The sequence below is a fragment of the Bifidobacterium goeldii genome, assembly GCF_003951095.1.
Taxonomy (GTDB): Bacteria; Actinomycetota; Actinomycetes; order Actinomycetales; family Bifidobacteriaceae; genus Bifidobacterium; species Bifidobacterium goeldii.
The window spans coordinates 1-55,840 of the sequence record NZ_QXGL01000008.1 but is presented as its reverse complement, the minus strand read 5'-3'; the positions used below and the strand labels follow the sequence as shown (position 1 = coordinate 55,840).

The following is a 55,840-nucleotide window of genomic DNA, read 5'->3' as shown; positions in this document are numbered from 1 at the left end:
GGCACGGCGATGGTACTGCACCCGATAGAGTGTGGGAGAGTAGCACACCGCCGCATTTAAACATCAACGAGGTCTTTCGGTTGAGCTCTGCTCCCGAAAGACCTCGATTTTTATATCCACAAAACCCTCGTCTCACTCCCTACAAACCTCAACCCACACAGTTGTGTGCCGGTAGGTTTGACAAGGGAACGCTTTACACTCGGCTTATTATGCATTACTTCACACCTAAGCGCTGCACTGAGTCGAATAAGATCATGTATCATGACAAAGCACAAGCGCAGCGTGCCGCCGACCAAAGTTTGATCGAACGCGGTGCAGAGCTGTGGGTATATCGTTGCGAATATTGCGGCAGTTGGCATCTCACTCATCGCGATCCACAATCGTCCTATCGGCATGTGCCACTCAACCAGGAACTCAAGCCGCATTCCCGCAAAAAAGGATATAAGCCTCGCCGGCGCTAACAAGCATCGATACTGCGAGCATTGATACTGCTCCGCACTCACCCCTATTCACTTACGGTTTCCCTTTGTTCAACGAACGTATGACAAATAGCGAACGGAATTCATCTGTGCGCTAGCGGCAGGAAAGATGAGTCGCATACGTTCATGTCTTGGAATTATGGGCCGCGCACATACTCGCGCGATAGACCCCGACTCCCCGGGCTCGGCTTACAAGCCGCGCACCGGATGCGCTCCAAGAAAAGGGAACATCATGAAGAACCTGCGTAAGATCGCGGCCGGCTCTCTCGCGGCCGTGCTGGCGTTGACCATGGCAGCCTGCGGCTCCGGCAACTCCTCCTCTGACTCTGCTGCCGGCAGCACCTCCTCCGGTAAGGCCGTGAAGGTTAATGAAAAGTCCGCTAAGGCCACCTCCCTCGCCGATTTCGGCACTATGGATGATCTCGTCAAGGCTGCTGAAGAAGAAGGCGCGCTGAACGTCATTGCACTGCCGCACGACTGGTCCAACTACGGCGAAGTCATCAGCACTTTCCAGAAGAAGTACCCGAAGATCAAGATCACTGAGCTCAACCCGAACGCATCTTCCAAGGAAGAGCTGGACGCCGCTAAGACGAACAAGGGCACTGACGCTGCTCCTGACGTGTTCGATGTCGGCCAGTCCATTGCTGCTACGTCCACCGACGCTTTCGCACCATACAAGGTGCAGGCGTGGGACAAGATCCCCGATGAAAACAAGGACGCGAACGGCGCCTACTACGCTGACTACACCGGCATTATGTCGATCGGCTGGAACAAGGATAAGTACGGCGAGATCAACAAGCTCGAAGATCTGCTCGACCCGAAGTTCGCTGGCACTGTGGCACTGAACGGTAAGCCGGCAGAAGCTGGTGCAGCATTCAACGGTTACTTGATGGTCAACCAGCTGGCTGGCGGCGACATCGACAACCTGCAGCCTGGTCTCGACTTCTTCAAGAAGCTCAAGGATTCCGGCAACCTGACCACTGTTGACGTGACTAACGGCACTATCGACTCCGGCCAGACTGGTGTGGTCATGGACTGGACCTACAACCAGGCTTCCTACAAGAAGGAGCTCAAGAGCAAGGGCGTGAACTGGGAGTACAAGACCTTCCCGAAGGCTCAGGTCGTCAGCTACTACAACCAGGCAATCAACGTGGACGCCCCGCACCCGGCGGCTGCTCGCCTGTGGGAAGAGTACCTGTACTCTGCTGAGGCTCAGAACCTGTGGTTCAAGGGCGGTGCTAACCCGGTACTGCTCGACTCTATGAAGCAGGACGGTACTGTCGACCAGGATGTGCTCAAGGATGCTGTCACCATCGACGGCAAGCCGATTAGCTACAGCAACGATGATGCTAACCGCATCACCGAGTGGCTGCAGAACAACTGGGATAAGACGATCGGCAACTGATCAAGTCGCCAGCGAATCGCAACCCATTAATCTCAAGATCTCAAGCGTGAGTCAACTCATATGACTGCTGCAATCGCACAGAACGGGCCCGCTACCAAGTTTGCGGGCCCGTCCGCATCCTCTTCCGTGTTAGCGAAACACCGCCAGGAACTCGGCACGTTTGCCGTCACCCTGCCGTTCTTCGCGTACACTGCATGCTTCCTGCTGGCGCCCACCATTATTGTGGTGATTGGCGCATTCCAAACTCGTGACGGCGGGTTTACGCTCGCGAACTTCTCGAAGCTTTTCGAGCCGAACACGGTCTCCGCGTTCGTCACGTCAATTCTGGTGTCTATTGCATCCTCGGTAATCGGCGCTGTTGTCGGCGGACTTGCTTCCTATGCGCTGGTGATTGGCGCGAAGCCGAATGGACTGCTGCGCCGCATGGTTTCCGCTATCTCGTCGGTGCTCGCACAGTTCGGCGGTGTGATGCTCGCCTTCGCGTTCATCGCCACCATCGGCATTAATGGCATCGGCACGATGCTCATCAAGCAGATGACCGGCCTGACCGTCAATCCGAACTGGCTAAGCTCCCTGTCGGGCCTGGTGACCGTGTACTGCTACTTCCAGATTCCGCTGATGATTATCATCTTCCTGCCGGCTGTCGATTCAATTCGCCCACAGTGGCGTGAAGCCTGCGAATCGCTGGGTGGCAACACCTACCAGTACTGGACGCGCGTAGCACTGCCGATTCTGGCACCGCGTTTCATTTCCGCGTTCCTGCTGCTGTTCGCTTCCGCATTCTCCGCATACGCTACGGCGGCCGCGCTGTTCTCGCAGCGTTCGATTCTTGTGCCGTTGATGATTCAAGGCGCAATGCGCAACGAAATGGACCCGAATCAGCAGGGATTCGCGCAAGTGCTGGCGTTCGCAATGATTATCGTCGTGGCTATCGTCATGCTGCTGAGCCACGCTGTCGAAAAGAGGGCTGGACGATGGCAGTGAGCGAAACTTCGCAAACCGTGAAAGTGCCGGCAACGGCGACATCTGCGAAGGGCGCGGCTGATACGAGCGCCGCCAAGCCTCCGCAGTTGCGTGCCGCCCGCGTACGCAAGCAGAGCGTCATCAAATTCGTGATCCTGTTTGTGACGCTGGCGTTCCTGTTCATCCCGCTGTTTTCAATGCTGGTCTTCACGCTGCGCCACCCGCTGTCCGGTCGTTGGTCGCTGGCCCCGTGGGTCGCGATCTTCACCGGCAACGGCGAGTCGCTCGGCGCAGACTTGACTGTGCTGTGGCAAGGATTGGGCACTTCGCTCGCGCTGTGCGTGGTCACGGTGGTGATCATGCTGCTGCTGATGGTTCCCACGATGGTGATCGTGCACATTCGCTCCAAAGTACTTGAGCGCGCAATCGAATGGGTGGCCACGCTGCCGTTGACCATCCCCGCGATCGTGCTTGTGGTTGGTTTGGGGCCGATTTACCGTTGGCTGAGCGCTGATGTGCTGAGCACGAATCCGATCTGGCTGTGCTTCGCTTACGTAATCCTCGTGATGCCATTCGCATTCCGCGCGATCGCAGTCGGACTGAACTCTATCGATGTCAAAACGCTGGTGGAAGCATCCCGTTCGCTAGGCGCTTCCTGGCCGAAAGTGTTCTTCCGCGTCATTATCCCGAACTTGTGGCAGTCGATCCTCTCAGCATCCTTTATTTCTATCGCAGTGGTGTTGGGCGAATACACTGTCGCCTCGCTGCTCGGCCGCATGAACCTGCAGGTCGCGCTCTACCAGCTCGGCCAATCCAACTCTCAAATCTCTACCGCCATGTCGCTGCTCGCTTTGCTGTTCGGCGTGGTGCTGCTCGTTGCGCTCGACTTGATCTCCGATCGTGTGCGCAAATCCAAGGAAGGCAAGTAAACCACTATGACTGCTGAACAGAAAACGTCGCCGTTGTCCGCGGGTGCTGGCGTTGCGCCTGCAACCGGAAGGGACGAAGAGGCGTTTAAAAACGACCCGACTGCCACGCTTGAGGGTGTGCGCGGCAAGGATGTGACCAAGGCTGCGAAGCAACTGTTGCGTGACAGTGCAGAACGCGGCGGCGGATCCATCCAAATGCAGGATGTGGTCAAGATTTACCCCGGTTCCACGGTGCACGCGCTTGACGATTTCAACCTGGACATTAAGCCCGGTGAAATGGTGGTGCTACTTGGTGGCTCCGGTTGCGGTAAGTCTACTGCATTGCGCTCGCTTGCTGGCCTCGAGGATATTCAGGGCGGCCGCATTATGGTGGGCGGTCAGGATGTGACTGGCGTGCCGGTCAACAAGCGTGAAATGGCCATGGTGTTCCAGGCGTACTCGCTGTTCCCGCACATGACTGCGCTTGAAAACGTGGCTTTTGGCCTTGAAGTGCGTGGTGTGAGCCGTGAGGAACGTCGTAAGATCGCGATGGAACAGCTTGAGCTTGTTGGATTGGCTGATCAGGCGAAGAAGTACACGCAGCAGATGTCTGGCGGTCAGCAGCAGCGTGTGGCGTTGGCTCGTGCACTGGCTATTAAGCCGCGCGTGCTGCTGCTTGATGAGCCGCTTTCCGCACTGGACGCCAAGGTGCGTGTGCAGCTGCGTGATGAGATTCGCCGCATCCAGCTGAGCACTGGCACTACTACGGTGTTCGTAACCCACGATCAGGAGGAGGCGCTCGCCGTCGCTGACCGTATTGGTGTGATGAACAAGGGCAAGATTGAGCAGATTGCAGCCCCGCAGGATTTGTACCAGCGCCCGGCCACTGAGTATGTGGCTACGTTTATTGGCTTGACGAACCGTCTGCCTGGAGCCTCCGACGGTAAGGAGGCGACGGTGTTTGGCCAGCGACTGCCGTTGCTGCCTGGTTCTGCTCAAGGTGATGACGTGACTGTGCTGGTGCGCCCGGAGAATTTGACGCTGACGGCTGCCGGTGCTGGCGCTCGTTCAACTGGCGGAGAGCATGCTCGCGTTGAAGTGATTCACTTCTTGGGTGCTCTGGTGCGCGTGGACACGGTGATTACGTCCGGCGAATATCAGCGTTGGAACAATGGCGAACAGCTGAAGGTGACGGTTCAGCTGCCAGCTAGCGAGTTGCCTGCTGGTTTGACTGCGGGCGATGAGGTGCTGGTAACACCGCGCCCAGTGGCGGCACTCGCCTGCTGAAAAGCTGAGAATGATGAGTTGTGTGCATATCCGGACCATGTACAGCCCTAAGGGGGTGTCTACATGGTCCGGATATGCACACAACTGGTTTTTACTTATCCAGTGCGAAGCCTTGCTTGGCGGCGGTGGGGAGTAGCGGCTTGTTGAGGGTGCTTTGATCGGCTGCGGCGGTAGCGATCTGATCGCTGAATGCATCAACCGGGCGATCAGTATTGCGCAGATCGTAATACTGGTGCACTTGCGCATCAAATTCAGGCAGCGGCTCCAGCATGGCCGCATCGTCAGCCGGGTACGTGTTGTCGAAGAACTGCATACTGCGTGGCATACGCGGCTTGAGCGCGGGCTCCTGTGCGGGCTTGCCGATCGCCAATCCCAGTACCGGATACGTGTATTCCGGCAGGTTGAGCTGTTCGATGAGGCCGGGAATATCGTTGAGGATACTGCCGAGGATTACGCAGCCCAATCCCAGCGCATTCGCTGCAGTTTCCATCGCGTGCAATGCGAGAACGGCATCATTTTGCGCTTGCGCAAAGCGATAGCTGTTTTTCAGCGTGATGTGGTCGGGGTCAACACCCTGGGCTCGAGCAATCGCAATATTGCGGTGCTCGTCAAGAATGAACACGTACAGCAGTGGTGCTGTAGCAATGTATGGCTGATGGCCGAATTGGGCAAGTTTAGCTTTCAGTGCGGGGTCGGTTACGCGAATCGCAGACCGGTCGTTGAGGAACTGGCTGGAAGGTGCGCGCTGAGCGGCATCCTCCAAAATATTAATGGTTTCGTCGTCAATCGGCTCGTCGGTGAACTTACGAATAGACCTGCGATTCAGCAGGGCTTCTACAACATTGTTAGTGCTCATGCGGCTATTGTCTCAATCACAATCGCGCGACACGAGTACATTGCGCCCACAGCGAGAACATGATTGCATTGCGCGCGCATTAATGAACCACTGAAGGCCTAGAGAAGTTGGAAACGGTCGCTAGCGACGATACTGCGGCGTGCGATCCGTGTGGGCCGTCGAATTAATGCGCGCTCGGTGCGTTACTTTGGGATGCTCTACTGTGCTTTATTCTTGCGATGATGACGGCGATCAACCAGCGCCTGCGATCCGCGATTCGAAAGCTGCGAAACCACGGCAGTAAACGCGGCGGACGCTGCAGAAAACGCGACGCTCATCAACCAGCTTTCATGATCATCGACTACGCCATCGCCAATAGCGCCAGCACCATGCGGAACGCGCTTCGCAACGCCCTTATTCCACAGCAGCTGGAACGCCTTGCCGGCCACAAAACCAGCAATTGACGGCACAGCAAACTTCACTAACTTATCGCCGAGAGAATCGGGATCATTGAGCCGTGCATTGCGCATATCGTCCACTTTCTTGTTGATCCTGTCCAAACCGGCGATAATGTCGTCAGCGGTCGAACTCGACTGAAAATCCGTCATAACCCCATTATTTGGCAGGGGTGCGACGCCAAACGCCGCGCAGGCGACTAGAGTGTATATCATGACAGAACAGACAAGCGGCAAGGTGGCCGCATTGGGGCGCCTTGTGCTCCTGAGGCATGGTCAAACAGCGTGGAGTGAATCGGGTCAGCACACCGGGCGAACTGATATTCCGCTCACACAAGAAGGCAAACGCCAAGCGAAAGCGGCCGGGGAGCGGCTACGCGCACAATTCCCGCAAGGATTTGCTGATGGCTGCGTGTTCTCAAGCCCGTTACGCAGAGCGCGCGAGACCGCCCAGCTGGCTGGATTTGAACCGCAGACGCTGCCAGCATTAGCGGAATGGGATTACGGCCGCGCAGAAGGGCGCACGCGGCAAACCATCGCTGACATGCACGGTGCTGCATGGGACGTATGGCGTGATGGCCCGGATGCGTTGGACCCCAGCATGGAAGGCGATTGGGAGGACGTGCTGCCCTCCGGCGAGCATGTGATGGTGCACAATGGGCCAGGAGAGACGCTTGATGACGTGTATGAGCGCGTAGAAGAAGCGATTGAACGCGTTGGCTTGCTGCTGGGCTCTGGTTATAACGTGCTGTTTGTCGCGCACGCGCATGTGCTGCGCATTCTGACCACGCGCTGGCTGGGCGTGGACCCGCATATGGCCAAACTCCTGCGTTTGGATACGGCGCACTATTCGGTGCTGTCAATGTACAAGGGCGATCGCGTAATCGAACGCTGGAACTGCTAACGACGGAAGCATTACACCGCGCGATTACCGACCGCGCGCTGTATATCAAGAATGCCGCCGATATCAACGCTCATATGAGACACGATATCGGCGGCATTCTTGATATTGGGTTGATATTGGCAATACTCGCGGACTGCGGGCGGCTACTCTCCGCGCATAATCGCAGACAACGACTGCACGCGCGGCAGATCAAACACGTGATCAGTGTGCACTACCTGACCGTCATGATCGCACAGTGGAATACGCCAGTTCGCATACTGCCAGCTGGTGCCTGGCTGGTTTTGAATGCGACGATCGCCAACGCCATCAACCAGTGCAGCCTGCAGCAGCACTGAAGGAGCCGTGGTGAGCGCGCGGTGCATTGCTTCGACAACCTGCTGCTCATAGTCAAGACTGTCAGCAGTATTCGCTTCAGCAGCCTTCGCATAGTCGTCAGCAATGTGCGCATCCAACCATTCGCCTTCAACCAGCGTATCCAGCATCGCACGGCGTTCCGCGTTCAACGCTGCAGCCGCCTCATCGCCCGATTCAGTCAGCACGCCCAACTGTTCGCGCAGTCGCACATGCTCGCCCTCCAAGTAGCCGGCAGTCGGCGGCAAATCATGCACGGTAACCGATGCCAGCGCGCCCTTACGATACGTGGCCGGCATCGCATACGGGTCACCAGCGTTCGGTGAATCGTCCACGCGCGTAAACCACTCCACTACCGTACCGAGCACACCATGTTCGGCAAGAATACGCGACACATACTTCGGTACCGTGCCCAAATCCTCGCCAATCACCACGCCATTCGCGCGTGTTGCCTCAATCGCGAGAATCGAGAGCATCACCTCATGATCGTAAGTAACATACGTGCCGTCAGCAGCACCGTGGCCTTGCGGAATCCACCACAAACGGAACAGACCCAACACGTGATCGATACGCACAGCACCCGCGTGAGCAAAAGCGGTGCGCACCAGATCGCGGTACACCTTATAGCCAGTTTCCTCCAAGTGGCGCGGACTAAACGGCGGCTGGCCCCAATCCTGGCCCTGCTGGTTGTACGAATCCGGCGGAGCGCCAACCGTCGCACCCTTCGCGAAACGCTCCGGATTCCACCACACGTCAGCGCCAAGCGCGTGCACGCCCACCGCCATATCCTGCATCAAGCCGATCGCCATGCCAGCATCCTTCGCAGCCTGCTGCGCGGCACCCACTTGCTCGTCAGCAATCCACTGCATCCAGCGCTCAAACTCAAGATCATCATGATGTTCGCGAACCAGTGCGGCTACGCGCGGCGACGACTTCGACTCGTGCGTGAACCACTGGCCTTCCCACGGGGCACCCCACGTCTCAAACGCGACACACCAGGTGACAAACGCGTCCAAGTCAGCGCCAGCACGCTGCTTAAACGCAGCGAACGCTTCCTCACGCTCATGCGAACGCTTCTGGTTGAAGATAATGCGCAGTGCTTGACGCTTCGCGCTCCACGAGGCGTTGAGGTCCAACGGTTCAGCGCTGTCATTCGCAGCAGCCACCGACTCGTGCAGCGCATCCACGGCCGCGCGCTCAGACTCAGGCAGCTGCGCATACTCAGGAATATCCTGCGGGCGAATGTACGTGACATTCAAGAAACGGCGCGATTCCGGCAAATACGGGGACGGCTCCAATGGTGGAATCGGTGCGCTCGCGTGAATCGGATTGATCAGCATGAAATCAGCACCAGAGCGCTCGCCAGCATCGCGCAGCAAACGCTTGAGATCGCCATAATCGCCGACGCCCCACGACTGTGCAGAACGAACCGAATACAGCTGCGTCATCCAACCCCAACGCTGCTTGTGCTGGATCGCTTCAGGCAGCTCAATACGCGGCGGGGCAACGATCAGCGTAGATGTGCGCCGCACTCCGCCAGCCTGCACGCTCACCGTGTGATAGCCAATCGGCAGATCTTCCGGCAATGTGACTGCCAACTGCGCGTCGATAGCGCCCGACTGCCACACTTCGCAGATCGCAAGCTCGCCGCGATATGACGTGCCATCTTCGAGCGCAATCGTGATAGCCGTGAGTTCATCCTTCGCGCAGTTAAGCGTGATAACCGTGGGGCGCCCCTGCACTTTCAGAATCGTAGGCGCGATCAGCTGCTGGTGACCATGGCATTCAACATCAAGCAGCGACTGGCATACTGCGGCTGGCGTGGAAGCATCAATGCCCAATGAGCCGAGCACGCTGATAATCACTTCGTCGCGAATTTCAACGTAGTTGCCTACCTGGTCGATATACGACGTGGCAACGCCGCACGCTTTCGCCAGCTGAATCAGCGGTCGCTTGAGACGTGCAGGGCTTTCGCCAGTGGGTGCAGCAGCCGCAGTGGCCGCGGCATCATTGTCGCGCGGGGTGGTGGTCATAGGGGTCCTTTCAGGGTGTGAGTGGGTATACATGAAGGGAAAAGTAGGTGGCTGCGGCGAGCTAAAGGAGAGGCAACGCTGCCGCAGCCGTGAAAGTGCCGCCGTGGGGCGGCCGGCTGACTGCGTATAGAAGTTGAGTCAGCCGAGAATAGCGAAGCTTTGCGGGCCGAGGGCCAGCGCATCGCCGTCGATAGTGACATCGCCGATGACAAACAACGTGGTTTTGCCAGCAAGAGACGGCAGATTATCCGCGCTGCTTCGATCGATACGCGCGGCGGTTGTTGCCGGATTGACTGCGATGATGACATCGGACGCGCTGTTGTGCGATACGTCAGATGCTGCGTCGTTTTGCGCGCGGCGGCGGTACACGAACGCTTTAGTATCCGCCGAAGCAACAATTGGCTCGAAACCAGCGTCAGCATGCAGCGCCGGAGCAGCATGGCGCAATGCGAGCAGCGACTGGATCGTGTGCCACAGCGAGTCAGGGTCATTCATGCGATCGTCAACAGTCGGTGCGTCAGCAGCAGGGTCAACTGGCAGATACAGGTTCTCGGCGCTCGCCGTCGAGAATCCAAGATTCGCGGTGTGATCCCACTGCATTGGCGTACGGCTGCCGGTGCGCACATAGCTGCCTTCCTTGGCGGGGATAGCACGATAGCGCATGCCGATTTCGTCGCCGTAATAGAGGAACGGCACGCCAGGCAGCGTGAACAGTGTCGCGTACGCAAGTTTGAGCTCGCGTTCGGTGAGACGCTGTGCGACGCGGGGGGTGTCATGATTGCAGGTGATGAGGCTGAAATAGCCGCCCAGGCGCTCTGCGTCGCGCAGTTGCGGCAGATACTGATCAAGGAAGCCCTTGATGCCAGTGGGGCTGTCCGCGTTGAAATAGCTTAGATCACCGTCGCGCGTGAGCGGGGTATCAGTGTTGCGCAGCAGCATGTTGTAGCCGTTCGGATTGCCATCCCAACGCCAGTCAAGGTAGAAGTCCATATCGAAGCCAGCCTCAAGCGACTCGTATGGGCGGCCCCATTCGGAGACGAACGCGGCTTCAGGGAATTCAGGGTGGACTTTCGAGAAGATGTACTGCCAAGTGCGGATGGTGGCGGGCTTGCCCTCGTCGTCATGCTTGACCAGGCTGTCGGCCATATCGACACGGAAGCCGTCTGCGCCGCGGGACAGCCAGAAGCGGATGATGTCGATCATTGCATCGCAGGTAGCCAGTGCGTCGGGGCCGAGCGCGGGCTTTTGCCACGCGTACTTAGGGTGTGCGAACCCGTAGTTCAAGGCAGGCTGGCATTTAAAGAAGTTCAGAATATAGGTGCCGTCGCGCTCAGCTTCGCCAGCAATAAACGGTAGGCCGTCGCCGCCGGCGATCCAGGAGTCGGTCCAAATGTAGCGCTCGGAAACGTTTTCGGGGGCTGCATTAGGGGAGGTGGTAGTTGCGGCTGATGTGGTGACGCTCCCCCAGTCAGCTGCGCTGACAGCCCCCTCAGCCGAGGGGGCCGAGTATAGGTGGTCGTTCTCAGGGGAAGTAACTGAGGAGGAGGGGACGGTGCGGTCGGTGGGGTTGGCGTTGCAGCTGGCGCGGAACCAAGGGTGTTCTTCGCTGGTGTGGCCGGGTACGAGATCAAGCAGTACGTGCATGTCGCGCTCGTGTGCGGCGGCGAACAATGCAATAAGGTCATCATTGGTGCCGTAGCGCGGTGCGACACGCCGATAGTCGCGCACATCGTAGCCAGCATCTTTGAACGGCGAGTCGTAGCAAGGATTGATCCACAGCGCGTTGCAGCCGAGGTTTTTGATGTAGTCGAGATGCTCAATAATTCCGGGAATGTCGCCGATGCCGTCCCCGTTAGAATCGGCGAAACTCTGCGGATAGATCTCATAGAACACTCCCGTGCTCAACCATGAGGGGGAGGTGTGTCGCGTGTCTTCCATGACTCGATAATCCTTCGTGAATATAGGGGTTTGCGGTGGTCGCTATGACAACATTATCGCCGCACGGATTGACAACGTTTGCACAAGCTGTTATAGTGGGAACCACTGACGCACTACAAAAGAAAAACAGCGTGAGTGGCGACTAGAAGAATAGTCACGGCGATGTGACCGCACATGTTTTTCGCTTTATGTGAAAAACGTATGCAGCAAACGTATGCAGTGCAGCAGAATGAGACCCAAAGAAATTGAGGAAAGGAAGATCAATGAAGATCAATTGGAAGAAGGCCATCGGACTTACCGCCGCTGCAGCTATGCTGCTGCCGCTGGCTGCCTGCGGTTCGCAGAACAACGCTAGCGAGGGTGGTTCCGCCTCCGGCACCGAAGCTGTCACCCTGAAGGTGTGGGCTCCGCAGGAGGATCAGGACGGCGACAACAGCTGGCTGTCCCAGGTTGAGGCCAACTTCGAGAAGGCACACCCGGAGTACAAGATCACTTGGAAGAACGACGTTGTCTCTGAAGGTGACGCCTCCAAGACCGTGCAGACCGATCCGTCCTCTGCTGCTGACGTCTACATGTTCGCTTCCGATCAGCTCGGCGCCCTCATCGACACCGGCGCTATCGGCCAGCTGGGCACCGACGCTGCCAAGCAGGTCAAGGAACAGAACAACGACACGGAGATCAACTCCGTCACCGGTGCCGACGGCAACCTGTACGGCGTGCCTTACACCGACAACACTTGGTTCATGTACTACGACAAGTCCGCCTTCTCCGATGAGGACATCAAGAGCCTCGACACGATGGTCTCCAAGGCTGCTGTTGCCTTCCCGCTGTCCAACTCCTGGTACATCGGCGGCTTCTACGATGGCCTGAAGCTCTTCGGCGACAAGGGTAACGACGCTGACGCTGGCATGGTCTTCCCGAAGGATTCGGTCGAAGTCACCAAGTACCTGGCCAACCTCGTTGCTAACCCGAACTTCCACGACTCCGCCGACAACTCCGGCCTCTCCGAGCTGCAGGCTGGCACCGTCAAGGCCTACTTCTCCGGCACTTGGGATGCTGCCACCATCAAGAAAGCCCTCGGTGGCAACTACGGCGCTGCTCAGCTGCCGACCTTCACTGTCAACGGTGAGACCAAGCAGATGAAGTCCTTCGCTGCAACCAAGGCTGCTGCTTACAACCCGAACGCTTCCAACCCGAAGGCTGCTGCTCAGTTCGCTGCTTTCCTCGGCTCCTCTGATTCCCAGAAGCTGCACTACGAGCTTCGTCAGATCCCGCCGTCCGACAAGACCCTGTCTGACCTGACCACCGACGACCTCGCTGCCCAGGTTCAGTCCGCCACCATGGCCAACACCGCCATCGTTCAGTCTGGCCTGTCCGGCATGAACGACTGGTGGACCCCGGCCGAGACCTTCGGCAAGGCCCTCGTCAACAAGGAAGTCACTGCTGACAACGCTCAGGAGAAGACCGACGCTTGGGTCAACCAGGTCGGCAAGTACGCTGAGTGATGACACTGTGATCGCCGCCGGGCCGCACACCACACAGACTCCGGCCCGACGGTGACCATCCACCTATAACTGAACATTCCCGAATAATTCAACACTTACGCTTCCTTCAGCACTGCTGATAGTTTCCCCTCATCAAGGAAACTCGGGAAGCGAACAATACCTGAGGGTCCGATAAGGTACGCCACTGCAGGGCGAACGCCATGAAACCGCGCATTCGCCCGCAGCCTCAGATATCAAGCGGTTTCATACATACGTACCCCTCTCCTTCTCCTCCATTGCCGACAGAGTCCGGGCGCTGAATATGGTTCGGCACCCGGGCTTTATCGGTTCTATGGCACAAAGAGTGGCCACAGAGGGTTAGCGCATTCGCGCAAAGCAGCGCGACATTATCTATTTTTTTACAGTTTTTACGGCATGCTGCCCGTACAAACTGACACCAGACCAACAACAAGGAGAGGCGGTGGGGTTATGACAACGGCAACCCTTTCCCGGCGGGAGATGAGGCGCCGTAAGAAAATGGGCGCGGATTACGTGGCTCCTTCACCATATTCGGTGAAGGCCGCGCTGACCAAGGGTGATATCTTCACCAAGCTGTCAGCAGTAGTATTCGGCCTCGGCAACATCGTACGCAAGCAGTACATCAAGGGCATCGCCCTACTCGCCCTCGAGATCGCGTTCATCGTGTTCATGATCGTCAGCGGCGCTGGCTACCTGAGCAAGCTCCCCGGCTTGGGCGATCAGAAGCAGGGCAAGAAGCTGGTCGATGGCTTCTGGGTGTACACCGCTGGCGATAACTCCGTAGTCATCTTGCTGTACGGTGTGTGCACGCTCGTAGTGTGCGTGCTGTTCGTCTACCTGTGGACCATCTCGCTGAAGTCCGCGTACAAGGCGGAATGCCTGATTCGCGAAGAGGGCAAGGCCCCCAGCGTTATGGATGACTTCCGCACGCTGACTGACCAGAAGGCCAACCAGCTGCTCATGTTCCTGCCGACGCTCGGCATCCTGGTGTTCACGGTATTGCCGTTGATCTTCATGATCTCGATGGCATTCACCAGCTACGATCACAAGCACCTGACCCTCTTCGATTGGGTTGGTTTCCAGAACTTCGGCGAAGTCTTCTCCAACAAGGGCGGCACCGTCAACGCCGGACTGTTCATGTCCGTGCTGGCATGGACGCTGGTCTGGGCGTTCTTCGCAACCTTCCTGAACTTCTTCCTGGGCATGTTCTTCGCGATGATCATCAACCGCAAGACCACGCACTTCAAGGGCTTCTGGCGCGCATGCTTCTCCATGTCGATCGCTGTGCCGCAGTTCGTGTCCCTGCTGGTTATGCGCACGATGCTGCAGCCGACCGGTGCTATCAACCGCCTGCTGATGGAATGGGGCTGGATTGACTCCGCTCTGCCGTTCTTCACGAACGCCACGTGGGCTCGCGTCACCGTCATCATCATCAACCTGTGGGTTGGTATTCCGTACACGATCATGCAGATCACTGGTATTCTGCAGAACATTCCGGCCGACCTGTATGAGGCCGCCAAGATCGATGGTGCAAACTGGTGGCAGATCTTCATCAAGATCACGATGCCGTACATCATCTTCGTGCTGACCCCGTACCTGATCACCACGTTCACCGGTAACGTGAACAACTTCAACGTGATCTACCTGCTGTCCGCAGGTAACCCGACGCCGGTTGGTTCGTCCGCTGGTAAGACCGATCTGTTGATCACCTGGCTGTACAAGCTGACGGTCGACAAGAACGATTACAACCTCGGTGCCGTCATCGGCATCATGACCTTCATCGTCCTCGCGGTGGTGTCGCTGATCACCTACCGCAACTCCGGATCCTACAAGAATGAGGAGGCGTTCCGCTGATGAGCAACCACAGCATTCAGAAGGCTGAGTCGCACAGCCTCATGCACGATGCGAAGAAGCGCCGCATCTTAGGCGACGTACTCTCGCACCTGTTCCTTGGCGTGATGGCCGTGATCTGGCTGGTGCCGATCGTATGGGTCTTCGCGGAGAGCTTCAACAAGAACACTGCTCCGTACACGAGGACGTTCTTCCCGACTGAGTTCTCGCTGAACAATTACATTGCGTTGTTCACTGACCGTTCGGTCTTGAACTTCCCGAAGATGTTCATGAACACGTTCATCGTCGCGATCTTCGTGTGCTTGATCTCGATGTTCTTCGTGCTCTCGGTCGCCTACTGTATGAGCCGCCTGCGCTTCCGCACTCGTCGTACATTCATGAACGTGGTGCTGATTCTGGGCATGTTCCCGGGCATCATGGCCGTCTCCGCAATCTACTTCATCCTCAAGGCTGTGGGCCTGACTGGCGAAGGCTTGACCACAATCGCACTGATTCTGGTCTACTCGGCAGGTTCTGGCGCTGGCTTCTACGTGATGAAGGGCTACATGGACACCATTCCGACCTCGCTGGATGAGGCCGCCATGCTCGACGGCTGCACCCGCCTGCAGGTGTTCTACAAGATCATCATCCCGATTTGTAAGCCCATGATCGTCTACCAGGCAATTATCGGCTTCCTGACCCCGTGGCTTGACTTCGTGATGGCAAAGGTTATCTGCCGTACACAGTCGAACTACACGGTCGCGCTAGGCCTGTGGCTCATGCTCGATAAGGAATACATCCAGAACTGGTACGCGCGCTTCGCGGCCGCGGCTGTGGTCATCTCGATCCCGATCGCAATCCTGTTCATCGTGATGCAGCGCTTCTACCAGGAGTCCATGTCTGGTTCAGTTAAGGGCTAATTAGTCCGTAGTGTAGTGAGGCCCCTGAGCCAAGGCCAAGGGCCTCTACAACAAAGGAAAACAATATGACACTCGCCATTACTCAGCCGAGTGTCACTGAGCCGTTCCCTCCATGCTTGGAGCGGCAGCTGGGTGCCGTGGTTTCGCCATCAGGCACCCAGTTTGCTCTCTGGGCACCGACGGCGTGCAAAGTGACGCTTCGCCTGTTCTCGCACGGCAGCGAGGATGAGCCCGGTAGTCGACCGCTCGTATCCTACCCAATGTTCCGTGAGATGGACGGTTCTTGGGTGCTGAACTTCGACGATAACAAGCATGGCGTCTACTATGACTATCTTGTTGAATTCCCTTGCGGCACGGTCAACCGCACCGCTGACCCGTGGGCTACTGCAGCTGGCGTAAACGGCCGGCGCAGTATGGTCGTTGATCTGGCACGTACTGATCCTGACGGTTGGGAGTCGGACCAGCGCCCAGCTACCACTGCTCGCGACACGATCGTCTGGGAAACGCATATCGGCGATTTCAGCAACGATCCGCACGGTGGCTTCCCCACAGAGCATCGCGGCAAGTATCTCGCCTTCACGGATGACAACACGAGCGTTGACGGGCTTGGCGAACACCCGACGGGTATTGCCTACCTGCGCGCGTTGGGCGTCACTGCTGTGCAGCTGCTGCCGTTCTACGACTATGGTTCGGTGGACGAGTCGGCTGGCCCGCAGTTCAACTGGGGGTATGACCCGGTGAACTACAACGTGCCGGAAGGCTCATACTCGACGAATCCGTTTGACGGCACGGTGCGTATCCGCGAATGCAAAAAGATGATTCAGGCGCTGCACAAGGCCGGTATCAAGGTGATTATGGACGTGGTGTACAACCACATGTTCTCGCCTGATAACTGGTTTGAACGCACGGTGCCTGGGTATTACTGCCGTCGCAAGGCGAATGGTGCGCTGGCTAACGGTTCGGCGTGCGGCTGCGATATGGCCACTGAGCGACCGATGTTCCGCCGTTTCATTGTTGAATCGGTGACTTATTGGGCGCGCGAATACCATATTGACGGTTTCCGCTTTGATTTGATGGGTTTGATCGACGTCGAGACGATGAACCAGGTGCGCGAATCGTTGGATTCGCTGGATGGCGGCGAGTCGATCATCATGTATGGCGAACCGTGGCGTGCTGCGGCGACCGCGGTACCTGAGGGCACGGTGCTGGCTGACAAGGAAGGTTTGTCAGCGCTTTCCAACCGTATTGGACACTTCTGCGATGGTACGCGTGACGCGGTGAAGGGTCATGTGTTCTACGTGAAACAACCTGGATATGTGAACGGTGATGCTGCCGGTCATAAAGCTAAGGTTGAGCAAGCTGTGAACGCGTGGCGCACGGCACCGAACGGCGGCGAAGGCGTGGCCGGCCAGGTGATCCAGTATGTTTCCGCGCATGATGATCTAACGCTGTGGGACAAGCTGTGCATCAGCATGACCCCGGAAGGCACGATTGGTTCTGGCATTTTTGACGCGGTGGATGAGCGCCGCGAGCCGATGATGGCTGCTGGGCGTATTGCTGCCGGCCTGGTGCTTACGTCTGCGGGCATTCCGTTCCTGCTGTCTGGCGAAGAGTTTGCGCGCACGAAGTACGGCGATGAGGATTCGTATGATTCCGGCATCGACATTAACGAGCTGGATTGGCTGCGTTCGGTGCGACTCGGCGGACTGGTGGACTATTACACGGCGTTGATTGCGCTGCGACGTTCCGATCCGCGCTGGTTTGATGCTCCCCGTCGGCTGATTGACGCGGGCGGTAATCTGGTGGCCTTCGTTGTAGGGGAGTACGCGGTGTTTGCGAACCCCGACGCCGAAGATCAGCAGGTACCGCTGGTGAAAGTCGAAGCGATTGTTGACGCGCCGGGTGCTGCAGCATGGCATAGCGTTCTCGATTCGACGCGCTATGACGTTGCACGCGATGCTGATACGGCTGATACGGCTGATACGGCTGATACTGCTGATGCTGTTGCGCATGCGGCTATCGACACTGATGCTGACTGCTTCGTGCTGCCGGCACAATCGTTTACGGTGTGGAAGCGAGCCTAGTAATGCTACCCGACTCTCGACAGTATGATGCGGTGTTCTTTGACCTGTACGGCACGCTGGTAGATATCCGCACTGACGAAGAGTCGGATACGGCTTGGGAAGCGTTGCGCGCGCAGCTGCATGTTGCGGGGGAAGGCCATGATGACGCGCGCAATGCAGATCTTGCTGCACTGCGCGCTCGCTTTGCACAGGCGATGCGCGATACAAACCTGCGTGAGGACGCAGCTGGTTCGCCAGCATCTGAGTATTTCGAACCGGATATGCTCCCGGCTTATCGCGTGCTCTGTGCGCAGGCTGGCGTGGACGCTGATGCGCTTGATACAGCCGCACGCAAAGCCGCGTGGACATTTCGCCATGCCAGCACGCGCATGATTCACCTGTACCCGGGTGCTGATGACTTGTTGCGTGTGTTGAAATCCGCTGGATTGCGCGTCGTCCTCGTCAGCAACGCGCAATCCTGCTATACCCGCCCCGAACTGGATATGCTAGGGCTGACTGCGCTGTTCGATCGCATTGTTATTTCCAGTGAAGAAAGCGTGCGCAAACCGTCGCCGGAACTGTTCCGTCGCGCGCTCGAGCGCGAGGGATTGTCTGCCGATCGTGCGGTGATGATCGGTAATGATGAGCGCTGTGACATTCTCGGTGCACGCTCAGCGGGCATTGACGGTATCTACTTACGCACGGCGATTTCGCCGCAATCTGATCCGCAAGCCAGCACTTACGCTGTGCAATCGTTCGCAGGTGCTGATTATGCTGGAATCCTGCGATTCCTTGGTATTGAGTAGGAAGTCGCAACGGATCGCATGAAACAAACGCGGTAAAGGAGCGACCATGAACGACGTGGAGATGGCAAAGACTCAGCGCGAAGCCACCCGCCGTAGGCGCAAGGGCTTGTCAGTATTCCGACTCAAGACAATCGCCGCAGTGTTCATGGCCTTGTCAGTTGCCGCAGTCACCCTGCTTCCTGCGCTGTTAGGTGCGCCGAGCGCAGATAATATGACAGCGTTGACCATCCTTGTTGTGAGCGATGTGGTCTCATGGTGCGCGATTCCGATTTACGCGTGGCTACTCGTTGAAGGTTGGAAGCATACGCATGATGCGTGGCGCTACGGTGCGCGATTGTTCGTTGCAGCAAAGATCGCTGAAATCCCCTATGACCGGATTATGACTGGCCACTGGTTTGATATCAGCGCGCAAAACCCAATGTATGGTCTGCTGATTGCACTGATTGTGCTTGCGCTATTGGATTGGGCTGGCAAGCGACTCTCCGGTGCGGCTCGCGTGGCCGTCTCGGTGCTGTTCGTTATCGCAGGCGTGCTGTGGAATTTGCTCCTGCATGTTGGCGTTGATCAGCGCGTAATGTATAGCGGTGCGCTGACGCTCGCGTTTGTGCTGGTGTTCTACTACTTGGGTCGCCATGAGAACACGATGATGTTTACCGCCGGCCTGCTGGGTGCAGTGATGTGCATTCTGCCGGGTATTGGTGTGGCATTCCTGCACTACCGCAATGACCAGCTCGGCTACAAGCATTCGTGGACGAAGTGGGTGTTCTACGCGCTCTACCCAGCAATGCTGTTCATCGGACTCGCGTTTGTACTGTAGTCTGCCTGTCGCTCTATGCGTACATTGTGCTGACTACTCCCTTTTAGGGTTAGTGGCGCGTAATAGGGAGTAGTCAGCAGAGGTCACCGCCCCATTGACTGGGATCGCGCATAACTTAGCCCCCTCAGCTGAGGGGGCTAAGGATAGGAATATAACTATCAAACTTCACATAACATGGATGCGGTAGCCTTGGCCCCCTCGGCTAGGCCGAGCCGTTAAGAAAACAGTCCAGCCGAACCGTTAAACGGACAGCCCTGTGGGCTGTCCGTAGGTGAGGGGAGTGGCTGTGCCACGACGAAAATCCGAAGGATTTTGGTTTTTAGGCGAGGAGCGAGCGATAGTGAGCCAGCAAACAGTCAGCCGTCAGGCTGTCCGTAATTGCAGGACGCTGGCAGCCGCAGGCTGACTGGGGGAGCGTCACCGCATTATGCGCATTTACTTACGCGCCTGATACAGTGCGTCCGATTCGCGCAGCACCAGTCGTGCCTGCACGATTTCGTGCGGTGTTTCCAACTGTTCGCCGTTAATAAGCTTGACTGCCTTGATCGCTGCCGTGCGGCCCATAGCAAACGGGTCTTGGCGCATGGTGGTCAAGTTAATCGTGTCAGCGTACGGGCTGTCATCGAAGCCAATAATCGAGTAGTCACGCGGCGTGCGGTGACCGTACCGTTCGAGCTTCAACACCAGCGGGATGGCCATCATGTCCATCTGGCAGCAGATCGCATCCGGGAAGCTATCAAGTGCCAGCAGGGCAGCCAGTGCAGAGTCAGCGAAATCGCGGCCGCGCGGCACGGTCAGCACCTGCCAGTTGAGATCCGGGCGGGTGGCGGCAGCGTTTTCGCAGGCGCGAATGAAGCCACGGCCGCGAGCGTCGATCGAGGAGTCCATCGTCTCCGATGCAGCGGAGCACGCGTACACGATGTGACGGTGACCGAGGTTGATGAGGTGCTGTGCGGCCTTATACATGCCGTTCTCATCGTCGATGCTGACGGATGCGTCGAAGCCATTCACAGACGGTGTATTGATCCCAATGATCGGCACGTTAATGCGCTTGAGCTGCTCAACTTCCTTATCGTCGATGGCGAACGAGGCGACGAAGACAGCGTCAACATTGCGGCGTACTGGCATCTCTACGAAGAATTTGCGGCGCGTTTCAGCGGTATCGATGTGCTGGAAGATGGAGATATCGTAGCCGGCTTCGTGCATGATCGAGTTGATGCCAGCGAAGATCTCGTTGTTGAACCAGCTGGTGATCTCTTCGTTCATGAGCAGTGCGACGCGGAATGTCTGACCGGATTTCAGAGCTGCGGCGGAGCGGGAAATATTGAAGTGGAGTTTGTCGGCGGCTTGCATCACCTTGCGGCGCGTTTTTTCGGAGACGATCTCAGGGTGTGCAAACGTTCGCGATACGGTGGAAATGGAGACACCTGCCGCTTTCGCAACCTCGCGTATTCCTGCTTTATCCATGGATGTCTCCTTTGTTATGAAATCGGTTGTGCGCCGCGATGTGCCCCGCAAAGACTTGAATCTCGTTCGGTATTCCGTACCAGTATACTGCAAACGTTGCCTATCGCCAGCGCGTTGATATGGTGTTTTTGTGGTAGGCTGAGAGTAATAGCGATTGCAAACGTATGCATGCTTGCCGCGAATGAAACATGTCATTTGTGTTTTCATGTTTCATTAGTGGTAGATGTGAAAACGTTGTCATGAAGCTATGTAGGCGCAATCACGCGGGGATGGGAACTTTCTCACGATGCTGAGCCTGCAAAATCTCAATGCTGAGAGTGAAAGGAATCAGATGGTCGTTCAACGATTCAGTTCGTTCGCCAAACGCCTTGCCGCAGTTGGCATCGCGCTGGCGATGGGGGGAGCGGGCCTAGCTGCGCCACCAATGTATGCTCAGGCTGCGGATCAGACGACGCAGTCCAGCACTTCACAAAGTAACGACGTCATCGCAATCGCCTTCCAAACCAACTGGAAGTCGGTCGCTGCAGACTGTACTAACGTATACGGCCCTGAGGGTGTGGGCTATGTGCAGATCTCCCCGCCGATGGAAACCATCCAAGGCACCGAATGGTGGACCTCCTACCAGCCGGTCAGCTACAAGTTTGACTCCAAGCTGGGCACTGAAGCCGAGCTCAAGAGCATGATTCAAACCTGTAACGCCGCCGGCGTGCAGGTCATCGCCGATGCTGTTATTAACCACACCTCCGGCGTCGATCGTACTGAAGGCACCGGCGTAGCTGGCAGCAAATTCGACTCCGAAGGCAACTTCCCTGAAATCCCATACACCAAAGAAAACTTCCACAGCTGCACCAAGAACATCGGTGACTACACGAACGCTGACGAAGTGCAGAACTGCCGTCTGACCGGCCTGCAGGATCTCGACACCAGCCAGCCGTACGTGCAGGACAAGCTCGCCGACTACATGAACCGCCTGCTCCAGCTTGGTGTGTACGGCTTCCGTGTCGACGCCGTCAAGCACATTGCTAACGCAGACGTGGCTGCCATCAAGGCCAAGCTGGCCGAAAAATCCGGTCGCGATGCCGACTCCATCTTCTTCGAGCAGGAAGTCATCGGCAACGCTTCCGAGGCTGCCGCGATCCAGCCGATCAACTATGTTGGCAACGGCAAAGTCTCCGAATTTAACTACAACGCGCACCTGTCTGCCGCGTTCGCATCCGATATCACCAGCGATTCCAAGGGACTTGGCAAGATCGGCGGCACCGGCTGGCTCGACTCCGACCAGGCGGCCGTGTGGGTGACCAACTGGGATACCGAGCGCAATTCGTCTGCGCTGACGTACAAGAACGGCTCCAAGTACCTGCTGGCGAACGCGTTCATGCTCGCCTACAACTACGGCCAGCCGCACATCTTCTCCGGTTACTACTTCGATAACAATGACGACGGCGCTCCGGGTGCCACCGCAACCTCCGTGCCTGACAAGACCTGCCCGACCGACGGCAAGATGACCTCCGGCACTTGGCAGTGCACCGAACGTTGGACCGCAGTGCGCGGCATGATCGGCTTCCACAACGCTGTTGCTGGCACCGATGTGACCAACTGGAAGGCATACGATACGAACGTGCTCGGCTTCGGCCGTGGCGACAAGGGCTACCTCGCGCTCAACAACAGCGCGAAGGACTCCAAGCAGACGTTCAAGACGTCGCTGCCTGCCGGCGAATACTGCAACGTGTACGCTGCTGGCGACTGCTCGAAGACCATCACCGTCAACGCTGATGGCACGTTCGACGCAACGCTCGCTGCGAACTCCGCAATCGCAATCTACGCGGGTGCTACCAAGGATAAGTGGACCGGCACTAACGCATCCGATCCAACTGACCCTGATCTGAGCCAGTTCGACACCCCGGAGCAGGCTGCTACCGACACCAGCCGCACGATTTATTACAAGCTCCCTGACGGTTGGAAGCAGGCGTATATCCATTACGGCATCAACAACTGGGGCGAACAGGGCCACGAGCTGATGGAAGACGCCGGCAACGGCTGGGTCAAGTACACCGTTGACCCGAAGGGCCAGTCGTTCGAGTACGTGTTCACTGACGGCGGCTCGAACTGGGATAACCCGAACGGCGGCGGCAACTACACTGCGAAGGGCCACTGGACGGCAGTCGCCGATCACGAAGCCAACGCCGGCGTGCCGGAGGATGTGAATTCCTACCAGCCGAAGACCAAGGTCATCGTGCACTACAAGCCCGCCGACGGTGACACCACCGCTAATCGCGGCGTGTACATGTGGGGCACCGACAAGGACGGCAAGTCGATCACGGCTGCCTGGCACGCGTTCACCGGCACTGACTCCTACGGTAAGGTGTTCGAAACCACCATCGACGGCGCATACGAAGCCAACAAGATCGGCGCGATCGTCACCACCGAAGGCTGGGACAAGGTCGGCGGTGATCGTCTGCTCGACGGTTCCACCGGTACCGCGGAAATCTGGGTTGACGGTGCTAACCCCGATGAGACCCTCACTGCAGCTCCCGACGGGTACAAGAAGACCGCCGACAAGATCAACGTCACCATCCACTACCACCGCCTCGCCGACGACTACGCCAGCGAAGACGGCATGAAGGCATGGGACATCTGGGGTTGGGCCGACGGCGTCAACGGTGCTGCGTACGCGTTCAGCAGCCACGACGACTACGGCCTGATCGCCAAGTACACGCTGAGCGGTTCCGCAATGAGCATGCCGCAATTCATCGTGCGCTACGGCGGTGCTGGTTGGGAAGCCAAGGACCCGGACGATAACAACCGCACCATCCCGCAGTCCGCGATCACGCTGAACGCCGACGGTACGGCTTCTGCTGAGATCTGGCTCGTCCAGGGCGACCCGACGATCTATACCAATGGCACGCTGTACAACGCCAAGGGCATGATCATCTCCGCGCAGGTGAGCGACTTCAACACCATCACCGTCAAGCTCAACAAGGCGATTGCTGCCAAGTCCAGCAAGGCTGCTGCTGCCGACGATGATCTCGCTTCTAAGGTGAGCGTTGACGGCGCCGAAGTTGCCAGTGTGAAGGCCGACGGCACCACGCTGACCATCACCACCAAGGATGAGCTCGACGTCACCAAGGCATACAAGGTGACCGTTGAAGGCTACGGCACGCAAGAGGTCTCCCTCGGTGCAGTCGTACGCTCCGACGCATTCGACAAGAAGTTCGCGTACGACGGCGACGACCTGGGCGCAAACTACACCGCCGAAAAGACCACCTTCAAGCTCTGGGCTCCGACCGCCACCAAGGTCACGCTGCGCCTGTACTCGGGCTCCACCAAGGCAGACGGTGCACTGACCAAGTCCGAAACGCTCGACAAGTCCGGCGATAAGGGCGTGTGGGCATTCGACATCAAGGGTGATCTCAAGGATTACGCCTACGACTACGAGCTGACCTTCGCCGATGGCACAGCCAACACGTCCCCCGACCCGTACGCAACCGCTGCTGTTGTTAACGGCGAGCGTTCCGTGGTCCTGTCCAAGGCGGAGCAGGGCAATGCCGGCAAGCGCATGGCATCGTTCTCCAAGTCCACCGACGCTATCGTCACCGAAGCTGACGTGCGCGATATGACGATCTCCCCGACCTCAGGCGTCTCGGAATCCAAGCGCGGTAAGTACCTCGGCTTCGTTGAGAAGGGCACCACCGTCGACGGCAAGAAGGGAGCCGCGCCCACCGGCGTTGACTACCTGAAGTCGCTCGGCGTGACGCACGTGCAGATCATGCCTGTCTACGACTTCGGTTCTGTAGACGAGTCCGGCGACCTGAGCTACGGTGCTGACGGCGCACAGAACTGGGGCTACGACCCGGTCAACTACAACGTGCCAGAAGGCTCCTACTCCTCGAACCCGAGCGATCCAAGCGCTCGCGTCAAGGAAATGAAGGAAATGGTCAAGGGCTTGCACGACAACGGCCTGTACGTGGTGATGGACGTGGTGTACAACCACGTGTACAACGCTTCCACGCACGCGTTCGGCAAGACCGTGCCTGGCTACTACTTCCGCTACGACGCGAACGGCAACCTGCTGAGCAACTCTGGCTGCGGCAACGACGTGGCCTCCGAGCGTGCAATGGCCCGCAAGTACATCGTCGACTCGGTTACGTACTGGGCGAAGACGTACAACGTCGACGGCTTCCGCTTCGACCTGATGGGCCTGATCGATCAGACCACGATGAAGGAGGTTCGCGCGGCGCTCGACAAGATCGACCCGAGCATCCTCGTCATCGGCGAAGGCTGGGATATGACCGACGCACTTGGCGACCAGGAAACCACTCAGCCTAACGCCAACAAGGTGCCGGGCGTGGCCTTCTTCAACGACTCGCTGCGTGATGCGATCAAGGGTAGCGTGTTCTCCGATGAGGACACCGGCTTCGTGTCCGGCAAGGCTGGCAAGGAGAACCTCATCGCCACCAACGTGCTCGGCTGCAACAATTCGCGCGAGGGTATCGACGACAGTGGTCACTGCAACAACGGCACCGCTGACACCAACTATGGTGGCGCTGACCAGGTGGTCCAGTATGTCGAAATCCACGACAACCTCACGTTGTACGACAAGCTCGTCAAGAGCAACCCGAACGACTCCGAGGAAACTCGTCTCGCACGCGCTAAGCTTGCCGACTCGCTGATCTTCCTGTCGCAGGGCATTACCGACATGCAGTTCGGTCAGGAGTTCCTGCGCACCAAGGGCGGCAACGGCAACAGCTACAACGCGGGTGACGCAGTCAACGCCATCGACTGGACGCGTACCGTGTCGCAGTCCGACTCCGTTGACTACGTGAAGGGTCTGATCGCGCTGCGCAAGGCGATCGGCAACCTGCACCTGAGCTCCTACGACGACATCGCCAAGAACATGACGGTGCTGCAGCAGTCCGACGGTGTAGTTGCCTACCAGCTCAAGGACAGCGATGATACCTACGTGGTCATCTTCAACGCGAACGAAGCCACCGCGAAGGTGAGCGCCGTGCCGGCTGGCAAGTACACGACGCTTGCTGCTGACGGCAAGGTGACGGTGGACGGCGGTGCTGCGGTAACCGTGGGTGCTGACGGCTACCAGGCCGGCGCGCTGGCTGCAACCGTGCTCAAGGCAAGCAAGGGCTCTGACAAGCCGACCACGCCAGATCAGCCGTCTACGCCGTCTACGCCGGACAAGCCGGCTGCGGTGAAGGCTGTGACCGTGTACCGCTTGTACAACCCGAACTCTGGTCTGCACCACTACACGACCAGCAAGTACGAGTACGATCAGCTCGGCAAGGCCGGTTGGAACAAGGAAGGCAAGTCGTTCAAGGCCGCTGCCAAGGATGACTCCAACGCGAACATCGTGCCGGTGTACCGCGTGTACAACCCGAACGACGGCAACCACCACTGGACGATGAGTGCCGGCGAGCGTGACGACTTGGTCAAGCGCGGTTGGAACGACGAAGGCATCGGTTGGTATGTCGACAAGACTGCCTCGGTGACCGTGTACCGTCTGTACAACCCGAACTCTGGCGAGCACCTTTACACGACCAACAAGGGCGAGTACGACAAGCTCGGCAAGATCGGTTGGAACCAGGAGGAGGTCGCCTGGCAGGGTCTGAAGTGATCTAGCCTGCGCGGTACTTTCCGTCGCTAACCACATAAATCACCGATAACGCAGTGCCCGCTGACGAGTTATTCGCCAGCGGGCACTGCTGTATTTGCTGGTATTTCCTGATGGTGTGATAGCCAAGCTGAAAAACAGCAAAAAAATCGTGGGGAATTGGGAATAAAAGTTGGCATTCAAAAGTTGAGTGGTGTAGGCTCAAGTTTTGGAAAGCAAAACGAGGGCAACCTCGAGACGAAGGATCTGCACCGCTGGTCGGTCGCCAGCACAAGATCCCCAGACTTGAGCGAGCAACGTAAACGAACGTCAAGTAAGGAGCACACATTATGGCACGTGCAGTTGGTATTGATCTGGGTACTACGAATTCCTGCATTGCTACTCTCGAAGGTGGCGAGCCCACCGTTATCGTCAACGCTGAAGGCGCACGCACCACGCCGTCTGTGGTCGCCTTCTCCAAGTCCGGCGAAATCCTCGTCGGCGAAGTCGCCAAGCGTCAGGCCGTCACCAACGTCGACCGCACTATTTCTTCCGTGAAGCGTCACATGGGCACCGACTGGACCGTCGAAATCGACGGCAAGAAGTGGACCCCGCAGGAGATCTCCGCGCAGATTCTGATGAAGCTGAAGAGGGATGCTGAAGCATACCTCGGCGAGCCCGTCACCGACGCCGTCATCACCTGCCCGGCATACTTCAACGATGCTCAGCGTCAGGCTACTAAGGACGCGGGCAAGATCGCAGGCCTGAACGTCCTGCGTATCATCAACGAGCCGACCGCAGCAGCACTGGCTTACGGCCTTGAGAAGGGCAAGGAAGACGAGCGCATCTTGGTCTTCGACCTCGGCGGTGGCACCTTCGATGTGTCCCTGCTGGAGATCGGCAAGGATGACGACGGCTTCTCCACCATTCAGGTGCAGGCCACCAACGGTGATAACCACCTGGGCGGCGACGATTGGGATCAGAAGATCATCGATTGGCTGGTTGGCGAAGTCAAGAACAAGTACGGCGTTGACCTGAGCAAGGACAAGATCGCCCTGCAGCGTCTGAAGGAAGCCGCTGAGCAGGCGAAGAAGGAACTGTCTTCGTCTACTTCGACCTCCATCAACATGCAGTACCTGGCCATGACGCCTGACGGCACCCCGGTGCACCTCGACGAGACACTGACCCGCGCTCACTTCGAAGAGATGACTTCTGACCTGCTCGGCCGCTGCCGCACGCCGTTCAACAACGTGCTGCGCGATGCGAACATCTCCGTGAGCGACATTGATCACGTGGTGCTCGTCGGTGGTTCGACTCGTATGCCGGCCGTCAAGGAGCTTGTCAAGGAGCTCACTGGCGGTAAGGAAGCCAACCAGTCCGTGAACCCGGATGAGGTTGTGGCTGTTGGTGCTGCCGTGCAGTCCGGTGTTATCAAGGGCGACCGTAAGGACGTCCTGCTGATCGATGTGACCCCGCTGTCTCTGGGCATTGAGACCAAGGGCGGCATCATGACCAAGCTCATCGACCGCAACACCGCCATCCCGACCAAGCGTTCTGAGGTCTTCTCCACCGCTGAGGACAACCAGCCGTCCGTGCTGATCCAGGTCTACCAGGGTGAGCGTGAGTTCGCCCGCGACAACAAGCCGCTGGGCACCTTCGAGCTGACCGGCATCGCTCCGGCTCCGCGTGGCGTCCCGCAGATCGAGGTCACCTTCGACATTGATGCTAACGGCATCGTGCACGTGTCTGCTAAGGACAAGGGCACCGGCAAGGAGCAGTCGATGACCATCACCGGTGGCTCGGGCCTGCCGAAGGACGAAATTGACCGCATGGTCAAGGAAGCTGAAGCTCACGAGGCCGAGGATAAGAAGCGCAAGGAAGAGGCTGAGACTCGCAACCAGGCTGAAGCCTTCGCATACCAGACCGAGAAGCTCGTCAACGACAACAAGGACAAGATCTCCGACGAGGTTGCTAAGGAAGTCACCGACAAGGTGAACGCGCTGAAGGAATCGCTCAAGGGCGACGATATCGACGCGATCAAGAACGCGCAGAGCGAGCTGATGACCGCCGCACAGAAGATCGGCCAGGCACTGTACGCCCAGCAGGGCGCTGAAGGTGCTGCCGCTGGTGCTGCTGGTGCGGGTGCTTCCGCTGGCGCTGCGGGTGCCTCGAACGGTGGCGACGACGACGTGGTAGACGCCGAAGTCGTGGATGACGACGACAACAAGGACAACAAGTAAGGTCTCGTCCGATGACTGAGTTCAACAAGGACGATTACCTGAACGACCTGCCGGACGTGGACGACGTGACCGCTGACGCGGCTGCGTCCTCCACGGCCGGCTCGGCCGCCTCTGCGACGGCTGACTCGGCAAAGGCCGAGCAGCCGGCCTCGGCTCCCTCGGCTGAGGGAGCTGGCGCGGCGAATGCCGCGACTGAGGGAGCGTCAGAGAGCAAGCCCACTGCGAAGGAAGAAGCGGCCGATAAGGCTGACGATTCCAAAGCTGCTTCCGACTCCAAGCCGGACACTGCCGCTTCCGCCGACCCCGACAAAGATGCCGACGGCACGCTCACCCCGCTTGGCAAAGCCAAGAAGGAAGCTGCCGACTATCTCGAAGCTCTGCAACGCGAACGCGCGGAGTTCATCAACTACCGCAATCGTGCACAGAAAGAGCAGGAGCGTTTCCGCCAGCACGGCATTATCGACGTGCTGAGCGCGCTGCTGCCAGCCCTCGATGATATCGACCGTATCCGCGAACACAGTGAGATGGATGACTCCTTCAAGGCTGTTGCGGCGAAGATCGACAAGGCGTTCGCAAAGTTCGGTGTCGAGAAGTTTGGCGAAAAAGGCGAGGAATTCGACCCCACCAAGCATGAGGCAATCCTGCACAAGCCGGACGATTCGGCCGAGAAGGACACTGTTGACACGGTGGTAGAAGCCGGCTACCGCATCGGCGACCGCGTAATCCGCGCCGCCCGCGTAGTAGTAGCCTCCCCCAAGAACTAACCCCTCCCCCTCCCTCCCCTCTAAAAAGGTCTCTTTGTAGAAATCCTTAATTAGGGAAAGGGAAGCAGAAAGCATGTTAATGGCGTAAGTTCGGCGGACGTATATTGTTCGACACGCTCCGGGCCGCTCTGGCCAAGTCTTTACGGTCTCACAACATACGTCCGCCGAACTTACGCTGCACAATGAGGTTTCATACCGTTGCGAGTAGCGATTGGATTCCAGCACATAGTGTGAGACCGTAGGCTTGGCCGAACGGCCTTGAGTGTGTCGAACACTATGTGCTGGAATCCAATCGCGCTTATCTACTGCCTGCTGTACTCATGTACTCACGCTGCAGTGCAGACCTGGCAAACACAATTCTTAACTATTGACAGCCCCTCAGTCTCGCTATGCGAGCCGGCTTCTTTGACAAGGAGCCAAGGGGAAAAGAACATGAAAGGAGATACGCATGGCCGAGAATGAATGGCTGAGCAAGGATTTCTACAAAGTCCTTGGTGTCTCCAAGGACGCCACCGACGCTGAGATCACTAAGGCTTACCGCAAGCTGGCGCGTAAATATCATCCTGATCTTAATAAGACTAAGGAAGCTGAGGAGAAGTTTAAGGATATCTCCGAGGCGTATGACGTATTAAATAATAAGGAAACTCGCCAAAAGTATGATGCGATCCGCCAGTTTGGTATGGGTGGCGCTCGTTTTGCTGGCGGTTCCGGCCAGGGTGGTTTTGACGCTTCTGGTTTCTCTGACATTTTCGGTTCGATGTTTGGTTCTGGCCAGGGTGGTCAGCGTGTGCGGTTTAGTACGTCTGGCGGTGCCAATCCGAACTTGAATGACATCTTCTCGATGTTTGGCGGTGCTGCTGGTCAGGGTGCTGGCGCAAGCTATGGTTCGCCGTATGGCGGCTATGAGGAGCAGACGCCGAGCCCGCAGCGCGGTGAGGATCGTAACTCGAAGATCACGTTGACGTTCCGCCAAGCGGTGAAGGGCGCTACGGTGTCGCTGCGCGTGGATGGCAAGCAGTTTAAGACCCATGTGCCAGCTGGCGTGAAGGATGGTCAGAAGATTCGTATTGCCGGCAAAGGCAAGCCAGGCCTGTATGGCGGCAAGAATGGTGACATGTATCTGACTGTGCATGTGGCTGAAGATCCAAAGTTCACGATGCGCGGTCATGATTTGATCATGACACTGCCGGTGAGTGTTGGCGAAGCGGTTGCTGGTGCGAAAATCGACGCTGCGGACATCGACGGTGAGACGGTTACGTTTAAGGTGCCGGCTGGCTCGTCGAGTGGCACTGAAGTGCGCGTGTCTGGTAAGGGCGTGCATCGCGGCAATGAGACGGGCGATCTGATTGGCGTGGTGGAGATTCACGTGCCTGCTAAGCCGGGCTTGGCGTTGAAGCATGCGGCGAAGGAGTTCGACAAGGCGTCTGGTGACTTTGTTGAGCAGCTTGCTGAGGAGCGCTGATCATCATGTCTCGATCTGATCGGCAGATTCGTGCGCTGTATGAGATGTGCGCTATTGCAATTGTCGAAGGGCGTGCGAATCTTGACGGTGCTGACGAGGTCGGTTTCGATGTCGATATGCCACTGTTTACGGTGACTGCTGCCGCACAGCTGGCACAAGTGCATCCGCAAACGTTGCGTCAATATGATCGTCAGGGATTGGTGATACCGCAGCGCACGGATGGCGGTGCCCGCCGCTATTCACTGCGCGATATTGATCGTTTGACGCAAGCACAGCATCTCAGCCAGGACGAGGGCATTAATCTTGCTGGCATCACGCGTATTCTCGAACTGCAAGAAGAGAATCGTGAATTGCGCCGTCAGGTCAGGCGGTTGAACATGCCAGCTGGCTCTAGCGTGTTCGCTGCGGATGCAGATGGTGGTATTGAAGAAATTCAGCGCTCTCGTAGAGCTCGCATGTGGCGCCACCAGATTCGTGTGCGCACGCGCGAACTACCATCGGGCATAGCTGGTCGCGAACGCACTCCGGAAGCGGATGAGAAATCCGTAGTGCTGTGGCAAAGCGACTATTTGGATTAATGTCAGAAATGCAGCAATTGCAGCAGCTGCAGGACATTCTTTCATGCGCCTCGTATACCTACTGGTGTGCGAGGCGCATCCAATTTTGCGGTCGGCTTGTACGAAAGCGATATCGGCTGCGCGTGTGTTCGTCCGTAAGGTTTGATGAGATAGAACTAGCAAACCAGCAAACCGATAGCAGAAGAAAGGCGCCTTGCGATGTTGCTGAAAGCTGTGTTCTGGGATATGGATGGCACGCTGATTGATTCTGAGCCGTACTGGCATCAGGGCGAGCTTGAAATCGCTAAAGCGCACGGTGGCTATTGGGATCTTGACCTCGCATGGCAGGGTTCTGGTACGCCGGTGCCGCAGGTTGCGCAGCGCATGGTTGAGCACGGCTGCCAGCTGTCGGTTGAGGAGATCGGCAAGGGCATGATTGATTATGTGGCGAAGGCGGAAGCGGCGCACATGCCGTGGATTGATGGCGTAACTGAGGTGCTTGAGTCGCTGATTGCTGCTGGAATTCCATCCGTGCTGGTTACCACGTCACCGCGTCACTTGGCGCAGGGCTTGGTTGATCAAGCGCCGAAGGGTGCGTTTGCTGGGTTTATTTGCGGCGATGATGACGTGGAGAAAAAGCCGTCTCCTGCACCGTATTTGGCTGCGGCGAAGCTGCTGGGTATTGCGCCAGAAGATATGGCGTATTGTGTGGCGCTCGAAGATTCCATGAGCGGCTTGAAGTCGGCGGCTGCTTCGGGTGCGACGCTGATTGCGCAGACCGGTTATATCAACACGGATACGTCCAACGGCCCGCAGTTTGCCTCTATTAATTCCTACGCTGGTGTAACCGCCGATACGCTCGACGGCTACGTACGCCAGCGTCTGAATTCTTAATAGTGTGCATTTCCGGCGCACGTAGAACGATATTTTGCCTCTACATGCACCGGAAATGCACACTTTCGTCATTAACCCTTTTGTTCGAGAACGGCGGCGTAAACCTGCTTGCGATTGGGGAGCGAGCCATCCGGCAGAGGATGCTCGGCAACGACCTGCGAAATCGCATCCTTAATGCGCAGACCATCTTCTATCGCGCGGTCGATAGCAAGCACAGCAAGTTCTTCAACGCTTAACGTTGCTGGTGCAGCGGCCTGTGCTTCTTCGTCGGAAGCGCCGCCGATTACCAACACCATTTCGCCACGCGGCGGATCATCAACAACGCCTTGGTGAATAGTGCCAACAGTGCCACGGCGGATTTCTTCATAATCTTTAGTGAGCTCGCGGCACAACGCCATCGGACGGTCTGGCCCGAACGCGTCGAGCAGATCATCCATTGCGTCGGCAATGCGATGTGGCGTCTCATAAAACACGATCGTGCGGCGCTCTGCCTGCAGCATGCGCAGATGCTGCACGCGCTCTGCATGCTTACGTGGCATGAATCCTTCATAGCAGAAGCGATCAGTCGGCAGTCCAGACAATGCCAATGCGTCCAATACGGCGGAGGGGCCTGGAGCGCATGTAACCGGCAGTCCGCGTTCGATCGCCCGGCGAACAATCGCCAAACCAGGATCATTAATCGTTGGCATACCAGCGTCAGAAACCACTAGCACAGTAGCTCCTTCTTCAACGCGGTCGAGCAGCCCATCTGCCTTATTGCGCTCGTTGTGGTCGTGATATGCGACAACACTGCCGTTCACGTGCACGCCAAGTCGGTTCGCAAGATCATACAAGCGGCGCGTATCTTCAGCGGCGACGATATCGGCATCCTGCAGCAGTGCGACGAGTCGAGCGGAAGCATCACCCACATTGCCGATCGGCGTGGCAGCTAACACAACAGTGCCGCGCGGAATCGTAACCATGCGCGCCTCACTGGTCGCTACTTCGTTTGCATTGCTGCCGTCTGCAGTATTGGACTGTGGCGCCTGCAGCTCATCGTTCCCCTGATTCATGATGCTCATGGCTCCCAGTATCCCCCACGCTAAGTACCTTGAGGGCACACTAGTGGAGTTGTGATGGGGTTGCGCGGGCGATTGCGGACTGGATATGTGCAGATTCGCGCAGACTATTCCACTCCTACATGCCGGCTGATACCCTTCTAAAGGTTTCTTAAGTGATCAGGTTGTGTGTGACACGGACAGGATGTTCATGGGTTTCGTAAATTTCATCATTGAGCTGTTAAAAGATCCGCGCGCTGCTATCGCCGGTTGGATTGCAATGGGTGTTGCCCCGACGCTCGGCTTTATTTTCCTCATTATTTTCATCGAAACGGGCGTGGTATTTTTCCCATTCCTGCCTGGTGATTCGCTGCTGTTTGCTGCGGGCGTGTTCGCTGCTCCTGATGCGGAGACAGGTAAGGCTGCGCTGCCGCTGATGGCACTGCTACCAGTGGTGTGGCTTGCGCCGGTTATCGGTGATCAGTGCAATTACTTTATTGGGCACTTCTTTGGCCGCCGTATTATCCAGTCGGGCAAGGTAAAGGCGATGACTCCTGAGCGTATTGCCAAAACGGAAGGCATGATCGAAAAGTGGGGTCCGCTGGCGGTATTCCTCGGACGTTTCTTCCCGTTTATTCGCACGTTCATGCCGTTTATTTCCGGTATTTCTGGCATGCGGTGGGCGCGATTCACGCCGTTTAGCGTGCTGGGCGGCTTGTGCTGGTCGTCGTTGTTCACGTTCCTCGGCTTTTTCTTCGGCAATATTCCGGCGGTGCAGAAGCATTTTGAGCTGGTGATTGTGCTGATTCTTGCGGTGTCGCTGTTGCCGACATTTATTGGGTTGTTTAAGGCGAAGTTTGGCAAGAAGAAGGCTGCCGCTGAGTAAGGGCTGAGCGCATACTTGCGCATATAACAGCAATAGTCACTACGGCGATCTGGAGTTTGCAAAATCTTCACAACTTGAATTGCGCTTCACGCCCGGTCGTACTAAAGTGACGTGAGTTGTCCTGCGGAGCAAGACAACATCCACGGGGCTGTAGCTCAGTTGGTAGAGCGCTTCGTTCGCATCGAAGAGGTCGTGGTTTCGATTACCATCAGCTCCACGAAAACCCTCCGGAATTCCACCTCCGGAGGGTTTTTCATTTCGCCGTAGCTTCTCCACAGCTGATCAGGGTTAAGGGTCAGTGGCGCGGATACGATCGTAACGTTCGCGAATAGGGATGACCGCCGTCTTTGGAATGATGCAGCAATTAAACCGCCTACAAAGGAGTCCCCACGACCATCACGCTTTTGGGTACCGCTATAGATTCGTCTTCGCGGTCACTTCATCAACACGTAACGCGCCGAACCCGACATATCCATAGGAACAGTAGTCATAATGAAATCCTTCCAGAATTCGGGAGTCGGGTCATTCCCAGCCCTTCACTAAGTTCCTATGCAAAGACCTCCTCCGTAAAATGGTGCAGCCTAGGTACATATGAAACGTTGTGGCTTCATAGAGAGATTGGAAATGTATCATGAAAAGAAGTCTCACTGTAATTGGATTGCTTGCAACAATTTGCATACTGGCCGCGTGTGGAAGCGCTCCCGCTAGCGAGAGTAACAGTACGGGTAAATTCCCAACGGCAGAACAGTCACAGGAAGACAAATCTGCCAAAGATTCGAGCCGGGACACTGATCAACAATTCAGCAACGATAATCAATCCGGAACAGCTTCGACGACGGATTACATTGAACAATTCTCACAAGCTTTTGCTTCGAGTGGAATGGCCATCGAGAACACAGAAAGTTTCGACCCCCAGAATCAGGACAGCGGGCATTACCAGACCGAATATCGTCTAGGCGCATACAAAGGATCTAAGGGGGTACATGGCATAGCAAATGGTATATCTATCGACATAGTTCAGTATGGCGGATACGGTAACCCCGAGAAAAACACAATGCTGCGAGTCTATCTAACCGGCTCCAAAGACAACATACTTGCTACATATCCAGCTGTGATCAAAGCATTGGATCCTAATGCTTCTGACTCCGATATTCAAGACGTTGTCAGTCGTCGTCATGATTATGAAGGTTCACTAGGAATCGATTCCTCAGGATCAACAACCCGAATCAAGAATGATTCGCTGATCTCAGCCGGTGGCGGCAGCGCAGATTATGTTGCTCTCATTGATGCCGACTTCAGCAAATAAACAGGCCACAAGATTCAGCACGCCGATAGGTCTATTTATGGATATAAATTATAAATAAACCCCGTAATCATTGGAATGACAACAATGCCATGAGTTACCATCAGCTCCACGAAAACTCTCCGGAATTCCACATCCGTGGGCATTTTCTTTCCATGGCTGAATCATGCTTTGCGGTGCTTGCTGAAATTTGATAGTCTAACCAGTACGCAGGTCCGCAGTAATGTGAGACTTCCAAGAGCCGGGGGAATCCCCCGGCATTTTTCGTTTCGGGGGACATAATGGCGGACGGATCGATTTTCGCGGACGAATCCGGCGAACAAGGCTTTCAATCCGAATATTATGCGCTGACGTTGGTATTCCACGATCAAGCCAATCCTGTTATTCCCGTTTTCGAGGATTACGAACAATTGCTCCGCAATGCTGATCTACCAAATATTCCCATGCATACCTCTCCGCTACTGAATGGTCATGATGACTATCATCATCTCAGTGTCAGTCAACGAAAACGACTGCTTGGTTACTTCATGTCTATGCTTCACAAACTACCGGTGCAATATGTGACGCTGATTTATCGAAAAGCCGATTACACGGTTTTGGAACAACTGGGAATGCGCATCAAACGTGACATTGTCAATATCGTGTTTGATCATCTTGACCTATTCCAACGTTTCGATGCTGTCAAGGTGTACTACGACGGTGGGCAAAGCCTTGTCACACAAGCCATTCGCGGTGCGGTGGAGTATGCGCTCTCAAAGCAAGCCATCGTATACAGAAAAGGCTCTCCGGCTGATTATCGTCTAGCTCAGGTAGCTGATCTTATCTGCACTATCGAGCTAACCGCGCATAAGTATGAAAACCACGAGCAGACAGCAACCGACGAACGATTTTTTGGGCCGGTTGGCGCTTTTAGGAAGAACTATCTGAAGAAGGTGCGTAAGCATCTTCTTCCTTCTCAGTAACTTACGACGAGCATCTGCAATGGCTTAAGACCAACAAAATCATGAGTTACCATCAGCTCCACGAAACCCTCCGGAATTCCACCTCCGGAGGGTTTTTCATTTCGCCGTAGCTCGAGAAGAGCTTAGGGGTCGGCGAGCAAGATGGTGAGAGCGTGGTTGACTCCGGGGCCACCGGCTTGTGCCACGTACTCCAACAGTTCAGCACTCGCGTTGGGATTAGCCACCAGCCAGCGACGCAATGGTGGAGCATGACGAGCGATATACCACAGAATTTCCGGATCAGTATTTGGGTCACACGCTAGCAGTGGTGATAACACAATAGGTGGCGCAGGCGGCTCTAGGGGAGCGGAAGCAGTGCGAATATTCGCCGCACCCGCAGCAGTATTCCTCCGAGCGGCAGTAGCAACAGCGCTCGCACTGGTATGAGCACTCGCTCTTTCGCGTGAAACGTTCGCATCTGATGCTGTTGCGTCATGACTGCGTAGCGCACGTAATCGTTGCGCTTGCAGGCGCTGCGATGCTGCTGGTAAGTCACTGTCGGTAAGATCTTTGCTATCCCTGCGGCGGTCGCGTAGTCCATTACATCTTGTCATCGTCATCACCGGTCGTCATCGTCACTAACCATCGTCACTAGTCGTCATCAGAGCTGTCATATCGTTAGAAAAAATGGCGTATTGCAGTAAAGAGTTCTTTTGCTGCCTGCGTATTCGGCCAAAATGGGTTGCTTTCCAACAAGCTCAAGCATTCATCTGGTCTAAATTTGTACTCTTCCATTAGCGCGCACAGCATTTCACAGACATCCTGCTCGCACACTTCGCTGGGTATCAGCATGGCGATATCGCATGCGGTACGAATCGGCGAGGTAGAACTCATATCACCAATATTGACCAGATGATCAGATTGTGTTTTGCGGTTAAACACGCGAATGCGCCGGCCGTACGACATCGCGCGGTAATGCGAGCTCGACAACACATCAATGGTTTTCGGGAACGCTCCACCAAGCCAAATCCACAATGCAGTCATCGAACACGCGGTAGTACCAAACGGTATGAGCTGTTGCACAATGCGTGCCCGGCCATACAGTGTCCCAGCTTGCTCGGTGCTATACGCGTTCGTGTGATCGAGTGCGCGCACCGCACCATTCGAAGAAAGACGTTTCATACTCAATGGGCCTGGAAGATCAGTGCAAGTGATCAGCGGGTGCGTTACCAAGTCAAATGGCTCATAGTCATCATCTTCGGCTGACAGTTCATCATCCATATCCTCTGCGCTCTCCGCGAGTGGTCCGCGAAGCAGATCAGGAACCGAGTCAGGTAGCATTTGCTGAACTGTATCCGGCATGGATTCATGCATGGGCGCATGGGGCTCCTGCGCAGGCGTATACATAGCCTCACGCGTGTGCCCATACCAGTCGTCAGACCACTCATCGTCTTCAATGACGCTGTTCGCTTCACTGCGATTCAGTGCATAGTCAATCATGCGACTGACCATATTGCATTCGCATTCCGCACGCTACCGCTTGCGTATTATCCGTGGATAAGTGAATAAAAACCGTGTCGCGAGGGTGGAATTGTGTAAGGCCAAGATGCAAATGTGTAGTGTCCCCACAACGCCGGATAATCGGGGATTATGAGTCATGTTTTGGTAAATGTTGCTTGGCCGTATGCCAATGGTCCCCGTCACATCGGGCACGTCGCCGGTTTTGGCGTTCCCTCCGACGTCTACGCTCGCTACGAGCGCATGAAGGGCAACGACGTGCTGATGGTGTCCGGTACCGACGAACACGGCACCCCAATCCTCGTCGAAGCTGAAAAAGAAGGCGTGACCGCGCAGGAGCTCGCCAACCGCTACAACCGCGTGATCGCCAAGGATCTGTGCGATCTGGGCTTGAGCTACGACCTGTTCACCCGTACTACCACCGGCAACCACGAGCACGTCGTGCAGGAACTGTTCAAGCAGTGCCTGAAGAACGGCTACATCTATAAGGGCACGCAGAAGGTCGCAATCTCGCCGTCCACCGGCCGTACCCTGCCGGACCGCTACATCGAGGGCGAGTGCCCGATCTGCCATACCGATGGCGCTCGCGGCGACCAGTGCGACGCTTGTGGTAACGAGCTCGACCCGGATGAGCTCATCAACCCCGTCTCCAAGATCAACGGTGAAACCCCGCGCTTTGAGGAGACCGAACACTACTTCCTCGACCTGCCGGCGCTCGCTGACGCGAACCTCGCGTGGCTGAAGACCCGTACCGGCTGGCGTACCAACGTCATCAACTTCTCCATCGGCTTGTTCAAGGAAGTCAAGCCGCGCGCGATCACGCGTGATATTGACTGGGGTATCCCGGTTCCGGTTGCCGGCTGGATTGATAACCCGAACAAGAAGCTGTACGTGTGGTTCGACGCAGTGATCGGCTACCTGTCGGCTTCGATCGAATGGGCTCGCCGCCAGGGCGATCCGGAAGCGTGGCGCAAGTGGTGGAACGATCCGAGCTGCCCAGCCTACTACTTCATGGGCAAGGACAACATCACCTTCCACTCCCAGATTTGGCCCTCCGAAATGCTCGCATACAACGGTCAGGGTTCTAAGGGCGGCGAAGTCGGCGAATACGGCCCGTTGAACATGCCGGAACAGGTTGTGGCTTCCGAGTTCATGACGATGGAAGGCAAGAAGTTCTCCTCTTCGCGCGGCATCGTCATCTACGTCAAGGATATTCTCTCGCGCTATCCGGTGGACGCCGTGCGCTATTACATCTCCGTGGCAGGCCCGGAATCCTCCGATTCTGACTTCACGTGGGCTGAATTCGTGCGCCACAACAACGAGGAGCTTGCCGCATCCTGGGGCAACCTGGTGAACCGCGTCGCGAACCTGATCAACAAGAACTTCGGTGAGATTCCGGTTCTTGATGAGGATTCGATGACCGACGAAGACCGTGCGCTGCTGGCCGAGACGTCTGCGGCTTTCGATGAGATCGGCGGCATGATCGAACGCCATCGTCAGAAGAACGCGCTGACCGAAGCCATGCGCGTTGTTGGCGATATCAACAAGTACATTTCCGCAACCGAACCGTGGAAGATCAAGGACGACCCGGCTCGCCTGGGCACTGTGCTGCACGTGGCTGCGCAGGCTGTGTACGATGCAAACCACTTGCTAGCGCCGTTCCTGCCGCATTCCGCGCAGAAGGTGTACGAGGCGCTGGGCGGAACTGGCGTGTTCTCGCCGCTGCCGCATTTGGAAGAGGTCGAGGATCTCGATAAGCCGGGCTTCCACTACCCGATTATCACTGGCGACTATTCGGGCGCACACCCGTGGGCTAGCGAACCGCTGGTTGCTGGCACGCCGGTGCCGAAGCCACACCCGATCTTTGCGAAGATTCCGACTGAGGCTGTAGCTGAAGAGCTAGCTCGCTTCGATGCTGAGCTCGCTGCCCGCAAGGAGGCTGAGGCGAAGCGTTTTGCTGAAGCTCAAGCGCAACTGAAGAAGGAGGCTGAGTAGCGTAAAGCGCTGCTCTAACAAGAGTTAATGCGTGACTGAGCGGCCCGTGGTTATGCCACGGGCCGCTTTGTTATGTGAGACGTATGTGAGATGTTCTGCGTGTCTGCCATGCAGTTGACGTGTGCATATGTGACACTGGGGTGCCGCCATTTATGCGCATAGGAGTCTCATGGCATTGGGAACGCGCAAAAGGGTTAAGGAAACGAAAGACCATGGCGGGCTGCTGGCCGATCGGATTGGGATCATGATTGTGCCGCAATGGGAGTAATGGATGAATACACAGGGGAGAAGCGCGTGAACCGTACATCGGTAGGCGAATCGTTGCGCGGCAGTGGCCGCAAGGTGATGGATTTTCTCAGCGGCACCGTCGGGCCAGTTATCCCGATTTACATGTGCTGCGGCATGATCATGGCATTCCTGACCATCTGTACTGCGTTCCTTGGGTTTGACGCAAACAGTGGCGTAGTGAAGATTTTTAACGGTGTTGCCAACGCTGGTTTCTATTTCATTCCGATTGCACTCGGATGGTCGGCGGCAGATAAGCTCGGCGTCCAGCCGGCATTGGGTGCACTGCTAGGTATGAGCCTGCTGTATTCGACGATCAACGGTGCTCACGGGCTCGATATCTTCGGTATTCCCGTCTACGCAGTGTCATATAACGGCACATTCCTGCCGATTATGCTTGGTGTGCCGTTCCTGGCTGTGGTGTTCCATCTGCTCAAGAGGATTATGCCGAAAGCCATGCAGGGTTTCCTCTTGCCGGTCGCCACAATGATTATCACGGTTCCTGTGGTGCTCCTCGCGCTCGGACCAGTCGGTTATGTTGCTGGAACCGGCTTTTCGGTGGTATTTCAATGGCTGCAGGCGCATGTGCGCTTTCTTGCCAGCGCGCTGTGGGGTGCGTTCTGCCCGATTGGTGTGGTAGCTGGCATGGATAAGGCTGTATTCGCCATCAACATGAATTACATGAATTCTGTCGGCTATGACAATCTGTTCTGCCCGGGCGCGCTCGCAGCGAATGCGGCTGTTGGCGGCTCGGCGCTCGCTGTGGGCGTGTTAGCTAAGCGCGGTGAGACGCGTGAGCTGTCGCTGTCTGCTGGTGTTACTGCGGTGCTGGGTATTACGGAACCTGCATTGTATGGCGTGTGTCTTGAGTTTGGTCGGCCGCTGATCGGCGCGTCAATCGGTGGCGCAATCGGTGCAGTATTCGGCGCGTTTGTTGATTTGAAGCAGTATTCGTGGGCTGGCCCTGGTTTGATGACATCGCCTACATATATTTCCGCAGACGGCAACATGACGAATTTCTTCCTCTGCCTTGCCACGATTGCTCTTTCGGCGGCTGCTGGATTCGTTGCTACGTATGTGATGAGCCGAAGGGATGCGGCGAAGATCTACGGGTAATGTGTGTATGTGCACACAATCCGACCACATGACTCACAGGAAACTCTGAGGAAGGCGCATCGTTCTTCTAAGCAACCCGCGTTTATATAGATCATGTCAACGGTTCGGCGAATCGTTGATGAGGTTGTCTTAACCCCATAACTGAATCCCTTCTTCTCTCTTCTCTCTCAACCCGGCGGCCGCAACCGCCGGGTTTCTCTGTATCTGGCGTGTATCTGGCTTCTTGCTGCCGCGTTCGTATGGTGAACGTTGTCATACGCAATATGACCTCGCGCCTAAACTTCCATGTCAGTTGGTGCACAACACCGCATATAAGAGAAGAAAAATCCACGCGATGCCACGGCTGCCGGGTTGCCATAAGAAACCTGGCGTGACTCACCGAGAGTGATCTCACTGCTTAATTCGGCTGGGAATTCACCGTTGGCTTCGCATACCAGTGAAAAGCAGTGTGTTTGTTATGTCTACTGCATCTGTAACCGCATCTCGCGCGCCGCATGCCGCGGGAGCGTCTTCATCCACAACCGATACAACCTCGGTGCGCGCGATCGTCGCTCGTATTGACCGTACGAATGTCACTCCTACGCTGAAGCGCATCGTCGCTCTGGTTGCCGCCGGCATGCTGCTGGACGGTATCGACGTGTACATGGCGTCGACGGTCGCTTCCAGCTCGTTGGAAACGAAGTGGTCCACGGTTCAGGAGAACTCGTGGTTCCTGTCTGCTGGTTTTGCTGGCTTGCTGATTGGTTCGCTGCTGGCAGGTTTTATTGGTGATCTGCTGGGTCGCCGTGTTGCTTATCAGCTCAACCTGTTGCTATTCGGCGGGTTCACGCTGATTGGCGCGTTTGCTCCGAATATGACGTTCCTGTCGGTGTGCCGCTTGGGCGCGGGCATTGGCTTGGGTGCGGAGATTGTGACCGGTTATGCGATGGTCAACGAGTTTGCGCCAGCTAAGACGCGTGGCCGTTGGTGCGCGATTATCTCTGTGCTTGCTAATTCTGCAGCGCCGGTGACGATGCTGCTGTGCGCGTTTATTATTCCGCGTTGGAGCTGGCGCCCGATGTTCGTTGCTATTGGTGTGCTTGCGGGCATTATTTGGTGGCTGCGCCGCGATATTCCTGAGTCTCCGCGCTGGCTTGCACTGCACGGTCGCGCTGGTGAAGCGGATGCCATCGTGAAGACGCTTGAAGCCAATGGTACTGACGATACGCCGATTGCTGACGTGCGCGCTGATGGCACGAAGCGCAATACTGCTCGCTCGGTGGCGCTGTGCTTGTTTGTTGCACTGATTGCTGTGGGGGCGACTAACGTGACGCAGTACACGTTCACTTCTTGGGTGCCGACGCTGCTGGTGAAGAAGGGTATTAATCTTTCTGGTTCGCTGTGGATTAGCACGGTGATGCTGCTTGGTGCGCCGCTTGGCTGCATTTTGAGCGCCTTGTTTGTTGATCGTATTGGCCGTAAGCGCACGATTGTGCCGGCGTTCGTAGTGACTGCTGTGTTCGGTCTGCTGTACGCTGCGCAGACTTCCACTGTGCCGGCGATTATCGTCGGCTTCATTCTCACCACGTCGCTGTATGTGACGTTCTGCGCGGTGATTGCTGTGTACACGCCGGAACTGTTCCCGACCCAGGTTCGTTTCCGTTGCACTGGTGTGGCTAACGCGTTTGCGAAGCTGCTCACTGTGTTGATGCCGTTGATTGTGGCGCACATGCTGACCGCATGGGGCTCCACGTCAATCTTTATCGCGATCTCAATCACCGCAGCCGTAGCCGCCATCGTCATCGGCGCCTTTGGTCCAGAGACGAGTAGAAAGTCGGTGGGCTGAGCCGTTAAAAAAACAGCCCAGTGGGCTGTTTTTAGGCGAAGAGCGAGCGACAGCGAGCCAGCATTGAGCCTCGCACGAAGTGCGAGTCCTTAATTGCAGGGGCCGGAGGCGAGCCGCTTCGCCATATAAAAACTGAGCGCGAGCGACAGCGAGCCAGCAACGCTCGCGCTTCGCGCGAGTCCTCACCCCGCCGACGGCGGTTCCAATACCCAAAAACGGGACGATCCCCTAGATCGTCCCGTTTTCCATATCCCCCCGCGTCGCACTTGCCCAATATGCTGGACCCTAACGCAGAACATTATTGCGCTATATTGGTCGGCACTGATCGCGATCGATCAGTTAAGATCGAGCGGGGTAACGCGATCGGAAGGCGGGCTTGCGTATGTCGGATATCGACAGTAAGGCGTTGCGCGCGGCGCTCAGCGGTACGGATATGCGCAAAATCACGCTGTGGCAGGCTATCGGCTTCGGTGTGGGCGATTCTTATGGTGGTGGTCAGCTGGTCATTATCGCCACCTATCTGGCGTTGTTCTGGACGCGATTTTGTGGCATGTCAATCTCCGCGGCGCAGGGGGTAATCGGCGTTAGTGCGCTGGTGAGCGCGGTTGCAGCATTGGCGTTTGGTGTGCTGGACGATAATCTGTATCGCTACGATATTGGCCGACGCTTCGGTCGTCGCCGTTTGCTGTTGATGATTATCGGCCCGCTCATACTCGTTGGTGTGCTGCTGTGGGTGCCGGGGCTACCGTTTGTGGTGTATGCGCTGGTGTACATGTTTTGGGTGGTGCTTGCGCAGCTGTTTCAAACGGCGTATAACCCGCTGCCTGGCGAGATGACTTCTGACTTTAATGGTCGAGCAAAGCTATCAACAGTGCGTTTGTTTATTTCCACGGGTGCGGGCACGCTGATTCCGTTGGCTGGCGGCGCGGTGTTGGCGGTGTTTGGTGAATCGAGTCCGACTGGCTATATGTTGTTCACGATTACCACCACGGTGCTGTTTGCGCTGGCGGTGTTTGCGTGCTGGCGCTGTACGTGGGAGATGACTCCGCAGGCTGCGGGTTTTGGTGCGTGGGCAAGTGGCGAACGGCATGACGGGCATATCGGTGTGCGCGGTTGGTGCCGTCGAGCAGTGAAAGTGTTGCGCGAATATGCGAGCACGTTGACGGTAAAAGAATTCCGCAAGCATTTAGCGATTTACTTGCTGGTGCAAGTGTCGATGGATGTGTTTGGTCAAACATTTGTGTTTTTTGTGGTTTATGACTGGAATCGTACGGCTGCGTTTGCGTCGCTGCTGTTGGGTTGCTCAGTTATTTCGCTGCCGTTGATGCCGTTGTTTGGCTTTGGGTTGACGCAGTTTGGCCCGCGGCGCATGTATGCGATTAATTTCACCGGGTGTTTGATTGGTGCGGGTTGGCTGTTTGCTGCGTGGATGCTGGTGGGCCGAATGCCGAGTGTGGCTTGGATGGTGTTTGCGGTGACGGGCTCGTTGTGGTTTTTTGCATTTAAGTCGTTGTGTGGCTATTTGCCATGGTCGGTGTTTCCTTATATTGCTGATATTGATCAGATTGTTTCGAAGCGTTACCGGTCGGCTACATTTTCTGGTATTCAGGCGGCTTTTCGACAGTTATTTTCTGGGATTGCGACGATTGGCGTAGGTGTAGTGCTTGGTGCGATTGGCTTTGATGCGACGCGCTCGTCGCAAACGCGTGTGGCGTCGATTGGCTTGGGTGTGGTGCTGCTGGGCTGGTTTTGCGTGGCGATGATTGTGTGCTGGATTGTGTCGGCGCATTTGCGTATTGATAAGCGCACTGATGGCATAGTGCTCGCGGAGATTACGCGACTGCGCAATGGCGGGGCTAAGGCTGATGTTGATGCGCGTACGCGTTCTGTGGTTGAATCGCTTACTGGCGTGCCGTATGAGCGGTGTTGGTGATTGCAAACGTGAACAGAATGTAAATAATCAAGAGAACCCGACAAATATACAAAAGATGAGACGAAAGCGGCATGAAACCGCGATCTCTCCAGACGTATGCTGAAGCCACAACAGAAGATAGATAGACGGTAAAGACATAAAAACTTTTTAAGGAGAACATCATGAAGAACGAAACTATGCTGGACAAGGCCCTGCGCTCCCCGATGGCTGCCACCGATCCGTCCCTCGGCCACTACGCACTGTCCCAGGCTGCTTGGGGTCTGATGAAGAACCTCATCCGTAAGTAAGAGACTTCTTATCCATCAATAAGGCCCATGCTGTTGAAACGGCATGGGCCTTATTGATGTCTCACCGTTTGTGTGCCTATCTAGGCTGTCTGGACCCGGTGTGTGCATATCCGGTCCATTTAGATACCCCCTTAGTGGTCTACGTAATCCGGATATGCACACACCAGTGGTAGATGGTCCGGAAATGCACACAATGGGTCTTGGTGAACTGGGGGTCTTGGTGGGTTGGCTACACTGGGCTGGCTACACTGGAGGGCCATGAGTAAACATCATCATCGCGATCGTAGTTGGGCTCCTGCACCGCCCGCGCTTCCGCCAGACGCACACGTTATTGACGACCATACCCACGTGGCATCCGTTATCCCCTTCGCGCGCGCTATGAGCCACGAAGCCGTGGAAAAAGGCCAGCCAGAAGTCCCGGTATACGATGTCGACGAACTGCTCGGTCAAGCTGCGGCGGTCGGCGTGGAAGGCATTATCGACTGCGGTTGCGAACTGCCGAACCTGATGACCGCTATCCAAATGGCTATCGACCATCCCGGCGCAGTGCACGCGGCGATCGCCATTCACCCCAACGAATCTGTGCTGCACGGCCATCGCGGGGTTCCAGGCCCGGATGGTCTCGATCTCAAATACAAGCCGTGGCACGATACGTCTTTTGAGGATGCGCTCGCGGAAGTCCATCGGCTCGCCACCACATACCCCGATCAAGTCGTCGCCATCGGCGAAACCGGCATGGACCTGTTCCGTACGGGTGAGGGGGCGAAAGAACTGCAGCGGGAGGCATTCCGCGCGCATATTGCGCTGGCTAAAGAACTGAACCTGCCGATGCAAATTCATGATCGTGACTCGCATCGAGAAGTTATTGAAACGTTGCTCGCTGACGGCAGCCCGGAGCGTACTGTGTTCCACAGTTACTCTGGTGACGCGGAAATGGGTGAAATCGCGCGCGAACATGGCTGGTACTTAAGCCTATCGGGCACGGTGAGTTACAAGGGTAACGATGGGATTCGCGAATCTGCGCGCCTTGTTGGCCTCGATCACATCATGGTAGAAACTGACGCACCATATCTGACACCAATGCCATATCGCGGTCGCACGAATGCACCCTATATGATTCCCTACACGCTGGGTGCGCTCTCGGATGTTTGTGATCTGCCGATTGCCGAGGTGGCACGTGCAACTCGGCGCACCACGAATATGGTGTACGGTATTTGATACAGCATTTGTAACGATTAAATACACCATTGCATACGCGATTGCCTACACAAAAAAGCAGGTGTGTATAGGCGCGCACTTGCTAGCCAAGTGGGAGGGAGAAGATACGGATGCCACGCAAAGCAACAGTGACGATGGCTGATGTGGCTCGCAAAGCTGGCGTATCCGTCGCATCCGTATCGAACTACCTCAATAATCGCCCATATATGAGCGAATCAATGCGCGCGCGTATTGCAAGCGCCATCGATTCCCTCGGTTACCAAATCAACCTTTCGGCGCGCAATCTGCGCTCCGGGCAAACGCATCTGCTGAAATTTGTTATTCCTGATTTGCGGCAAATCTACTTCGCGGAACTTGCTGAGGATGTGCTGGCTGCTGCACATCAGCGCGGATACGGGGTGATTGTCGAATCAACGTCGAATAGCCGTGAACGTGAGCTGGAAGCAGTGCGTTCGATGGGGCAACGAGCTGTTGACGGATTGATTCTCAGCCCGTTGATGATGCAGCCTGCCGATGCAGAATTGCTGCGCGGTGATTATCCGCTAGTAGTGCTGGGGGAGCGGCTGTTTGACGTGCCAGCGCCGCATGTGCTGATTGCGAATCGCTCCGGTGTGCGTGAGGCAACGGAGCACTTATTGCGCGCCGGCTGCCGGCGTATCGCCGTGGTGGGAGCTGCGGCGCGGGGCAATACCGAACTGTCATCGCGCACGATTCGTACGCAAGGCTATCGGGATGCGCTGCGTGAGGCGGGCGTGGACTTTGACCCAGCGCTGATGATCGTGACCGAAGGCTGGGGGAGCCTTGATGGCTTGACGGCCGCGCGGCGCATGATCGACGACGGCTTACCGTTTGATGCAGTGCTTGCGCTCAACGATTTGATGGCGTGGGGCGTGATGCGCGGCCTGCGCGATAACGGCATACGCGTGCCGGAAGATGTGCGCGTAGTTGGCTTCGATGATTTGGATGAGTCGGCGTATGTGAGCCCGTCACTGACTGCAGTTGACCCGAATCGTACTGAGATTGCGCGGCTGGCGGTCGAATCAGTCGTTGAACAAATAGAATCCGGTCGGCGCGCACCCGCGCAAACAGTAGAAGCGCCAGCGCGCTTGGTGTGCCGCGAGTCCTCGCCCGCAGTGGAATAAACACAGTGGAATAGCTCACAGTGGAATAATCACAGCGGAATAACCACAGCGGAATAGCAGAGTGGCCTTTCCTATAGATGATGGAGGAAAGGCCACTCGTGGGTTGCTTTCTAGCGGTGATTTACAGCGTGAACTCAATCGCCGTCCATGAGACTGCCGGCAGGCTGAAGGTCACGGTGTGGGATTCGTCAACGGTGACATCCAACGCAGTTGGCGTAACAGCCAGCGGATTATCCGCAGTGTTCTTGCGATACGGATCATCATCATGCAACAGCTGCGCGCGAGTAACGGTGACATTGTGCTCGCCAGCTTGGCTCTCAAGCCCATCGAGCGACAGCGTTACCGTGTGCGCGTTGTTAAGATCACGATTCACGGCCAGCAGCAGACCAGTGCGCGTTTGCGCATCCCATGTCACCACCGCGTCGATGGCGGCAACATCGCCGTATGTTGCCGTGTGAATAGTCGGAGAGTCAATAGTGGGCGCGTAGACATTGCCGCGCGCCTTGGCTGCCGCCTCGGCAAATGGGTAGAACGTGGTTTGCTTCCATGCAGGGCCATTGGGTTCGGCCATAATCGGCGCAATGACATTCACGAGCTGTGCGCGCGATGCGGAACGTACGCGATCGCAGTGCTTCAGCAGCGTAATCATCAGCGATCCCTCAACTACAGCATCTGCTGCAGAATAAATATCTTCGAGCAGATGCGGTGCCTTAGGCCACGCTTCATGATGCAGGCCTTGCGTAGCTTCGGCCTTCCACTGGGCTTCCTGCTCATTCCACGCGTCGGAATACCACACGCCCCACTCGTCGAACGAGATCGCAATGTCCTTGTCGCCGTGGTGGGCGGCCTTAGCGGCGTCAGCCTGCTCGGCGACGGTGGCGATGAACTGTGCCATGTCTTCAGCGGAAGCGAGGAAGTCTTGCAGTTCGCCGCGATCCGCGGTTTTGTGGCCGTGATCGTAGTAGTACGCGTGTGCGGAAACGAAATCGAGATTGTCGTAAGCCTTGGTGAGTACCTTGCGCTCCCATGTGCCGAAAGTGGGCATGTGTGCGCTGGACGATCCGCATGCGACCAGTTCGAGGCCAGATTCAGCGAGTTTCATCGCGTGTGCGACCTTGTCAACTGCGGAAGCGTATTCATCTGGATCCATGTGACCAACCTGCCATGGACCGTCCATTTCGTTGCCAATGCACCACATGCGGATGTCCATTGGCTCAGTGATACCGTTAGCAATGCGCTGATCGGCCCAGGCGGTGCCAGCTGCACCGTTGACGTATTCGAGCTCGTCGAGCGCAGCTTTGAGCCCGCGGGTGCCCATGTTAACGGCAAGCATGATTTCCGTACCGGCTTTGCGGCTCCAACGGTAGAAATCGTCGATGCCCATTTCGTTCGTTTCGGTGCAGTGCCAGGCAAGATCGCGGCGTACAGGGCGTTGGTCACGCGGGCCAGTGCCGTCCTCCCAGTTGTAGTTAGATACAAAGTTGCCGCCGGGGTAGCGCACGCACGTAACGCCGAGTTCGCGCACTAAATCAAGCACATCGGTGCGGAAACCGTCTTCGTCAGCGCTGGGGTGACCGGGTTCGTAAATGCCTCCGTATACGCAGCGACCAAGGTGTTCGACAAACGATCCGAACATGCGCGGCGGGACGTCGGCGACGGGCGTGCGGTCGGCTGGAATGGTAATGATAACGTCGTTCATGATGTTAGGCTCCTTTGACTGGTTTCATATCGGCGTTTCACGGTGAAATGAAGCGTTTTCTGGTATTACAGCCCGCTGTGTTTGCGCAACCATAATTTTCTTGTTATACTTTGTTGAAACGATACAAGGCATGGTTGACAGTGATCGTCCGCAGTGCTGGATCGTTCGGGAAAAAATAATGAAGGAAGGAAGAACGATGAAGTTCACGATGAAGAAGGCTGTGGCTTTTGTGGGTGCTGCAGCAATGCTGGTTCCACTGGCCGCTTGCGGTAACAGCTCCAGCAGCACGGCTGGTGATTCCAGCTCTAGCGATAAGACCATCAACCTGACCGTTTGGTCTTGGGATTCCACGCTGCCGCGTACGGTGGAAGGCTTTGAGAAGGCCAACCCGAACATTAAGGTGAAGGTTACCAACGCTGGCACCAACAAGGACGAGTACACCGCTCTGTCCAACGCTATCGAAGCTGGCTCCGGCGCTCCGGATCTTGCGCAGATCGAGTACTACGCACTGCCTGAATACATCATTCGTGGCAACCTCGAGAACATCGGTGATCTGGGTGCCTCCGACTTCTCTGACTTCTACACTCCGGGTACTTGGGCTTCCGTGCACGTCAACGATGGCGTGTGGGCACTGCCGATGGATTCCGGCCCAATGGCTTGGTTCTACAACAAGGACGTCTTCGACAAGGCTGGCGTTGACCCGACTCAGGTCAAGACTTGGGACGACTTCTACGAGGCTGCTAAGAAGGTTCGTGCTACCGGCTCCTACATCACCTCCGATTCCGGCGATGCTGGCTTCTTCGACTCGATGACCTGGCTGGCTGGCGCTTCCCCGTTCAAGACTTCTTCCGATGGCAAGACGGTGTCCATCAACCTCACCTCCGACGACAAGGTGGAGTCCTTCATCGACTTCTGGCAGAAGATGATCTCCGAGGATCTGATCGACACCAAGACCGTTGGTTGGTCTGACGATTGGAACAAGGGCCTGAACGACGGCTCTATCGCCTCCCTGCTCACCGGTGCTTGGATGCCGTACAACCTGCTCTCCGGCGCTCCTGACGGTGACGGCAAGTGGCGCATCACCCAGATGCCGACCGCTGACGGCTCCGCAACCAACTCTGAGAACGGTGGTTCTTCGCTCGCTGTGATCAAGTCTGACGACAAGGCCAAGGTTGAGGCTGCTTACAAGTTCGCTGAGTACGCTTGCCACAACGCTGAAGGCATCAAGACTCGTGTTGATGGCGGTGCATTCCCGGCTGATAACGACACCCTCAAGTCTGACGACTTCCTGAGCATGACCTCCTTGACTGACTCCGACGGCAACGCTCACGAGTACTTCGGTGGTCAGAAGTTCAACGAGGAGCTCGCTAAGGCTGCTGCCAACGTCTCCACTGGCTACTCCTTCCTGCCGTTCGAGGTTTACGCTCGCGGTAAGTTCGGTGACTTCGTCAGCAACGCTTACACCGGCAAGGGCAAGCTGTCCGACGGTATCGCTGCTTGGGAGAAGGACCTCAAGTCCTACGCTGAGAACCAGGGCTACACGGTTAAGTAACCTGAATACTTCTCACCCATTCGCAAGAGCGCTTGAGTTATAGACCCAAATGGGGCATCGAATACATCGATGCCCCATTTTTGTATGTTTTTGTTCTCAAATCGGTTATTGAGTGGGGATGTAATGGTCAAAAACCATTGATTTTGCCCTATTTTGGGATTGCTTGCAGTAAAGAGCCCGCTATGGAGTTGGCAAAATTCCTAAACGCGAATATACTGACTGCTTGAATTGTAAGGGATTCGTAAACGCGGGTCTTGAAACAGTTGCGTTGTTCACGAGCGGGGAAACTCCCCGCCGATGGAGGAAGCATCATGGCTCAAAAGCCCGATGACACGCTGCTGCGCGCTGACACATTCACCAACGCGCCGAAAGTCTCCAGAAAAACCCTCACCAAAGAAGAGCGGCAGGAGCTTGTCAAGCAGCAGGAAGCGGAAACCAAAGAGGCGGAAAAGCTCGCGAAAAGCGCAGCAAAAGGTCCTCTCGGGCGCTGGTGGCAGCGCGTACAGTCCGGTCCGAATCGCATCACGTTTGGCATGGCGATCGTCGCCCTCGGCGTGGTGTATGGCGATATCGGTACGTCGCCGCTCTACACTGCGCAAACCTTCCTCTCCGGCCAAGGCGGCATCGCCAACGCGGACCGCGAAGCCGTGCTCGGTATGCTTTCGCTCGTATTCTGGTCGATCACACTGATCACCACCGTAAAATACGTGCTCATCGCTATGCGCATCGATAACAAAGGCGAAGGTGGCATCTTCGCACTGTATTCATTGATTCGCAAACACGGCTCATGGCTAGCCATCCCCGCCATGCTCGGCGGCGCGGCCTTCCTCGCTGATTCAGTGCTCACTCCAGCAGTCTCCATCAGCTCCGCTGTTGAAGGTCTCAAAACCTTGCCGCCGCTCGAAGGCGTGTTTTCCGAGAACGATTCACTCACGTTGATGATCACCGTCGTGATTATCGTCGTACTGTTCTCCGTACAGTCACGCGGCACCGAAAGTATCGGTAAAGTATTCGGTTCAGTCGTGCTGGTCTGGTTCAGCTTCCTCGCCGTCGTCGGCGCTGCCAATCTCTCGAATGATTGGAGCGTATTTGCGGCACTCAATCCTATTTATGGCGTGAAATTCCTGTTCAGTCCGCATAACGCCGCCGGCATTGCTTTGATGGGTACGGTGTTCCTCTCGACCACCGGTGCAGAAGCGCTGTATTCTGACATGGGCCATGTTGGCCGCGGCAATATTTACTTCACTTGGCCATTTATCAAAGTCGCGCTCGTCTTTAATTATTTCGGCCAAGGTGCATGGATTTTGCGCAATCAGCACAATCCGCAATATGAGCATATGAAGGGCTTGAACCCGTTCTTCCAAATGATGGATACGAACGTGCGTTACGTGGCAGTTATCCTGTCAGTTACCGCTGGCATTATCGCCTCGCAAGCGTTGATTACCGGCGCATTCACGATGGTGTCCGAAGCAACCGGTTTGAACTGGATGCCCCACCTGCAGGTGCGCTACCCGGCTCGCACGCGCGGCCAGCTGTATATCCCCGTGGTCAATTGGGTGCTGTGCGTGGCAACACTGTGCGTGCTCGCGTTGTTCAAGGATTCTGAACATATTTCAGCCGCGTATGGCTTGGCGTTGACCATCACGATGATCACCACCACCGTGCTGCTCGCTGTATATATTTGGCACGATCATCATCGCCTGCTGGCGGTGGTGTTCACGGTGGTGTTCCTTGCCATCCAGACCCTGTTCTTTATCGCATCGATGGCGAAGTTCCTGCACGGCGGCTGGTTTACGATGCTGCTGACACTGGCGATTCTGTTTGTCATGTACACGTGGAACGAAGGCACTAAGCTCGAGCGAGCACAGCGCCGTCACATGACGCCGAAGGACTTCCTGCCTGCGATCGAACGCCTGCACGGCGATTTCCGCATCCCGTATTTCGCTGACAATATTGTGTATTTGACCAGTGATACCGATATGCGCCGCTTGGATACGGATATTTTCTTCTCGATTTTCGCTGATCACCCCAAGCGTGCTCGCGCTTGGTGGGCAGTATCCGTGCAAACTACGGACGAGCCGTTCACGCGCGAATACTCAGTGCAAAACTTCGGTACGAACTTCCTATTCCGCGTGCGTATTCGCCTTGGCTTCAAGGTTTCCCAGTCTATCCCGGTGTATTTGCACCAGATCATGCATGATCTCTCGCAGTCCGGCGAGCTGCCGCAGCAAAAGTCAATCTATCCGAAGGTGGATGCCGATCCGGAAATCGGCACGATTCGCTACGTGCTGATCCACAAAGATTTGATGCCAGAATCGAAGATCTCTACGCGCGGCGAAATGTCATTGCGCGCAAAGTACGCGATTCGCCATATGGTTGGCTCGCCGGTCAAATGGTTCGGTTTGGCACCGTTCAACCCGCTGGTTGAAGTGCAACCGCTGTTTATTCCGACTCGCCGCCCACCGCGTTTGCAACGTGTGCCATTGCGCCGGCGCGAACCGCGCGCAGTGGAATCGTTCGGCAATGGTACGACTGCGGGCGGTAGTGGAGTCAACGGCGCGGTACCGGAGGATATCGGCAATGAAAAAACCGTTGTGATGACCAAGCTCACCGATTCGGTAGTGCGCGAAATGCGCAAAGAACAAGGCGAACAAAGCAATCATGCGGGCGAATAACGCCGGATATAAGGAACGTGTATAACCGCCTCCGCCAGTCGCGCGTTCGGTCCTATAAAGTTACCTACCATGTGCAGATTACTGGGATACGCGACTTCGGGAATCAACCTGAGCCTCAACGACGTTTTAGGACAAACGGCGGTTGAGGATTTTCGCGAACTCAGTGAAATTCACAACGACGGCTGGGGTGTTGCACTGCTGTCGAACCCTGCACAGCTGCCGTTCGTGCACGATGGTGGCGCGCCGACTCCGGAAACCGGCACCAAGCTGTACAAGAGCACGCTGGCAGCGCGCTTCGACCCGATTTTCAACGATTTTGCAGCTGACGCGGCGCGTGGTGGCCTGTGGCACTTGCGCCTCGCTAGCTCCAATCTGCCGCTGATTCTCGAGAACCAGCAACCGTTTTTCGCTAATGGATTGAGCTTCATTCACAACGGCGATATCTCTGACGATAACGGCGTAAACATCGTGTACAACGCGGATTACCCAGTCAATCACGGTGCGTTCCTCTCCACCGGCGGCCGAAGTGATTCCGCGATTTTCTTCGCGGTGATTCTCGAATACATTGCGTTCGGATTCCAGCTTGATGAAGCCGTTGCTCAGGCTGTTCGCCAGTTGCGTCAGACCTACCCGAAGTCCAGCTACAACTGCATGATCCAGAGCCAAGATCAGCTCGTTGTGCTGTGTGCTGCCGGCCGCGAAAAGACGTCGCCGCGCATTGTTGAAATTTACGACGAGTACGGCAAGGGCGAAAAGGCGCACGACTATCGCGTCATCCGCTACCGTGGCGTTACCGACGCGAACGGCAAGCCTGCCGGCGTGGTTGCTGCAAGCTCCGGTTTCGACCAGGAAGAATCCGACGGCTGGAACGTGCTGCACAACGATGAGATGATCGTGGCTTCTAACCGTACGGGTGAATATCACCTGCGCACTATCTGATGGTGCGCATAGGCAGCCGTTCACCGAAGGCTCACCAGTGTCATTGCGCAAGGCGGCTTCTACAATGAGCCGTATGACCGGTTATATTCCCACACTTGACCAAATTGACGAGCTGCATCACAAGATTGCGCCGTCGCAGGCTGCCTACGACCTAGTACATACGCATTGCGTGATCGTTGCGACCATCGCTCGTCAGCTGGCACGCCGGCAGAACGCGTTATTTACCAATCGTTGCAAGCTTGGCGACACTGCCGACGATACTGCTACATTACCTGACGCAGTGCGCGCTTCCGCGCAGGAAGTAACCGGCGGCAAAGCGCCTACACGGCTGATTGACGAGCATATGGTGACAATCGGTGGACTGCTCCACGATATTGGTACTTATCTGGTATTTCGCCACGACGGTACCGACGGTGAGCCGCTCAAATTCAGTGGTAAAAACTATATTCGTCACGGCCTGCTCGGCTATCAGTATTTGCTGGATGAAGGCGTGGATGAGTCGGTTGCACAATTCGCGCGCAATCATACGGGTGTTGGACTCACTCAGCAGATGGTCATCGCGCAGAACCTGCCGCTACCTCCGGTTGACTACATGCCGGTAACACTCGAACAGGAAATCGTGATGGTGGCCGATAAATACAACAGCAAGTCGGTACCGCCCAAGTTCCTCACTGTAGACGCCTACACGCGCCGCGCTGCACGATATGGCGAAGAGAACAAGCGCCGCTGGCTGGAACTGGTCGCGCAATATGGTGTGCCAAACATTCCCGCGCTGGCGGAGAAATATCATATGCGCGTGATCTAAAGGCTCTTCGTATTTTGTTGTTATGCCGGATGCTGGTTGCGGTGATTGTGGCGTGACGCTCCCATTACCGTGGTAGGTGGGTTTCATGAGAGAGTGGAACTTGTACGGGTCGCGGTCCCCGGTATGGCTTTTGCTCCCTGCCGTCGTTGTCAGGACGAACGGTTTACTGAGTGATGCCGCC

At 56.5% G+C, this 55,840-nt stretch carries 41 protein-coding genes and 1 tRNA gene; 33 read left to right on the top strand and 9 right to left on the bottom strand.

Going from position 1 to position 55,840, the window contains the following annotated elements; genetic code table 11:
- Nucleotides 1-209 precede the first annotated feature (209 nt).
- The 5 genes from D2E25_RS09555 (at nucleotide 210) to D2E25_RS09535 (ending at nucleotide 5,042) form a co-directional block, all read left to right on the top strand.
- Nucleotides 210-461: a hypothetical protein gene (locus D2E25_RS09555; RefSeq protein ID WP_125982233.1), complete on the top strand. Its 252-nt coding sequence runs from the start codon at nucleotides 210-212 to the stop codon at nucleotides 459-461.
- Between the two features lie 250 nt (nucleotides 462-711).
- Complete coding sequence (locus tag D2E25_RS09550) at nucleotides 712-1,884, top strand: ABC transporter substrate-binding protein (RefSeq protein WP_125982217.1); 1,173 nt, start codon at nucleotides 712-714, stop codon at nucleotides 1,882-1,884.
- Nucleotides 1,885-1,944: 60 nt separating this feature from the next.
- Nucleotides 1,945-2,868: an ABC transporter permease gene (locus tag D2E25_RS09545; protein WP_125982215.1), complete on the top strand. Its 924-nt coding sequence runs from the start codon at nucleotides 1,945-1,947 to the stop codon at nucleotides 2,866-2,868.
- Nucleotides 2,859-3,776: an ABC transporter permease gene (locus D2E25_RS09540; RefSeq protein ID WP_241217147.1), complete on the top strand. Its 918-nt coding sequence runs from the start codon at nucleotides 2,859-2,861 to the stop codon at nucleotides 3,774-3,776. The genes D2E25_RS09545 and D2E25_RS09540 overlap by 10 nt, the downstream gene beginning before the upstream one ends.
- Nucleotides 3,777-3,782: 6 nt before the next feature.
- Entirely contained in the window at nucleotides 3,783-5,042 is a 1,260-nt protein-coding gene (locus tag D2E25_RS09535) for an ABC transporter ATP-binding protein (RefSeq protein ID WP_338142121.1), read from the top strand.
- A 91-nt stretch (nucleotides 5,043-5,133) separates the two neighbouring features.
- Here the strand turns inward: D2E25_RS09535 and D2E25_RS09530 are convergent, their stop codons facing one another.
- A complete protein-coding gene (locus D2E25_RS09530) occupies nucleotides 5,134-5,898 on the bottom strand; it encodes a nitroreductase family protein (protein ID WP_125982213.1) in 765 nt (254 codons plus the stop codon).
- A gap of 197 nt (nucleotides 5,899-6,095) precedes the next feature.
- Entirely contained in the window at nucleotides 6,096-6,485 is a 390-nt protein-coding gene (locus D2E25_RS09525; RefSeq protein ID WP_125982211.1) for a DUF4235 domain-containing protein, read from the bottom strand.
- 61 nt (nucleotides 6,486-6,546) lie between these two features.
- On the opposite strand from D2E25_RS09525, the gene D2E25_RS09520 reads away from it, so the two are divergent.
- Nucleotides 6,547-7,236 (top strand): histidine phosphatase family protein, encoded by a 690-nt coding sequence (locus D2E25_RS09520; RefSeq protein ID WP_125982209.1) that lies wholly within the window; start codon nucleotides 6,547-6,549, stop codon nucleotides 7,234-7,236.
- A 143-nt stretch (nucleotides 7,237-7,379) separates the two neighbouring features.
- Here D2E25_RS09520 and malQ read toward each other — a convergent pair whose 3' ends face one another.
- Together malQ and D2E25_RS09510 are read right to left on the bottom strand one after the other, a co-directional pair.
- Nucleotides 7,380-9,620 carry a 4-alpha-glucanotransferase gene (malQ, locus tag D2E25_RS09515; protein WP_125982207.1) on the bottom strand — a complete coding sequence of 747 codons (2,241 nt, stop codon included), beginning with the start codon at nucleotides 9,618-9,620 and terminating at the stop codon, nucleotides 7,380-7,382.
- Nucleotides 9,621-9,758: 138 nt separating this feature from the next.
- Nucleotides 9,759-11,558: an alpha-amylase family glycosyl hydrolase gene (locus tag D2E25_RS09510; RefSeq protein WP_125982204.1), complete on the bottom strand. Its 1,800-nt coding sequence runs from the start codon at nucleotides 11,556-11,558 to the stop codon at nucleotides 9,759-9,761.
- Nucleotides 11,559-11,821: 263 nt separating this feature from the next.
- On the opposite strand from D2E25_RS09510, the gene D2E25_RS09505 reads away from it, so the two are divergent.
- The 6 genes from D2E25_RS09505 to D2E25_RS09480 all read left to right on the top strand — a co-directional run bounded on the left by D2E25_RS09505 (nucleotide 11,822) and on the right by D2E25_RS09480 (nucleotide 19,517).
- On the top strand, nucleotides 11,822-13,063 hold the full coding sequence (locus tag D2E25_RS09505) for an extracellular solute-binding protein (RefSeq protein WP_125982202.1): 1,242 nt from the start codon (nucleotides 11,822-11,824) through the stop codon (nucleotides 13,061-13,063).
- 498 nt (nucleotides 13,064-13,561) lie between these two features.
- The gene (locus D2E25_RS09500; RefSeq protein WP_125982226.1) at nucleotides 13,562-14,935 is read left to right on the top strand and encodes a carbohydrate ABC transporter permease; all 1,374 of its coding nucleotides are present in this window, start codon (nucleotides 13,562-13,564) and stop codon (nucleotides 14,933-14,935) included.
- Nucleotides 14,935-15,831: a sugar ABC transporter permease gene (locus tag D2E25_RS09495; protein WP_125982199.1), complete on the top strand. Its 897-nt coding sequence runs from the start codon at nucleotides 14,935-14,937 to the stop codon at nucleotides 15,829-15,831. Before D2E25_RS09500 ends, D2E25_RS09495 begins: the two co-directional genes overlap by 1 nt.
- Nucleotides 15,832-15,896: 65 nt before the next feature.
- Nucleotides 15,897-17,915 (top strand): type I pullulanase, encoded by a 2,019-nt coding sequence (gene pulA, locus D2E25_RS09490; protein WP_125982197.1) that lies wholly within the window; start codon nucleotides 15,897-15,899, stop codon nucleotides 17,913-17,915.
- Nucleotides 17,900-18,700, top strand: coding sequence for an HAD family hydrolase (locus tag D2E25_RS09485; RefSeq protein ID WP_241217144.1), 801 nt, complete (start codon nucleotides 17,900-17,902; stop codon nucleotides 18,698-18,700). Before pulA (D2E25_RS09490) ends, D2E25_RS09485 begins: the two co-directional genes overlap by 16 nt.
- 46 nt (nucleotides 18,701-18,746) lie before the next feature.
- The gene (locus D2E25_RS09480) at nucleotides 18,747-19,517 is read left to right on the top strand and encodes a TraX family protein (RefSeq protein WP_125982194.1); all 771 of its coding nucleotides are present in this window, start codon (nucleotides 18,747-18,749) and stop codon (nucleotides 19,515-19,517) included.
- A 435-nt stretch (nucleotides 19,518-19,952) separates the two neighbouring features.
- Here the strand turns inward: D2E25_RS09480 and D2E25_RS09475 are convergent, their stop codons facing one another.
- Nucleotides 19,953-20,984 carry a LacI family DNA-binding transcriptional regulator gene (locus D2E25_RS09475; protein WP_125982192.1) on the bottom strand — a complete coding sequence of 344 codons (1,032 nt, stop codon included), beginning with the start codon at nucleotides 20,982-20,984 and terminating at the stop codon, nucleotides 19,953-19,955.
- A gap of 331 nt (nucleotides 20,985-21,315) precedes the next feature.
- On the opposite strand from D2E25_RS09475, the gene pulA (D2E25_RS09470) reads away from it, so the two are divergent.
- The 6 genes from pulA (D2E25_RS09470) to D2E25_RS09440 all read left to right on the top strand — a co-directional run bounded on the left by pulA (D2E25_RS09470) (nucleotide 21,316) and on the right by D2E25_RS09440 (nucleotide 32,503).
- Entirely contained in the window at nucleotides 21,316-26,610 is a 5,295-nt protein-coding gene (pulA, locus tag D2E25_RS09470; RefSeq protein ID WP_241217142.1) for a type I pullulanase, read from the top strand.
- Nucleotides 26,611-26,936: 326 nt separating this feature from the next.
- Entirely contained in the window at nucleotides 26,937-28,826 is a 1,890-nt protein-coding gene (gene dnaK / locus D2E25_RS09465; protein WP_125982190.1) for a molecular chaperone DnaK, read from the top strand.
- Nucleotides 28,827-28,837: 11 nt separating this feature from the next.
- On the top strand, nucleotides 28,838-29,590 hold the full coding sequence (gene grpE / locus D2E25_RS09460) for a nucleotide exchange factor GrpE (protein WP_125982188.1): 753 nt from the start codon (nucleotides 28,838-28,840) through the stop codon (nucleotides 29,588-29,590).
- A 448-nt stretch (nucleotides 29,591-30,038) separates the two neighbouring features.
- Nucleotides 30,039-31,052, top strand: coding sequence for a DnaJ C-terminal domain-containing protein (locus tag D2E25_RS09455; RefSeq protein WP_125982186.1), 1,014 nt, complete (start codon nucleotides 30,039-30,041; stop codon nucleotides 31,050-31,052).
- A 5-nt stretch (nucleotides 31,053-31,057) separates the two neighbouring features.
- Nucleotides 31,058-31,630 (top strand): heat shock protein transcriptional repressor HspR, encoded by a 573-nt coding sequence (locus D2E25_RS09450; RefSeq protein WP_164514799.1) that lies wholly within the window; start codon nucleotides 31,058-31,060, stop codon nucleotides 31,628-31,630.
- Nucleotides 31,631-31,828: 198 nt separating this feature from the next.
- Nucleotides 31,829-32,503 (top strand): HAD family hydrolase, encoded by a 675-nt coding sequence (locus D2E25_RS09440; protein WP_125982181.1) that lies wholly within the window; start codon nucleotides 31,829-31,831, stop codon nucleotides 32,501-32,503.
- A 71-nt stretch (nucleotides 32,504-32,574) separates the two neighbouring features.
- On the opposite strand, the gene rsmI is transcribed toward D2E25_RS09440, so the two are convergent.
- Entirely contained in the window at nucleotides 32,575-33,555 is a 981-nt protein-coding gene (rsmI, locus tag D2E25_RS09435; protein WP_420897351.1) for a 16S rRNA (cytidine(1402)-2'-O)-methyltransferase, read from the bottom strand.
- 196 nt (nucleotides 33,556-33,751) lie between these two features.
- On the opposite strand from rsmI, the gene D2E25_RS09430 reads away from it, so the two are divergent.
- The 4 genes from D2E25_RS09430 to D2E25_RS09415 all read left to right on the top strand — a co-directional run bounded on the left by D2E25_RS09430 (nucleotide 33,752) and on the right by D2E25_RS09415 (nucleotide 36,691).
- Nucleotides 33,752-34,426, top strand: a complete 675-nt coding sequence (locus D2E25_RS09430; protein ID WP_125982177.1) for a DedA family protein — start codon at nucleotides 33,752-33,754, stop codon at nucleotides 34,424-34,426.
- 144 nt (nucleotides 34,427-34,570) lie between these two features.
- Nucleotides 34,571-34,643: transfer RNA gene (locus tag D2E25_RS09425), tRNA-Ala, on the top strand.
- A gap of 414 nt (nucleotides 34,644-35,057) precedes the next feature.
- Entirely contained in the window at nucleotides 35,058-35,732 is a 675-nt protein-coding gene (locus tag D2E25_RS09420) for a hypothetical protein (protein ID WP_125982175.1), read from the top strand.
- Between the two features lie 278 nt (nucleotides 35,733-36,010).
- A complete protein-coding gene (locus tag D2E25_RS09415; protein ID WP_125982173.1) occupies nucleotides 36,011-36,691 on the top strand; it encodes a DUF3800 domain-containing protein in 681 nt (226 codons plus the stop codon).
- Between the two features lie 122 nt (nucleotides 36,692-36,813).
- On the opposite strand, the gene D2E25_RS10770 is transcribed toward D2E25_RS09415, so the two are convergent.
- Nucleotides 36,814-37,284, bottom strand: coding sequence for a variant leucine-rich repeat-containing protein (locus tag D2E25_RS10770; protein WP_241217140.1), 471 nt, complete (start codon nucleotides 37,282-37,284; stop codon nucleotides 36,814-36,816).
- 64 nt (nucleotides 37,285-37,348) lie between these two features.
- On the bottom strand, nucleotides 37,349-38,170 hold the full coding sequence (locus tag D2E25_RS09405) for a hypothetical protein (RefSeq protein WP_125982171.1): 822 nt from the start codon (nucleotides 38,168-38,170) through the stop codon (nucleotides 37,349-37,351).
- Between the two features lie 150 nt (nucleotides 38,171-38,320).
- Here D2E25_RS09405 and metG point away from each other — a divergent pair, with 150 nt between their 5' ends.
- The 7 genes from metG (at nucleotide 38,321) to D2E25_RS09375 (ending at nucleotide 47,989) form a co-directional block, all read left to right on the top strand.
- Nucleotides 38,321-40,183, top strand: a complete 1,863-nt coding sequence (gene metG, locus D2E25_RS09400) for a methionine--tRNA ligase (protein ID WP_125982169.1) — start codon at nucleotides 38,321-38,323, stop codon at nucleotides 40,181-40,183.
- A gap of 258 nt (nucleotides 40,184-40,441) precedes the next feature.
- Complete coding sequence (locus D2E25_RS09395; protein WP_125982167.1) at nucleotides 40,442-41,584, top strand: PTS transporter subunit EIIC; 1,143 nt, start codon at nucleotides 40,442-40,444, stop codon at nucleotides 41,582-41,584.
- Between the two features lie 457 nt (nucleotides 41,585-42,041).
- On the top strand, nucleotides 42,042-43,409 hold the full coding sequence (locus tag D2E25_RS09390) for an MFS transporter (RefSeq protein ID WP_125982165.1): 1,368 nt from the start codon (nucleotides 42,042-42,044) through the stop codon (nucleotides 43,407-43,409).
- A 382-nt stretch (nucleotides 43,410-43,791) separates the two neighbouring features.
- On the top strand, nucleotides 43,792-45,342 hold the full coding sequence (locus D2E25_RS09385) for an MFS transporter (protein ID WP_125982163.1): 1,551 nt from the start codon (nucleotides 43,792-43,794) through the stop codon (nucleotides 45,340-45,342).
- 161 nt (nucleotides 45,343-45,503) lie between these two features.
- Nucleotides 45,504-45,629, top strand: a complete 126-nt coding sequence (locus tag D2E25_RS10820) for a hypothetical protein (RefSeq protein WP_277599956.1) — start codon at nucleotides 45,504-45,506, stop codon at nucleotides 45,627-45,629.
- A gap of 258 nt (nucleotides 45,630-45,887) precedes the next feature.
- Nucleotides 45,888-46,847: a TatD family hydrolase gene (locus D2E25_RS09380; RefSeq protein WP_125982161.1), complete on the top strand. Its 960-nt coding sequence runs from the start codon at nucleotides 45,888-45,890 to the stop codon at nucleotides 46,845-46,847.
- Nucleotides 46,848-46,957: 110 nt separating this feature from the next.
- On the top strand, nucleotides 46,958-47,989 hold the full coding sequence (locus D2E25_RS09375) for a LacI family DNA-binding transcriptional regulator (protein WP_241217139.1): 1,032 nt from the start codon (nucleotides 46,958-46,960) through the stop codon (nucleotides 47,987-47,989).
- Nucleotides 47,990-48,110: 121 nt separating this feature from the next.
- Here D2E25_RS09375 and D2E25_RS09370 read toward each other — a convergent pair whose 3' ends face one another.
- Entirely contained in the window at nucleotides 48,111-49,688 is a 1,578-nt protein-coding gene (locus tag D2E25_RS09370; protein ID WP_125982158.1) for an alpha-N-arabinofuranosidase, read from the bottom strand.
- Between the two features lie 196 nt (nucleotides 49,689-49,884).
- On the opposite strand from D2E25_RS09370, the gene D2E25_RS09365 reads away from it, so the two are divergent.
- The 4 genes from D2E25_RS09365 to D2E25_RS09350 all read left to right on the top strand — a co-directional run bounded on the left by D2E25_RS09365 (nucleotide 49,885) and on the right by D2E25_RS09350 (nucleotide 55,659).
- Complete coding sequence (locus D2E25_RS09365) at nucleotides 49,885-51,240, top strand: ABC transporter substrate-binding protein (RefSeq protein WP_125982156.1); 1,356 nt, start codon at nucleotides 49,885-49,887, stop codon at nucleotides 51,238-51,240.
- Between the two features lie 311 nt (nucleotides 51,241-51,551).
- Nucleotides 51,552-53,915 (top strand): KUP/HAK/KT family potassium transporter, encoded by a 2,364-nt coding sequence (locus D2E25_RS09360; RefSeq protein WP_241217138.1) that lies wholly within the window; start codon nucleotides 51,552-51,554, stop codon nucleotides 53,913-53,915.
- A gap of 69 nt (nucleotides 53,916-53,984) precedes the next feature.
- Nucleotides 53,985-54,854: a class II glutamine amidotransferase gene (locus tag D2E25_RS09355; RefSeq protein ID WP_125982154.1), complete on the top strand. Its 870-nt coding sequence runs from the start codon at nucleotides 53,985-53,987 to the stop codon at nucleotides 54,852-54,854.
- Between the two features lie 73 nt (nucleotides 54,855-54,927).
- Nucleotides 54,928-55,659 (top strand): HD domain-containing protein, encoded by a 732-nt coding sequence (locus D2E25_RS09350; protein WP_125982152.1) that lies wholly within the window; start codon nucleotides 54,928-54,930, stop codon nucleotides 55,657-55,659.
- Nucleotides 55,660-55,840 lie beyond the last annotated feature (181 nt).

What these genes read in the sequence shown, in the direction of transcription:
- D2E25_RS09555 (WP_125982233.1), top strand. Translation starts at nt 210, where the DNA reads ATGCATTACTTCACACCTAAGCGCTGCACTGAGTCGAATAAGATCATG.
- D2E25_RS09550 (WP_125982217.1), top strand. Translation starts at nt 712, where the DNA reads ATGAAGAACCTGCGTAAGATCGCGGCCGGCTCTCTCGCGGCCGTGCTG.
- D2E25_RS09545 (WP_125982215.1), top strand. Translation starts at nt 1,945, where the DNA reads ATGACTGCTGCAATCGCACAGAACGGGCCCGCTACCAAGTTTGCGGGC.
- D2E25_RS09540 (WP_241217147.1), top strand. Translation starts at nt 2,859, where the DNA reads ATGGCAGTGAGCGAAACTTCGCAAACCGTGAAAGTGCCGGCAACGGCG.
- D2E25_RS09535 (WP_338142121.1), top strand. Translation starts at nt 3,783, where the DNA reads ATGACTGCTGAACAGAAAACGTCGCCGTTGTCCGCGGGTGCTGGCGTT.
- D2E25_RS09530 (WP_125982213.1), bottom strand. Translation starts at nt 5,898, where the DNA reads ATGAGCACTAACAATGTTGTAGAAGCCCTGCTGAATCGCAGGTCTATT.
- D2E25_RS09525 (WP_125982211.1), bottom strand. Translation starts at nt 6,485, where the DNA reads ATGACGGATTTTCAGTCGAGTTCGACCGCTGACGACATTATCGCCGGT.
- D2E25_RS09520 (WP_125982209.1), top strand. Translation starts at nt 6,547, where the DNA reads ATGACAGAACAGACAAGCGGCAAGGTGGCCGCATTGGGGCGCCTTGTG.
- malQ (WP_125982207.1), bottom strand. Translation starts at nt 9,620, where the DNA reads ATGACCACCACCCCGCGCGACAATGATGCCGCGGCCACTGCGGCTGCT.
- D2E25_RS09510 (WP_125982204.1), bottom strand. Translation starts at nt 11,558, where the DNA reads ATGGAAGACACGCGACACACCTCCCCCTCATGGTTGAGCACGGGAGTG.
- D2E25_RS09505 (WP_125982202.1), top strand. Translation starts at nt 11,822, where the DNA reads ATGAAGATCAATTGGAAGAAGGCCATCGGACTTACCGCCGCTGCAGCT.
- D2E25_RS09500 (WP_125982226.1), top strand. Translation starts at nt 13,562, where the DNA reads ATGAGGCGCCGTAAGAAAATGGGCGCGGATTACGTGGCTCCTTCACCA.
- D2E25_RS09495 (WP_125982199.1), top strand. Translation starts at nt 14,935, where the DNA reads ATGAGCAACCACAGCATTCAGAAGGCTGAGTCGCACAGCCTCATGCAC.
- pulA (WP_125982197.1), top strand. Translation starts at nt 15,897, where the DNA reads ATGACACTCGCCATTACTCAGCCGAGTGTCACTGAGCCGTTCCCTCCA.
- D2E25_RS09480 (WP_125982194.1), top strand. Translation starts at nt 18,747, where the DNA reads ATGAACGACGTGGAGATGGCAAAGACTCAGCGCGAAGCCACCCGCCGT.
- D2E25_RS09475 (WP_125982192.1), bottom strand. Translation starts at nt 20,984, where the DNA reads ATGGATAAAGCAGGAATACGCGAGGTTGCGAAAGCGGCAGGTGTCTCC.
- pulA (WP_241217142.1), top strand. Translation starts at nt 21,316, where the DNA reads ATGGTCGTTCAACGATTCAGTTCGTTCGCCAAACGCCTTGCCGCAGTT.
- dnaK (WP_125982190.1), top strand. Translation starts at nt 26,937, where the DNA reads ATGGCACGTGCAGTTGGTATTGATCTGGGTACTACGAATTCCTGCATT.
- grpE (WP_125982188.1), top strand. Translation starts at nt 28,838, where the DNA reads ATGACTGAGTTCAACAAGGACGATTACCTGAACGACCTGCCGGACGTG.
- D2E25_RS09455 (WP_125982186.1), top strand. Translation starts at nt 30,039, where the DNA reads ATGGCCGAGAATGAATGGCTGAGCAAGGATTTCTACAAAGTCCTTGGT.
- D2E25_RS09450 (WP_164514799.1), top strand. Translation starts at nt 31,058, where the DNA reads ATGTCTCGATCTGATCGGCAGATTCGTGCGCTGTATGAGATGTGCGCT.
- D2E25_RS09440 (WP_125982181.1), top strand. Translation starts at nt 31,829, where the DNA reads ATGTTGCTGAAAGCTGTGTTCTGGGATATGGATGGCACGCTGATTGAT.
- rsmI (WP_420897351.1), bottom strand. Translation starts at nt 33,555, where the DNA reads ATGAATCAGGGGAACGATGAGCTGCAGGCGCCACAGTCCAATACTGCA.
- D2E25_RS09430 (WP_125982177.1), top strand. Translation starts at nt 33,752, where the DNA reads ATGGGTTTCGTAAATTTCATCATTGAGCTGTTAAAAGATCCGCGCGCT.
- D2E25_RS09420 (WP_125982175.1), top strand. Translation starts at nt 35,058, where the DNA reads ATGAAAAGAAGTCTCACTGTAATTGGATTGCTTGCAACAATTTGCATA.
- D2E25_RS09415 (WP_125982173.1), top strand. Translation starts at nt 36,011, where the DNA reads ATGGCGGACGGATCGATTTTCGCGGACGAATCCGGCGAACAAGGCTTT.
- D2E25_RS10770 (WP_241217140.1), bottom strand. Translation starts at nt 37,284, where the DNA reads ATGACAAGATGTAATGGACTACGCGACCGCCGCAGGGATAGCAAAGAT.
- D2E25_RS09405 (WP_125982171.1), bottom strand. Translation starts at nt 38,170, where the DNA reads ATGATTGACTATGCACTGAATCGCAGTGAAGCGAACAGCGTCATTGAA.
- metG (WP_125982169.1), top strand. Translation starts at nt 38,321, where the DNA reads ATGAGTCATGTTTTGGTAAATGTTGCTTGGCCGTATGCCAATGGTCCC.
- D2E25_RS09395 (WP_125982167.1), top strand. Translation starts at nt 40,442, where the DNA reads ATGGGAGTAATGGATGAATACACAGGGGAGAAGCGCGTGAACCGTACA.
- D2E25_RS09390 (WP_125982165.1), top strand. Translation starts at nt 42,042, where the DNA reads ATGTCTACTGCATCTGTAACCGCATCTCGCGCGCCGCATGCCGCGGGA.
- D2E25_RS09385 (WP_125982163.1), top strand. Translation starts at nt 43,792, where the DNA reads ATGTCGGATATCGACAGTAAGGCGTTGCGCGCGGCGCTCAGCGGTACG.
- D2E25_RS10820 (WP_277599956.1), top strand. Translation starts at nt 45,504, where the DNA reads ATGAAGAACGAAACTATGCTGGACAAGGCCCTGCGCTCCCCGATGGCT.
- D2E25_RS09380 (WP_125982161.1), top strand. Translation starts at nt 45,888, where the DNA reads ATGAGTAAACATCATCATCGCGATCGTAGTTGGGCTCCTGCACCGCCC.
- D2E25_RS09375 (WP_241217139.1), top strand. Translation starts at nt 46,958, where the DNA reads ATGCCACGCAAAGCAACAGTGACGATGGCTGATGTGGCTCGCAAAGCT.
- D2E25_RS09370 (WP_125982158.1), bottom strand. Translation starts at nt 49,688, where the DNA reads ATGAACGACGTTATCATTACCATTCCAGCCGACCGCACGCCCGTCGCC.
- D2E25_RS09365 (WP_125982156.1), top strand. Translation starts at nt 49,885, where the DNA reads ATGAAGTTCACGATGAAGAAGGCTGTGGCTTTTGTGGGTGCTGCAGCA.
- D2E25_RS09360 (WP_241217138.1), top strand. Translation starts at nt 51,552, where the DNA reads ATGGCTCAAAAGCCCGATGACACGCTGCTGCGCGCTGACACATTCACC.
- D2E25_RS09355 (WP_125982154.1), top strand. Translation starts at nt 53,985, where the DNA reads ATGTGCAGATTACTGGGATACGCGACTTCGGGAATCAACCTGAGCCTC.
- D2E25_RS09350 (WP_125982152.1), top strand. Translation starts at nt 54,928, where the DNA reads ATGACCGGTTATATTCCCACACTTGACCAAATTGACGAGCTGCATCAC.